Here is a 45,802-nt window from a genome sequence, read left to right on the forward strand (position 1 = left end):
TCTTCAACAACTACCGTCCGCAGTTCTACTTCCGCACCACCGACGTCACCGGCGCGGTGGAGCTGCCCAAGGACAAGGAAATGGTCATGCCCGGCGACAATGTCAGCATCACCGTCAAGCTCATCGCGCCGATTGCGATGGAAGAAGGCCTGCGCTTTGCCATCCGCGAAGGCGGCCGCACCGTCGGCGCCGGCGTCGTGGCGAAGATCATCGAGTAAATCGTTCATCGCAATCGTTCATCGCAATGCACCGACGCCGCATCGACGCTTTGCCGTTTCGTCTGGCGTCGGTTTTCGCTCTTTGAAGGAATCATCATGCAAAACCAGAAAATCCGTATTCGTCTGAAGGCGTTCGATTACAAGCTGATCGACCAATCCGCGATGGAGATCGTCGATACCGCCAAGCGCACGGGCGCCATCGTCAAAGGGCCCGTGCCGCTGCCGACGCGACTGCAGCGCTTCGACATCCTGCGTTCACCCCACGTCAACAAGACCTCGCGCGACCAGCTCGAAATTCGCACCCATCTGCGTCTGATGGACATCGTCGATCCGACGGACAAGACCGTGGATGCGTTGATGAAGCTCGACCTGCCCGCAGGCGTTGATGTCGAAATCAAGTTGCAGTAAACGTTGTGCCTTGCTGCCCGCAGAGCACATGATGTAGAATGGATAGTTTTCTTTCGGGCTGCGCCTGATGGAAAGCAGGCGGCTTGGGGTGGATCTCAAGCCGCTGGTTGACTCAAAATTTGACTCTGGCCGCATGGCCTGGGTCGTTTGAATAACTTACGGGCCTGGCCAATCGCAGCCAGGCAGGAGAAAACAATGAGCTCACATTCAATGGGCCTTGTCACGCGCAAGGTCGGAATGACGCGTGTGTTCACCGACGATGGGGAGTCCATCGCCGTCACCGTGCTGGATGCTTCCGGCAATAGGGTGTCGCAGGTGCGCACGCAGGAAGTGGATGGTTATAGCGCCGTCCAGGTGGCTTTCGGTTCTCGCAAGCCGTCGCGCCTGACCAAGGGCCAGGCGGGCCACCTGGCCAAAGCCGGCGTGGAGCCGGCTGAAATCCTCAAGGAATTCGATCTGCCTGCCGAAAAGGCGGCTGATTACGCGCCTGGTGCCACGGTGCCTGCCTCGTTGTTTCGGGTCGGGCAAATGGTGGATGCGCAAGGCGTCTCTATCGGTAAGGGTTTTGCCGGTTCGATTAAGCGCCACAACTTCTCATCCAATCGTGCGTCTCACGGCAACTCGGTCACCACGCGTGCGCCGGGCTCCATCGGTATGGCGCAGGATCCGGGTCGTGTGTTTCCGGGCAAGCGCATGGCCGGTCAATTGGGCAATGAAACCGTGACCGTGCAGAACCTGGAAGTGGTTCGCATCGACGAAGCGCGCCAGCTCATTCTGGTCAAGGGTGCGGTGCCGGGTTCGCGTTCTGGCTTTGTGTTTCTGCGTCCCGCAGTCAAGTCTGCGGCAGGAGGTCAGTGATGCAACTCGAATTTCTGAATGCGCAGGGCCAGCCTGCCGACAAGTTTGAAGTCAGCCCCGAGGTGTTCGGTCGTGACTTCAACGAAGATCTGGTGCACCAGATCGTGATCGCCTACCAGTCCAATGCGCGCCTGGGCAATCGTGCCCAGAAAGACCGCGCCGTGGTCAAGCACTCGACGCGCAAGCCCTGGAAGCAAAAGGGCACGGGCCGCGCGCGCGCCGGCATGACGTCGTCTCCGCTGTGGCGCGGAGGCGGCAAGATTTTCCCGAATTCGCCCGACGAAAACTTCACGCACAAGGTCAACAAAAAGGCCTACCGCGCGGGTATGCGTTCGCTGTTCTCGCAACTGGCGCGCGAAGGCCGTCTCGTTGTGGTCGACGACTTTACCGTGGAAGCGCCGAAGACCAAGCTGGTTGCCGAGAAGTGCAAGGCGATGGGTTTCGATTCGGTGATGATCATCGCCGATGGCGCGGACGAGAATCTGTTCCTCGCCGCCCGCAATCTGCCGAATGTCCTGGTGGTCGAGCCGCGCTACGCCGATCCGTTGTCCCTCCTGTTCTACAAGAAGGTCGTGATGACCAAGGGGGCGGTCAGCCAACTTCAGGAGATGCTGTCATGACGCAAGCTGTTCTCAATCCCCAGCGCCTGATGCAGGTGCTCAGCGCTCCGGTCATTTCCGAGAAGGCGACGATGCTTGCCGAAAAGCGCAATCAAGTGGTGTTTCGCGTGTTGCGCGACGCGACCAAGCCCGAGATCAAGGCGGCGGTGGAGCTGCTGTTCAAGGTCGATGTCGAGTCGGTGCAGGTCGCCAACATCAAGGGCAAGGTCAAGCGCACCGCGCGTGGCACGGGCCGTCGCAATCATGTCAAGAAAGCCTATGTCTGCCTGAAGGCGGGCCAAGAGCTGAATTTCGCGCAGGAGGGTATCTAAATGCCCGTCGTCAAAGTCAAACCGACCTCGGCCGGTCGTCGCGCCGTCGTCAAGGTCACGCACCCGAATCTGTACAAGGGCGAGCCCGAGCGTTCGCTGCTCGAGCCCCAGTTCCAGAAGGCTGGCCGCAACAACAATGGCCACATCACCACGCGCCATCGCGGCGGCGGTCACAAGCACCATTACCGTGTGGTCGATTTCCGTCGCGACAAGGACGGCATTGCGGCCAAGGTCGAGCGCATCGAATACGACCCGAACCGTACCGCGCACATCGCGCTGCTGTGCTACGCAGACGGCGAGCGCCGCTACATCATCGCGCCGCGCAACCTCGAAGTGGGCGCCATGCTGATGAGCGGTTCCGAAGCGCCGATCCGCGCGGGCAATACCCTGCCGATCCGCAACATTCCGGTGGGCTCGACCATACATTGCGTCGAGATGCAGCCTGGCAAGGGCGCGCAGATCGCCCGTTCAGCCGGTGCTTCTGCCGTACTGCTGGCGCGTGAAGGCATCCACGCTCAGGTGCGCATGCGCTCCGGCGAGGTGCGCCGCATTCACATCGATTGCCGCGCCACGCTGGGCGAGGTGAGCAACGAAGAGCACAACCTGCGCCAATATGGCAAAGCAGGCGCCAAGCGCTGGAAAGGCATTAGGCCGACGGTGCGAGGTGTGGCCATGAACCCGATCGATCACCCGCACGGTGGTGGTGAAGGCAAGACGGGTGAAGGCCGGGTGGCGGTCAGCCCCTGGGGCACGCCGACCAAGGGTTATCGCACCCGCAACAACAAGCGCACGCAGAACATGATCGTGTCGCGTCGTAAGAAGTAAGGGACAGCACATGGCTCGCTCACTCAAAAAAGGTCCATTTTGCGACCAACATCTGCTCAAAAAAGTTGAAGCTGCGGTCAGCACCAAGGACAAGCGTCCGGTCAAGACCTGGTCGCGCCGCTCCACCATCCTGCCGGAATTCATTGGCCTGACGATAGCCGTGCACAACGGCAAGCAGCATGTCCCGGTGTATGTGTCCGACCAGATGGTGGGTCACAAGCTTGGCGAATTCGCGCTGACGCGGACATTCAAAGGACATCCCGCCGATAAAAAGGCGAAGAGGTAAGGCAGACACATGGAAACTCGTGCAACCCTACGCGGCGTTCGCCTCTCGGCCCAAAAGGGCCGGTTGGTGGCGGACCTGATCCGCGGCAAGAAAGTGGACTCCGCTCTGAACATCCTGGAGTTCTCGCCCAAGAAGGCATCGGGCATCATCAAGAAGGTGCTGGAGTCGGCCATCGCCAACGCCGAGCACAACGATGGCGCCGATGTGGACGAACTGAAGGTGACTTCCATCATGGTGGAAGAGGGCGCGACCCTCAAGCGCTTCAGTGCGCGCGCCAAGGGCCGCGGAAACCGCATCAGCAAGCCCACCTGCCACATCTACATTCAAGTCGGGAACTGAGGACGTCATATGGGACAGAAAATTCATCCGACCGGTTTCCGTCTGGCCGTCACCCGTGGCTGGGCTTCGCGCTGGTACGCGCCGAGCACCCAGTACGCCAAGATGCTCAGCGAAGACATCATGGTGCGCGAGTACCTGGCCAAGCGCCTGAAGAACGCCTCGGTGTCGCGGGTGCTCATCGAGCGGCCCGCAAAGAACGCACGCATCACCATTTACAGCGCGCGTCCGGGGGTGGTGATCGGCAAGAAGGGCGAGGACATCGAGAACCTCAAGGCCGAACTCACCAAACGTCTGGGCGTGCCGGTCGCTGTGGACATCGAAGAAGTGCGCAAGCCCGAGATCGACGCCCAACTGATCGCCGATTCCATCACGCAGCAGCTCGAAAAGCGCATTCAGTTCCGCCGCGCCATGAAGCGGGCGATGCAGAACGCCATGCGCATGGGCGCGCAGGGCATCAAGATCATGTCCGCGGGTCGTCTGAACGGCATCGAAATCGCGCGGACCGAGTGGTACCGCGAAGGACGCGTGCCCCTGCAGACCCTGCGCGCCAATATCGATTACGGAACTTCCGAAGCCAAGACGACCTATGGCGTCATCGGCGTGAAGGTTTGGGTTTACAAGGGCGATACGCCGGCCAAGGGCGCCATCGTGCCGACCAAGGCCGAGCCTTCCGCGCCCGAAGAAGATCGCCGCAGCCGCCGTCCCGGTGCAGCCCGGCCGTCCGGCGCTCGCCGCGCCGCGCCGTCTGCCGATGGCGAAAAATCCGTTGCAGTCAAGCGCGTGCGCAAACCGGCCCAGTCTGGCGGTTCGACCGGCGCTTAAGGAGAGATTTGATGCTACAACCCGCACGTCGCAAATACCGCAAAGAGCAGAAGGGCCGCAACACGGGTCTGGCCACCCGCGGCGCCACCGTGGCCTTTGGCGAATTCGGCCTGAAGGCGACCACCCGTGGCCGCATTACCGCTCGCCAGATCGAATCGGCTCGCCGCGCGATTTCCCGTCATGTCAAGCGCGGCGGCCGCATCTGGATTCGCGTGTTCCCGGACAAGCCGATTTCCATCAAACCCGCCGAGGTTCGCATGGGCAACGGCAAGGGCAATCCCGAGTACTACGTGTCGGAAGTTCAGCCTGGCCGTGTGCTGTACGAAATCGAGGGTGTGCCCGAGGCCATCGCCCGCGAGGCTTTCGAGCTCGCCGCCGCCAAGCTGCCGTTCCGCACCATCTTTGTCACGCGCCAGATCGGCGCCTAAGGAGAGCGATATGAAATCGACCGCTCAACTCACCGAACTGCGCGCCAAGGATATTCCTGCGCTGCAGACCGAACTCGACAGTCTGCTCAAGGCCCACTTCAATCTGCGCATGCAGAAGGGCACGCAGCAGCTTCAGAACACGAGCCAGCTCGGCCACACCAAGCGTGCCATCGCACGGGTTCGTACGCTGATTCAAGAAAAGAAGGCCAAGGGTTAAACCATGACTGAACAAAAGAAAGTCCAGCGCACGCTGGTCGGCCGCGTGGTCAGTGACAAGCGCCAGAAGACCGTGACCGTGCTGGTCGAGCGCCGTATTCAGCACCCGATCTATGGCAAGTTCATTGCACGCTCCAAGAAGTACAGCGCGCACGACGAATCCGGCCAGTATCACCTGAACGATGTGGTCGAGATCGCCGAATCGCGCCCGATCTCGAAGACCAAGTCTTGGGTCGTGAACCGTTTGATCACCAAGGGCCAGATCATCTGATCGCGCTGCATCGGCGGTCTTTGCGTGGATTTGATCGTGTTTGATGGTTCGTAGCGCAGGACTCATTGCCCAGCGCTGCAGCAGCGAAAAGTCAAGGCCCATCGCCCGTTAGTTCCGCATCCATGCGGGGCATGCGGGCGATGGGCTTTTTCGCATGACGAGAGCGTGTCAGGATTGCTTGCAGGTCTTTCCAGCGCATACGGCTCCCAGGGTGTCGTCATCGGCGCATGGGACTACAGTATCGGCAGGGCACACAATGCCTCGGCCCCAGCCAAGACCCCATCAGGCCTTGCACGAGGCGGTCCTATAACAACGCTTGAATGGAGACGCAATGAAAGCCTCAGCATCCACCGCACCGGCTGCGACCACGCCCGAGTGCTCACTGTCCTACATCCACCCCGAAGCCGACAGCCCCTGGTTGACCTATCTTGCACAGGTTGACCGGGTATTGCCGCACCTGGGCCATCTGGCCCGCTGGGGAGAGACCTTGAAGCGGCCGAAGCGCGCGCTCATCGTCGATGTGCCGATCGAGATGGACGATGGCACGGTGCGGCATTTCGAAGGCTATCGTGTGCAGCACAACCTGTCGCGGGGGCCGGGCAAGGGCGGGGTGCGCTATCACCCGAACGTCACCCTGGAAGAGGTGATGGCGCTGTCGGCCTGGATGACCATCAAGAACGCCGCTGTCGGCCTGCCTTATGGCGGTGCGAAGGGCGGGATCCGCGTGGCCCCTGCAGAACTCTCGCGCAAGGAATTGGAGCGGTTGACCCGGCGTTATACCAGCGAAATCGGGATCATCATCGGCCCGCAGCAGGACATTCCTGCGCCCGACGTCAACACCAACGGGCAGATCATGGCCTGGATGATGGATACCTATTCCATGAACGTCGGGGCCACGGCCACCGGCGTCGTCACGGGAAAGCCCATTCCATTGGGAGGCTCTCTGGGACGAGTCAAGGCTACCGGCAGGGGGGTATACATCACGGGCCAGGAAGCGCTGCGTCGACTCGGGTACGACATCGAGGGCCTGCGCATTGCCGTGCAGGGTTTTGGCAATGTCGGGGGCACAGCGGCGGAATTGTTCGCAAAGGCGGGGGCGCGAATCGTGGCCGTGCAAGACCATACGGGTTCCATCGTTGCAGAAAAAGGGCTGGACGTCGCGGCCTTGCAGTCGCATGTGAACGATCATGGCGGCATCGCGGGTTTCACTGGCGCGCAAAGTGTTCCGGACGCCGATTTCTGGCTGGTACCGTGTGATGTATTGATTCCTGCCGCGCTGGAGGGTCAGATTACGCCCGAGCGAGCCAGCAAGACGACGGCCAAACTGATCCTGGAAGGTGCCAACGGCCCGACTCTTCCCGCGGCGGATGATGTGCTTGCCAGCCGGGGCATCCTGGTGGTGCCCGATGTGATCTGCAATGCGGGGGGTGTCACTGTGTCGTACTTCGAGTGGGTGCAGGACTTCTCGAGCTTTTTCTGGGATGAGGACGACATCAACGACCGCCTCGACAAGATTCTCGGCAATGCACTTGCCCGCATCTGGGATGTGGCCGATGATCTCAAAATCAGCCTGCGTACCGCGGCCTTCGTGGTCGCTTGCGAGCGCGTGCTGCAGGCACGGGAAGAACGCGGGCTGTACCCTTGAAGCGGTACCGTCAGGGCTTGCTCGGGACAACCGCGCTGCCCCTGTCTGCAGGCGGCGCGGTGGAAACAGCGGTTCGGCCCCACGAAGCGCGCAAACCGTCGAACAGAAAGACCGCAAGGCCCGTCCAGACCAGGCCGAAGCCGATCATTTTCGCCGTGGCGAAGGGTTCGTGATACAGCCAGACCCCCAGCGCCAACTGCAGGCTGGGGGTGATGTACTGCAAGACCCCCAGCAGGGTCATCGACATGCGGCGCGCGCCCGCCGCGAACAACAGCAAGGGAATGGTGGTGATCGGGCCCGCCGCCACCAGCAGCGCGCGTGTGGAGAGGTCGGCCGTCGCAAACGCATTCGAACCCTGCAGGCTCAACCAGAACAGATACGCCACGGCCAGCGGAAACAACACCGCAGTCTCCACGGCGAGGCCTTCGAGCGCACCCAGCGGCGCGGTTTTTCTGAGCAGCGCGTAGCTGCCGAAGGTGAGCGCCAGGCTGAGACTGATCCAGGGCACATGGCCGACTTCGATGGCCATGACCGTCACGCCCGCGGCGGCAATCGCCAGCGCTGTCCACTGCAGCCCGCGCAGGCGCTCATGCAACAAAACGGACCCCAGCGCCACATTGACCAGCGGATTGATGTAGTAGCCCAGACTGGCATCGACCACGTGGCTGCTGTTGACCGCCCAGATGTAGATGCCCCAATTCCCCGACAGCAGCACGGCGCTGAGGGCGAAGCGTGCAAACAGGGCGGGCTGTTCGCGCAGCAGCCGCATCCAGGCCCAGCGCTTGAGCACGGCCAGCAGCAAGACGACGACCAGCAGCGACCACGCCATGCGGTGCGCGAGGATCTGCAGAGAGGGAATCTGTTGGAGCGCCTTGAAGTAAAGCGGAAACAGGCCCCAGATGACGTACGCCGCCAGGGCGTATACAACGCCGGAATTCATGTGAACGGATTCGTTATGGTGAGGCGGCCCATGAAAGACGTGAGCAAAGCAAGCGGCACACTGTACCTGTGGCCGCGAGAACTTGCTGGAGGTTCCCGCTGCGTGACGGCAATCGTGGGAACAGATCAAGGTCTGCGGGCGGATCAGACGTTGAACAGGAAATGCAGCACGTCGCCGTCTTTGACGATGTAGTCCTTGCCTTCGGCGCGCATCTTGCCCGCATCCTTGGCGCCTTGTTCGCCGCCGTACTGGATGAAATCGTCGAAGGCGATGGTCTGGGCGCGGATGAAACCGCGCTCGAAATCGGTGTGAATCACTGCGGCGGCCTGCGGTGCGGTGGCGCCGACGCGCACCGTCCAGGCACGCACTTCCTTCACGCCTGCGGTGAAGTAGGTTTGCAGGCCCAGCAGTTTGAAAGCGGCGCGAATCAGTCGGTTCAACCCGGGCTCTTCCAGCCCCAGGTCGGCGAGGAAGGCCTGTTTTTCCTCCGCTTCGAGCCCAGCCAGTTCGCTCTCCAGTTTGGCGCAAATCGTCACGACCGGCGCGTTTTCCTGGGCTGCATACTCGCGCAGCCGGTCCAGGTGGGGGTTGTTCTCGAAACCGTCTTCCATCACATTGCCGACGAACATGGCGGGCTTGGCCGTGATGAGGCACAGCGGGGCGAGCAGGGCCTGCTCCTCGGCATCGAGCCCGAGGGCGCGCACCGGGCGGGCCTCGTTGAGCGCGGGAATGATGCGTTCGATCACTTCGGCCATGCGCTTGGCTTCCTTGTCGCCCGCCCGTCCCTGCTTGTTCACGCGGTGCAGGGACTTCTCCGCCGTGCCCAGATCGGCCAGGCAGAGCTCGGTCTGGATCACCGCGATGTCCGAAATCGGATCGACCCGCCCCGCGACATGGATCACGTTGGGGTCTTCGAAGCAACGCACCACGTTGATGATGGCATCGGTCTCGCGGATATGCGCCAGAAACTGATTGCCCAGCCCTTCGCCCTGGCTCGCGCCCGCGACCAGACCGGCAATATCGACGAACTCGACCACCGCGGGCACGATGCGCTGCGGCTTGACGATGGCCGCGAGCTGATCGAGGCGCGGATCGGGCAATTCGACGATGCCGGTGTTGGGCTCGATGGTGCAGAAGGGATAGTTTTCCGCCGGAATCGCGCTTTGGGTCAGCGCGTTGAAAAGGGTGGACTTGCCCACGTTGGGCAGGCCCACGATGCCGCATTTCAGGCTCATGGTGTGGGGAGGGTGGGCGCACAGGATCGCGCGCGAAACTGCCAATTGTAGGGTGGTAGACCTAATGCTCGACGTGCACCCGCAGTCCCGCAACCCACTGATGACCCGATTCGCCGCCTGGATTCTGGATATGCTGGATGTCGGGCTGCACGTAGAAGTGAGGGGCGAGCTGCAGCGAGTAAACCGCCTCGATCACGGTTTCGCTGGGCAGCGCCTGCAGACGCGCCTGTGCCATGCCGATGGTCAGCACGTCGGCTGGGCGTGCGGCATTCAGCCCCTGGATCCGCACGCCTGCGCCGATATAGCCGCGCACCGGGTTGGACGCCGCCGGGCTCCAGCCGCCTTGCAGGAAAGCGGCCCATTCGTGTCGGCTGGCCTTTTTCCAACGCCATTCATTGACCGCATACAGGCCGCCGCTGTCGGCGCCGTAGGCGTCCTCGTTTTGCTGCAGATGCCAGGCGCCGAGTTTCAGCGTGCCCTGGACGTGTTCGTCGCCGCCCCAGGAGCGATCGGCTTCGGCGATCCACAGCGCGCCGCGATGCAGCGCCCCCGTCATGCCGGGCGGGTCGCCCTGCCACACGCCCGCCTGCGCAGACCAGCCCTTGCCCAGATCGAGCCCGCCCATCAATCCCAGGCCGGGGTTGGGGAAGGTGGCGATATCGGCATTCGAGGTCAAGGTGGGGGCAATGCCGAAGGAGGCATTGTGGAGATGGCCGGCGACCTCGGTGGTGTCGAAGGTGTTGTTGACATCCATGATGCCACCCTGCAGGAACCCCGGGCCGAATTGCTGGCGGTAGCTCAGTTGATACAGGCGCAGGAAATTGGGCGCCCAGAGATTGCTCGGCAGTTGCACCGTGTCGGTCACGGTTTCCAGATTGCCGTTGCTGCGCAGGCCCATGAGCATGAAATCGAACTGGCCGCCGCGCCACCAGCCAGCCTGCGAGGTGTCGAGTGTGAGTGCGGCTTGAAACGCGGCGACAGAAACGGCCTGGCGCTTGCCGCGGCCACCCACGACGCCGAGCGTTTCCGCATCGAGGTGCAGCGAAGTGCTCAAGCCCCGGCTCCAGCTTTGTCCCGGAGGGGTGATGGGCGCAGTGAAAGGCGCGAGCTGAAGGTTGGCCTCGGAGGTCTGCGCCGCTGCGGGCTGCCAGAAAGCTGCGCCAAACAGGGCGCAAAGCAGATATCCGGGCGTTGAGCTTTTCGCGCGTGCAAGCATGTCGATTGATCGCAGATACTAACTAAACGTATTTGCGATCATGCCTGGGTGGACTGTTGATGATCCGAAACCAGGCGGCCGTCGAGTAGTTCGAGCACGCGGTCGCAACGGGCGGCGATGCGCGGGTCGTGCGTGACCAGCAACACGGCGCAGCCGAAGGTCTGGTTGAAGCGGCGGAACAGCGCGAACACATCATCGGCGCTGTGCGAATCGAGGTTGCCCGTGGGCTCGTCGGCCAGCAGGATGGGCGGACGGATCATCAGGGCGCGGGCGATGGCCACGCGTTGTTGTTGGCCTCCCGAGAGTTCGGTCGGGTGTTTGTGCGCATGCATCGCCAGCCCGACGGCGTCGAGCAATTCGAGGGCGTGGTCGCGCGTGGCGGCGTCGGGTTTCGCCCCGCCGAGCAGCGCGGGCATCATCACGTTGTCGATGACGCTGAAGGCGTTGATGAGGTGATGGAATTGGAACACGAAGCCGAGCGAGCGCCCGCGCAGCGCCGTGCGCTCGGCATCGTTCAGGCCCACGGTGGGGCGGCCCTGGACGTGAACTTCGCCGTGGGTCGGCGTGTCGAGCAGGCCGATGAGGTTGAGCAGGGTGCTCTTGCCCGAGCCGGACGGACCGATGAGCGCGGCAAACTCGCCGCCATGCAGGGTCAGGTCGATGCCATGCAGCACTTCGACTTCGAGCGGCGTGCCCACGCCATAGGCCTTGCGCAGGCCTTCGAGGTGCAATACGGGCTTCGGGTTTGCGCAGGAGGGCGGAGCAGCGAGGGGCATCGACGGGTGTCAGACGGTGCGGATGGCTTCGACCGGATCGAGGCGCGAGGCGCGCCGCGCCGGGGCGAATGCGGCGATGACGCCCGCCAGCGTGGCGATCAGCATGGCCTGCGGCACCAGCCAGGGGCTGATGGTGACCGGGAACAGCCGCGGCCCCGAGGTGTTGAACACATAGACCAGACTGACCCCGAGCAGGGCGCCGACGGTGGAGCCGATCAGGCCGAGTACTCCGCCCTGGATGAGAAACACCGTCATCATGCGCACCCGCGTGGCGCCCATGGCGCGCAGGATGCCGATTTCGCGCGTGCGCTGCACCACGCTCACCGCCAGCACGCTGGCGATGCCCAGAGCGACCGAGAGCGCAATCGCCAGGCGGATGATGTTGGTCGACAGCGACTGCGAGCTCAGGGCGTTGAGCAACTGGCTGTTGGTCGTCATCCAGCTCTCGGCCTTGACGTCGAAGGTGCGGGCGATGCGCGCGGCGATGGCCTGGGCGCTGAACAGATCGTGCACGCTCAGGTCGATTTCGGTGATGGCGCCGGGCAGGCCCAGCAGGGTTTGCGCCTGCTGCAGGCCGAGATAGACCTGGCGCTCGTCCACATCGCGCACGCCCATGGTGAAAATGCCGGCCACGCGGTAGGCCTGCGCCTGACCCGCTGGGCCGGTCAGGCGCAGGGTGTCGCCGACCGACAGCCCGAGATCGGAGGCCAGGCGCGAGCCGATGAGAATTTTCTCTGCGCCAACGGCAAACTGCCCGGCGACGATGTCCGTGTCCACGGGAATGATGCGCACATAGCTCGACGGCTCGATGCCGAGAATGGCCACGGCGCGCACCGCATTGCCGCGCTGAGCGAAGGCCGGGCCCGACACCAGAGGGGTGGCGGCTTTCACATCGGGCATGGCGCGTATGGCATGGAGCACGGCGGCGGCGTTGTCGATGCCGCGCAGGCGTTGCGGGCGCGGGTCGATGCGCGAGAGATAAACCGTATCCGGCGCGGGCGGCGGGGTCAGCGGCACGAGGTCGGGCGCCTTCACCACGATCTGCGGCTGGCTGCCCAGGGTGCGATTGACGATATTGCCTTGCAGCCCGGTGACCAGCGCGGTGATGAACACGATCACCGCCGAGCCCACGGCGATGCCGATGAGAATGAGCAGGGTTTGCGCGCGTCCATCCCGCAGGAACTGCAAAGCGATATTCCAGGACAGACGCATGAGGTCGAACATCGTGCTCAGCGGCCCGGCACGGGCAGGTCATTGCCGGTCGCCGTGGCGCTGGCGGCCGCGGCGGGCAGGGGCAGGCGTTGCAGGCGCACGCGCTCGCCCGCCTGCACGCTGGCGCCGCCGATGACGGCCTCGCCCGCGGTCAGCCCCGAGGTGACCTGCGTGAGCGTCAAGCCGCGCAGCCCTAGCCTCACCTGCTGCGGCTCGGCGCGGCCGTCGCGCAGCACCAGCACCGTGGCGTGATCGCCGTCCACCTTGCGCAAGGCTTCGTTGGGCACGACCAGGGTGCTTTCGCGCTGCGCCGTGACGATGTCGGCCGACACCGTCATGTCCTGCTTCAGCCAGGCCGGCGGATCGGGTACGCGCAGGCGCACTTCCAGCGTGCCGGTGGTGCGATCGACCTGCGGGGCGAGAAAGTTCACCTGCGCCTTGAAGCTGCGGTCGGGATAGGCATCGGCCACGCAGCGGGCCTGCTGGCCGATCTGCAGATGGCCGATGCTCTGCTCATTGACCGGCAGCAGGATTTCGGTGGCGCCGTCCATCGCCAGGGTGAAAAGCGGCTGGCCGGGCGTGACCGTGTCACCCACTTCCACATTGCGCGAGAGCACCACGCCAGACACCCCGGCGCGCACCACATTGCGCGCATTCACCGCGCTGGCGGCATTGAGCGCCGCTTCGAGCACGCGTTGCTGCGCGCCGCCGGGGGCCACGGCGGCGTAGGCCGCCTGCGCGCTGTCGCGCTGCTGGCGGGCGTTGCGCAGCGCAGTTTGCGCCTGTTCGAGCTGTTGCGCCGAGCCGCCTCCGGCGTCGAACACGCCTTGCGCGCGCTTGTAGTCGCGTTCGGCCTGTTCGAGCTGCACCCTGGCCTGCGCCAACGCGGCGGCGGCCTGGGGGCGAGTCTGCTCGATCAACTGCCGCAGCGCGGCGCGGGCCTGTTCGAGCTGGGCGGTGGTTTGGTCGGCGCGCAGTTCGAGCAAGACCTGCCCGGCCCTGACGTGCTCACCGCGATCCACCAGACGCTTGACCACCGTGCCGGTGATTTCGCTGGCCACCTGCACTCTGGAGGGGGTGATGACATAGCCGGTGGCCACCACGTTCTGCACCAGATGCCGCGCCTCGATCCTGTACCCGGCGACTTCCGGCGCGCGGCTGCGCCACCACAGCACGGCTGCCACCACGGCCAGCGCGAGCAGCACCCAAAGCAGGCGCGACCAGGAAAATAGGGAGGTTTTGGGCGAGGCGGGCATCGGTGCAGAGACAAAGAGATTCAAGGCCGGAAGCAGCGGCCAAGCCAAAGATCGGCATCATAAAGAGTCGACAAGTCTCGCACGGAAGGGTTGCTCTTCAGCCGCAGTCGCTGTTGCGCTGCGACAAAATGCGCACACATAGTGAGCCGCTTTGAGTCGACCTTGAGTCGAACAGTCCGCTTGTTGTTTTTCCCGGCCTTGCCAGCACGCGCCCGTTCTGCTTCAATGAAAGCCTGCAAACGCAAACAGCCATGACCGCAAACCGCTTTTTCTTTTTTGGTTTTTGGTACTTCTCGCACCGCACCGGCGGAGGGAGAGGCTCAAGCGTGACCTGACACGACAGCTCGAAATCCTCAAAAACCGCCGGCCAGCCCGGCGGTTTTTTTTCGCCGGGCGGTTGGCGCAAAACCAGGCCAAGCCCATGTTCGATAACCGCTCAACTCCAGAATCTGCCGCGCTTGCAGCGGCTAGCCCATCCACCCTCACCGCAGGAGCGCTTCCGATGCAGTCCAAGACCGCCGCAGAGTCTTTGCACAAACCGCAGGAGGACAAGACCTCCCGCACCGACAACGCCCGCATCAAACACATCGTGCCCTTGCCGCCGCCCGAGCATCTGATCCGCTTCTTTCCCATCGCCGACACGCCGGTGGAAACGCTGGTGGCCGATACCCGCCACGCGCTGCATCGCATCATCCACGGTGAGGACGACCGGCTGCTGCTCATCATCGGGCCATGCTCGATCCACGACCCGAAGGCGGCGCTCGACTATGCGCAGCGGCTGGCGGTGCTGCGCCGCCAGCATGCGGGCGAACTGGAAATCGTCATGCGGGTGTATTTCGAGAAGCCGCGCACCACGGTGGGCTGGAAAGGGTTGATCAACGACCCCTATCTGGACGAGAGTTTTCGCATCGACGAGGGGTTGCGCATCGCCCGCGAGCTGCTGATCGACATCAACCGCCTGGGCGTGCCCGCGGGCAGCGAATTCCTCGACGTGATTTCGCCGCAATACATCGCCGACCTCATTTCCTGGGGGGCCATCGGCGCACGCACCACCGAAAGCCAGGTGCACCGCGAGCTGGCCTCGGGGCTGAGCGCGCCCATCGGGTTCAAGAACGGCACCGACGGCAGCCTGCGCATTGCCATCGACGCGATTCACGCCGCGCGCCGTCCTCACTCGTTTCTCTCGGTGCACAAGAACGGGCAGGTGGCCATCGTGCAGACCCGCGGCAACAAGGACACCCACGTCATCCTGCGCGGCGGCAAGACGCCCAACTACGACGCCGCCAGCGTGCGCGAAGCCTGCGAGGCGCTTGCGGAAGCCAAGCTCGACTGCCGCCTGATGATCGACTGCTCGCACGCCAACAGCGCCAAGCAGCACCTGCGGCAGCTCGATGTGGCGCGCGACATTGCCGCGCAGCTTGCAGCGGGCGAGCGCTGCATTTTCGGCGTGATGGCCGAGAGTCATCTGGTGGGGGGCGCGCAGAAATTCAGCGCGGGCAAGGACGATCCGGCCAGGCTCATCTACGGCCAGAGCATCACCGACGCCTGCCTGCCGTGGGACGATTCGGTCGAACTGGTGCGGATGCTGGCCGACGGCGTGAAGGCGCGGCGCAAACACAGACCGGCCAGGTAAGCTTTAGCGTTCGCTTTGACTACTTGCAGGAGATCCCATGCCCGCCATCCGCATCGATCTATTCGAGGGCCGCAGCCCCGAAGTGAAGAAGCAGCTCGTCGAGAACATCACCCAGGCCGTGGTCGATACGCTCGATTGTTCGCCCGACGCGGTGGACATCATTCTCAACGAAGTGCCCAAATCGCACTGGGCCACCGGCGGCAAGCTGTGGAGCGAGCCGCGCGAATGATCGAGACTTCAAAGACTCCGACCGCTGTATTGCTGAACTAAAAGTATCGAATCATTCAACTTTCTCTGGCATTCACTGGCAGAGAATTAGTTAATAAACTCTCCCCGAATTTCGCGCCCCAATCGCGGGCAAACGATGAGGAGAGTGATTCATGGCCAGGATGCGTGCGGTCGATGCCGCGGTTTCAGTGCTGGAGAAGGAAGGCGTGCATCAGGCCTTCGGCGTGCCCGGCGCGGCGATCAACCCGCTGTACTGCGCGCTGCGCGACAACGGCCATATCGCGCATGTGCTGGCGCGCCACGTCGAGGCGGCGTCGCACATGGCCGAGGGCTATACCCGCGCCGCGCCGGGGAACATCGGCGTGTGCATCGGCACCTCGGGCCCTGCGGGCACCGACATGATCACCGGGCTGTATTCGGCCAGCGCCGACTCCATTCCCATTCTGTGCATCACCGGCCAGGCGCCGCGCGCGCGGCTGTACAAGGAAGACTTTCAGGCCGTGGACATCGAGTCCATCGCCAAGCCCGTGTGCAAGTGGGCGGTGACGGTGCGCGAGCCCGCGCTGGTGCCGCGTGTGTTTCAGCAGGCCTTCCATGTGATGCGCTCGGGCCGTCCGGGGCCGGTGCTGATCGATCTGCCGCTGGATGTGCAGCTCGCCGAAATCGAGTTCGATCCCGACACCTACGCGCCGCTGGCGGTCTACAAGCCCACGGCGACGCGCGCGCAGATCGAAATGGCGCTGGACCTGCTCGACGGCTCCGAGCGCCCACTGATCGTCGCCGGAGGTGGAGTGATCAACGCCGACGCTTCCGATCTGCTGGTGCAATTCGCCGAGCTGACCGGCGTGCCGGTGATTCCCACGCTGATGGGCTGGGGCGCGATCGGCGACAGCCATCCGCTGATGGCCGGCATGGTCGGTCTGCAAACCTCGCACCGCGGCGGCAACGCCAATCTGCTCGCCTCCGACTTCGTGCTGGGCATCGGCAACCGCTGGGCCAACCGTCATACCGGCTCGCCCGAGGTCTATGCCAAGGGCCGCAGGATCGTGCATGTGGACATCGAGCCCACGCAGATCGGCCGGGTGTTCATGCCCGACTACGGCATCGCCTCCGACGCCAAGGCCGCGCTGGAACTGTTCATCGCCGTGGGGCGCGAGCGCAGGGCCGCAGGCCGGCTCAAGGACCGCAGCGCCTGGGCGGTGGCCTGCCGCGAGCGCGTGCAGACGATGTTGCGCAAGTGGGACTACGCGCAGATTCCCATCAAGCCGCACCGGGTCTACAAGGAGATGGTCGAGTTCTTCGACGCCAATACGCGCTATGTCACCACCATCGGCCTGTCGCAAATCGCCGCGGCGCAGTTGCTTAAGGTGGAAAAACCGCGCCACTGGATCAACGCCGGGCAGGCTGGGCCGCTGGGCTGGACCCTGCCCGCGGCGCTGGGCGTGCGCGTGGCCGATCCGACCGCCGAGGTGGTGGCGATATCCGGCGACTACGATTTTCAGTTCCTCATCGAGGAACTGGCGGTGGGTGCGCAGTTCAAGCTGCCCTATATCCACATCGTGGTCAACAACTCGTATCTGGGACTGATCCGCCAGGGCCAGCGCCAGTTCGACATGGACTATTGCGTGCAGCTCTCGTTCGACAACGTCAATTCGCCCGAGGTCAACGGCTATGGCGTCGACTTTGTCAAGGTGACCGAGGGGCTGGGCTGCAAGGCCATCCGCGTGTTCGATCCCAACCAGATTCAGCCGGCGCTAACCGCAGCGCGGCAGTGGATGAAGGAGTTTGCCGTTCCCGTGGTGGTCGAGATCATTCTGGAGCGCGTGACCAATATCGCCATGGGCGCCGAAATCGACGCCATCACCGAATTCGATCCCGTCGTCGACCTGCAACCCGCCGAAGCCTGAGGAGCCCGACATGCCCCGATTCGCCGCCAACCTCACCATGCTCTTCACCGAAGAGCCCTTCATCGACCGTTTCGAAGCGGCTTCCAAGGCCGGTTTCAAGGCGGTGGAATTTCTCTTTCCCTACGCCCACACCGCGCAACAGGTGCGCAACGCCGCGCTGGAGGCGGGTGTGCAGATCGTGCTGCACAACCTGCCCGCAGGCGACTGGGACGCGGGCGAGCGCGGCATCGCCTGCCTGCCCGAGCGCGTGGGCGAATTCCGCGAGGGAGTTGCCAAGGCCATCGACTACGCCACGGCGCTGGGCGTGGCCCAGCTCAACTGCCTGGCGGGCAAGGCGCCTGCGGGGGCCGACCCGGCCACTCTGCGCGCCACCCTGGTGGACAACCTGCGCTTTGCGGCCGCGCGGCTCGGTGCGCATGGCATCAAGCTGCTGATCGAGCCGATCAACACCTTCGACATCCCCGGTTTCTACCTGCACGGCACGGCGCAGGCGCTGGCCATCATCGACGAAGTCGGCAGTGACAACCTGTTCCTGCAGTACGACATCTATCACATGCAGCGCATGGAAGGCGAGCTGGCCGCGACCATGCAAAAGCACCTGCCACGCATCGCCCACATCCAGTTGGCCGACAACCCCGGCCGCAATGAGCCGGGTACGGGGGAGATCAACTACGCCTTTTTGTTTGAGCATCTCGACTGTATCGGCTACAGCGGCCATATCGGTTGCGAATACAAACCCAGGACCACGACCACCGCCGGTCTGGGCTGGCTGACTGGCCTGTAAAAACACACGTTCACATTCACACGGAGATTCGCATGGCTACTCTTGGATTCATCGGGCTGGGCATCATGGGCACGCCGATGGCGGGGCATTTGATCGCCGGCGGGCACACGCTTTATGTGCACAGCCGCAGCAAAACCCCACAGGCCCTGCTCGACGCGGGCGCGATAGCCTGCGCCAGCAATGCCGAAGTGGCGCAGAAGGCCGACATCGTTTTCACCATGGTGCCCGACACCCCCGATGTGCACAAGGTGCTGTTCGCCGAGGACGGCGTGGCCCAGGGGCTGACGCCGGGCAAGATCGTGGTGGACATGAGTTCCATCGGCCCGATGGAAACCAAAGACTTTGCCGCAAGGATCAACGCGCTGGGCTGCGACTACCTCGACGCGCCGGTCTCCGGCGGCGAGGTCGGCGCCAAGGCGGCAAGCCTCACCATCATGGTCGGCGGCAGGCAGGAGGTGTTCGACAAGGTCGAGCCGCTATTCAGGCTCATGGGCAAGAACGTCACCCTGGTGGGCGGCAATGGCGACGGCCAGACCTGCAAGGTGGCCAACCAGATCATCGTCGCGCTCAACATCCAGGCCGTGGCCGAGGCGCTGCTGTTCGCCAGCAAGGCCGGGGCCGATCCGGCCAGGGTGCGCCAGGCGCTGATGGGCGGCTTCGCCGCGTCACGCATTCTCGAAGTGCATGGCGAGCGCATGATCAAGCGCACCTTCCAGCCGGGCTTTCGCATCGAGCTGCATCAGAAGGATCTGAATCTGGCGCTGTCGGGCGCGAAGCAACTCGGCGTGGCGCTGCCCAACACCGCTGTGGCGCAGCAGCTCATGTCGGCCTGCGCCGCCAACGGCATGGACGGGCTCGATCATTCCGCGCTGTGCCGGGCGGTGGAGCTGATGAGCCACCACACCATCGCGCCAGACAATTGACCGGGTGTGCAGGGATGGAACGCATCCCCTTGAGGCGGCTGAGTGATAAAGCGTGTTGCCTTGGTGCGCGAACCCTCACCCCAACCCTCTCCCAGAGGGAGAGGGGGCCGATCTCGCCTCCCCCACTTGCTGGGGGAGGCCGGGAGGGGCATCCGAAGGAGGCGCGAAGCGCATTTCTCACCTCCCCCACTTGCTGGGGGAGGCCGGGAGGGGGAGTCTCTGATGCCGCTGCCGTTTCTTATGAATACATCATGATCCCCAGACCAGCTCCATGACTCTCCCCAGCCCCGCCGCCCAGCCCACCGCTTTTCTGCGCGCCTTGTTCGATGTGGCCGTGGCCCGTGCGCAGCCGCGCAGGATCATGGCCGCCCACCTGCCCCCGCCGCCCAAGGGCCGCACCCTGGTGCTCGGCGCGGGCAAGGCCAGCGGCGCCATGGTCGAGGCGCTCGATGCGCTGTGGCCGCAGGATGCACCGATATCCGGGCTGGTGGTCACGCGCTACGGCTATGTGCCGCCCGCACTGCGCGGCAAGCCGGGGCGCATCGAGCTGGTCGAAGCCGCGCATCCCGTGCCCGACGCCGCGGGCGAGGCTGCGGCGCGGCGCATGCTGGCGCTCACTCGTGGACTCCCCGCCGCCGAGCCGCCTCAAGGCGGGGAGAGCCCCCTCGGGGGGCAGCGAGCGCAAGCGAGCGTGGGGGTCGTTCCCACCGCCGACGATCTCGTCATCTGCCTCATCTCCGGTGGCGGCTCGGCGCTGCTGCCGCTGCCCGTCGCCGGGCTGACTCTGGCCGACAAGCAGCGCATCAACCGCGAGCTGTTGATGAGCGGCGCCACCATCGCCGAAATGAACTGTGTGCGCAAGCACCTCTCGGCCATCAAGGGCGGGCGCCTCGCCGCCGCCTGCGCCCCGGCGCAGGTGCTCACCCTGCTGATTTCCGACGTGCCGGGCGATGATCCCGACGTCATCGCCAGCGGCCCCACCGTGCCCGACCCGAGCACTTGCGCGCAGGCGCTGGCCATCATCGACCGTTACGGCATCGGCATTCCCGAGGCCATTCGCGCTGGGCTGCAAAGCGGCGCGCTCGAGACGCCCAAGCCGGGCGATGCGGCGTTCAACGGTAACCGCGTCGAGCTCATCGCCACCCCCCGGCAGATGCTGCAAGCCGCGGCTGATGCCTGCGCTCGGGCGGGCCTGTCGGCCCACATCCTGGCCGACGACATGGAGGGCGAGTCACGCGACATCGCCTTGGCGCACGCCGCGCTGGCCCGCAGCGTGGCGCGTCACGGCACGCCTTTCGCCAAACCCTGCGTCATGCTGTCTGGCGGCGAAACCACGGTGACCGTGGCCAAAGACAGCACGCCCGGCAAGGGCGGGCGCGGCACCGAGTTTCTGCTGGCGCTTGCAATTGCGCTCAACGGCGAGGCGAGCGTCTGGGCGCTGGCCGCAGACACCGACGGCATCGACGGCAGCGAGGACAACGCCGGCGCCTGGATCACCCCCGATACCCTGGAGCGCGCGGCAGCGGCGGGGATGAACCCCCGCGCCGCGCTCGACGCGCACGACGCCTATACCCTGTTCGCCGCCACCGGCGACCTGCTGGTGACCGGCCCGACCTACACCAACGTCAACGACTTCCGCGCGCTGCTGGTGCTTTGAACCGCCTTTGAAACGCGCATTCAAGGCCGATTGAACCGGGCGGTAAAACCCTGTTGACGCCGCTTGCTGGCATACTGTGGTCAGACGTCTTTTCGGAGGCCGCCATGCCGCAGTCCGCTCCCCCCAACGATCCCTTGCGCCCGCCGCCGCCGCGCCGCGTGGGCTGGCTGGTGGCGGTGTCGTTGATCGTGGCGCTGGTCGTGCTGGGTTATGCCAACCGCACCCGTTTGCAACAGTGGGCCCAGGCTTGGCGCGGGCAGACAGCCGCCGTGCCTGCGGCGGCTTCGGCGCCAGAGAAGGCCAGCAGCGCGCCCGCTGCGCCCGCCAGCGCGCCGCAGCCCGCAGCTTCTGCGGCATCGACGCCGCTGCAACTGCCTGCCAGCACGGCGTCCCTGACCGCGCTGCACGACAGCGATGCGCTGGTGCTGCACGAACTCGGCACCTTGCTCGGCAAGCCCGGGCTGGACTGGCTGGTTCCCAAGCGTCTCATCCTGCATTTCGTCGCCACCGTGGACAACCTGACGCGGCAGACCGTGCCGCTGCAGGTCTGGCCGGTGCACCCCGTGCCCGGCGCGCTGCGCACCACGGGGCAGGGGAGCGATCTGGCGATTGCGCCGGACAACGCGCGCCGCTACACGCCCTATGTGCACATCCTCACCGCCATCGCGCCGCAGCGCGCCGCGCAGCTCTATGTGCAGCTCTACCCGCTGTGCCAACAGGCGTGGCGCGAACTGGGCCATCCCAAGAGCGCGTTCAACGACCGCTTGCTGGCCGTCATCGCCAACCTGCTGCAGGCGCCCGAGCCGCAGGGGGCGGTGCGGCTGCGCCAGCCCAAGGTGCTCTACACCTACGCCGATCCGGCCCTCGAAGCGCTGCCTGCCGGGCAGAAAATCCTCATGCGCATGGGGCTGGAGAACGAGCGCGCGGTCAAGGGCTGGCTGCGTCAGTTCCGTCAGTCGCTGCAGGAACGGATGCGGCCTGCGGCGACAGGCTCCGCGCCAGCGCGATGAGGTTGCGCAAGGGCGGCTGCGGATCGTCGCGCCGCCAGACGAGCAGCACGTCGGTGCTGGCCTGCACGTCGACGAGCGGGAGGTAGGCGACAAAAGGCAGCCGGGCACGCTGCATCGAAGCGGCGATGAGGCCCACGCCCAATCCGGCTGAAATCAGTCCGATGAGCGTGGGCATTTCATGCACCTCTTGCGCGATGCGCGGGGTGAAACCCGCCTGCGCGCAAAGCGCCAAGGTCTGCTCGCGCAGCCCCGAGCCGAGGCGGGCGCTGTAGATCACGAAGGGCTGATCGCGCAGATCGCCCAGAAGCAGGCCGGGCCGCGCCGCCAGAGGATGATCGACATGCACCGCGGCCAGCAAGGGCTCGCGCTGCACTACCAGGGTGGACAGGCGATCGTCGTGCATCGACGCCGTGGGGCGGATGAAGCCCAGATCGAGACGGCGTGCGAGCAGTTCGTCGATCTGGGTTTGCGAAGGCTGCTCGCGCAAGTCGAGCGCGACCTGCGGCCACGCGGCGCGAAAATCGCGCAGCAGCCGGGGCATGACATCGGTGAAGGGCATCGAGCCGGTAAATCCCACGGCCAGCCTGCCGGTTTCGCCGCGCCCGACCTGGCGGGTCTGGGCGATGGCATGTTCCACGGCATCAAGAATGCCGCGCGCCAGCGGCAGCAGCGCGTCGCCCGCGGCCGTGCGCTGTACCCCGCCGCGCCCGCGGGTGAACAAGGGCACGCCCAGCTCGGCCTCCAGCGCCTGGATCTGCTGGCTCAGTGGCGGCTGCGAGACATGCAGGCGCTGCGCCGCGCGGGAGAAGTGGCGCTCCTCGGCAACGGCGATGAAATAACGCAGATGGCGCAAGTCCATATCGAAAACAAATCAAATCTTCAAGAAATGATATTTCACATATCAAAAAGCCTGCCTTAAGCTGTGCTCAAACGCCCAAAAAGCTCCCTCCCCCGCTCGCGGGGGAGGAGTTTTTCTTGCTTGCCGACCATCGTTGTTTCCCGCCCGATGCATCCCCCATGTCCACGACCGCCTTGCCCTCCTCCCTTGCAGAGACCGTTGGCCCGCCCGAATGGCTGCGCCGCGCCGCCGTCACGGCAGCGGGCATGTGCGCGTTTTTCACCCTGTACGCCACGCAGGGCCTGCTGCCCAGCTTGCAATCGGTGTTCCATGCCGGCGTGGCCGAGCTGAGTCTCACCATCACCTTCACCACCCTGGCGGTCGCGGTGGCAGCGCCGTTCTCGGGCATCGCGGCAGACCGCTTTGGGCGCAAGCGGGTGCTGCTGGTGTCGCTTTTCGGGCTGGGACTGTCCACGCTGCTGGCGGCCACGGCCACCTCGATGCACGGTCTGCTGGTCTGGCGGGCCATCGAAGGGCTGTTCATCCCCGGCGTGTTCACCGCAACGGTGGCCTATATCAGCGAGGAATGGCAACCCTCCGAGGTTCCGGCAGTAACGGCGCTCTACATCTCGGGCTCGGTGGCCGGAGGCTTCAGCGGGCGCTTCATCGCGGGCATGGTCACCGCGCATGCGGGCTGGCAGGCGGCCTTCGTCGTGCTGGGGGCGATCGATCTGCTGTTTCTGCTGCTCATCGCACGCGGCATGCCCGCCTCGCGCCGCTTCAAAGCCAGCAGCGGGGGCGTGCGCGCCGCGCTGTCCGGCTTTGCCCTGCATCTGCGCAACCCCAAGTTGCTGGGCACTTATGCCATCGGCTTCGGCATTCTGTTTTCGCAGGTCTGCACCTTCACCTATGTGAGTTTCCATCTGGCGGCTGAGCCCTACCACTTCGACCTCAAGGATTTGAGTCTGCTGTTCACCGTCTATCTGGTGGGCATGATCGCCACCCCGCTGGCGGGCAAGCTGGCGTGGACTTTCGGCAAGCGTCGAGTGTTTGTCGCCGCCGTGGTGCTGGGCAGTGGGGGCATGCTGCTGGCCCTGCTAAGCCCGGTCTGGGCCATCGTGCTCGGGCTGACGCTGAGCTCGGGCGGCGTGTTCATCGCGCAGTCGATGGCGACGGCGCAGGTGCCCGCGCTGGCGGGCCAGGCTCGGTCAGCAGCCGTTGGCCTGTACGTGCTGTGCTATTACGTGGGCGGCAGCGTGGGCGCCTTCGGTCCGGCCTGGATCTGGGCGCACGCGGGCTGGGCGGGGTGCGTGGCGCTGGTGCTGTTTGCGCAACTGGCCATCGGTGCGGCGGCTTGGCGATTGTGGAAACCAACACCCATCACAGCAACCGTTTGATCGTTATCCTTGTGTCCGGTAGCCGATCTCTTGGCGGCAACGTCTTGAGGCGGTTCTCGCCGCTCTTGGAGAAACAGCGTGCACGCAACGAAACAGATCACCCGCTGGGACGCGGATGCATGTACCGAGGTGGAAAAGATCCAGGCCCGCATGGACGGACGGGGTTTGGAGCCGCACTTTCACGATGCCTGGTCGTTCGGCCTTGTGGTCAAGGGCAACTGCACCTTCAAGTCTCGCGGCGAAATGCAGATTGCACCGGTTGGGGCCGTGTTCGCCATCCCGCCTTTCGAGGTGCATGAAAGTCTTCCAACAGCCGGCGCAGTTGAATACAGGGTGCTTTACGTTGCGGCGCACGTGTTGGAGGCTCATGCACCCGAATTGCCCGGACTGATTCACGCCAGCCGAAAGAGGGTCTGGGCGGACGGTGAATGGGCCTTTGCCATCGGTTCTGATGCGCGCGCGTCGATGTCGCCTGACGTGTCTCTGGGCGAGTGGCTGCGGGCATTCGCCGCCAGGTTGCGTACGAAATCTCCTGGCGTGGCCCGTCCACCCTCCAATGTGCTGCGTCAGGCGCTGGATCGACAGTGGAGTGAGCCTCTGGTCCTTGCGGAAATTGAAAGCGCAACCCAATACACACGCTGGCATGCGATTCGCACATTCCGGCAACAGGTTGGTCTGACGCCAGGAGCCTATTTGCGACAGCTCCGTGCGCTTAAAAGCCGTCACCTCCTGCGTTCCGGCCTGACGATTGCGCAGACGGCGCATGCCCTGCATTTTTCAGATCAGCCTAACTACACTCGCACGTTCAAACAGGTGTTTGGTGTGACGCCAGGGCGGTTCCAGAGCCTGTGCCGACATGTTCTTTCTGCGGAGCGTTTCTCAAAAGAACACGCCGACGACGGAGAGCAGCAGCAAGACAGCCATGCTGACGTTGAAATGATGAATCGCCTTGGGTGAGGCAAGCAGGCGTTTTGCTGCGTGCCCGAAGAGCGCCCATGCGCCGATGGATGGCAAGCAGATGAAGGTGAAGATGATGCCCTGCAGCAGGACACTTGGGATATAGGCATCGCCTGTGCGCGTATAGGTTGCGATGCCAGTGGCCGCAACAATCCAGGCTTTCGGGTTCGTCCACTGCGCCAGCAGACCCTGTCGTGCCGACGGGGCTTTTTGCAATCGTGCGCCGGTCGTAGCGTCTGCCCGTGCCATGAATAGCTTGATGGCAATGTAGGTGAGAAAGGTCGCCCCGAGCACTTTCAACGCCAGGTGCAGCCAAGCGGTGTGGCGCAGGATGTGGTCCAAGCCAAACCCCATCGCAAGAATCAGAGAAGTGAAGCCCAACGTGGCTCCGAAAACATGCGGCAAGGTGCGCAGCCAGCCGAAATTCGCCCCGGATGTGGCGGCAATGACATTGACCGGGCCGGGAGATGCCGAGGTAACCACGGCGAAACCCGCCAAAGGCAACGCGAGATCTCGAGCCAGCGAAATCAGATCAGTCGTGTTCAGCATGGCTCACCGCAGAAGGGGCAGACTACCGGTCAACGACTTGATGCGTGCTGCTTCGCCAAACAGGCACAGGCCGATGTAGGGCAACGCGGTTGCCTGCGTTGCGGACAAGGCTGATTGGTAATCACCGTAGGTTTTCGCCTGCTGCGCCAAGGAGGTGAAGTCGATCACCAGAACCTCTCCACGGGGCAGTTCTCGTGCGCGTCGGGCGATGTCGGCCAATTGTTCCGGTAGGCTTTTGAGTATGGGCAGGACGATGGTGGTGATGCCCGGATGAATCTGACCGTCTTGATCGGGCAAGTCCGCCCCGATCAGCTCGGGGTGGAGTCGACCGAGGCTCATGGCAAGAACGGCGGCGGTGTTCGCCATCAAACCGACGGGCAAGCTGCCGTCCATGATCAACACGCATTTTTTCAAGAGAGTCTCCGCACGAATCGGGCTGCAAGGCTTGCAGCCTCCGTCAGTGGGAAACCGTACTCAAGCACGCCCAGGGCGTCTTGAATGGGGTTGCGCTTTTCGCCGCCTCTACACCAGCCGCGCGATGACGTAGGCCAGGAAGGACAGCAGCAGGCTCGAGCCGAAGGGAAAGATCCACTCCCGGCCGAACAGCCTGAACGTGAAGTCCAGCGGCATGCGGCCAATGCCGAAGCGCCGCAGATGCGGAAGCAGTGCCGAAAACACGATGGACGCGAGGATGAATACGATCAGCCAGCGCATGGTCTACAGCGTATGGGTACGGTCGCCGCGCGCGAAGCCGCGCAGGGCGTGTGCGCTCACCCCGCGGCCCAGGGCGATGACCTTGAACAGTTCGCCCATTTCGCTCTCGTTCAACAGCTTGTTGACGGCGGCAGTCTGCCGCAGGTAGTGCGAGCCGCCGGACGCGGCGGTGGCCGCGCACAGCGCGGCGGCGTTCTCCGGGGCCACGGGTGGCGGGCCCGAGGCCAGTTCCTCGGCCACCCGGTCGAGCAGGCCGCAGTTCATGAGGAAATGCGCCTGGCTGGTGTAGCCGAGCACGTCGAGTCCGGCGTCCTGTGCGGCAAGGGCGATGGCGGTGAAATCGACATGCGCGGTGAGGTCGGTCAGGCCGGGCCACAGCAGCACGTCGTCGAGCACGCGGTGGCGGTAGTGTGCCTGTAGCGTGCCCATGTGACGCTGCGGGTGGTAATACTCGTGCTGCGGGAAGCCGTAGTCGATGAACAGCGCCACGCCGCGCGCGAGCCGGTCGGCCAGGGTGCGCACGAAGCCCAGCGCCTGCGGGTGGATTTCGGTCACGGCGCCCACGGGCAGGGCCTGCGCTTCGGGCGAAGGCGGGCGCAGTGTCGTGGCGCGGTCGGCGAACACCAGGTCGTCGCCTTCCTGCGCCACGCCGCGTTCCATCCAGCCGGCTTCGTGCCTGTGCAGCAGCTTCACCGGCATGGCGTCGAGCACTTCATTGCCGATGACCACGGCTTCGAAGGTCTCGGGCAGGGCGGGCCACCACTGCACGCGGTCGAACAGATGCGGCACGGCGCGACGCAGGGTTTGCATCTGCCGATGTTTGAGCGCGCCCGAGACTTCCATGATGGCGTATTGCCGCGGGGCGCAGCCGAGCCGATCGAGTTCGCCCAGAATCTGCGCCGCGAGCTGGCCCGAGCCCGCGCCGAATTCCACCACGGCGTGCAGATCGTTGTGCTGCAGCACTTGCGCGACCTGAGTGGCGAGGGTGCGGCCGAACAGCGGCGAGAGTTCGGGGGCGGTGACAAAGTCGCTGTCGCCGCCGAAGTCGCCGAACTGGCCCGCCTGCCCGGTGTAATACCCCAGCCCAGGAGCGTACAGCGCCTGCTGCATATAGGCATCGAACGGCAGCCAGCCGCCGCCCGCGTGCAGGGCAGCCCTGATTCTCGCCAGGAGTTGCGCGCTGCGCTCCAGCGCCATCGGGGCAGGGGCCGGTAGACTTGTCGGCTGTTCGTTCATCGTTTCATTCTAGAAAGCATGCCGCCCGACGCCACCATCCCTTCCAGTTCCCGGCCCAAAGTGCTGGTCACTGGCGGCGCGCACCGGCTGGGGCGGGAAATCGCTCTGCACCTGGCCGCGCAAGGCTGGGATGTGGCAGTGCACTACCACCGCTCGAAACCGGCGGCCGAGGACGTTTGCGCCGAGCTGCGGGCGCTGGGGACGCAGGCTGCCGCTGTCGGCGCCGACCTGGCCGACCCTGCCGCCGCGCGAGACCTGTTGCCGCAGGCGGCAGCCGCCCTGGGCCGGGTGGACGCCGTGGTGAACAACGCCGCGCTGTTCGAGTACGACGATGCGCAGCATTTCAGCGTCGACGCGGCGCAGCGTCATTACCAGATCAACACCATCGCCCCGGTGCTGCTGGCGCAGGCCTTGCATGCCCACCTTTGCGCACGCGGCGCGCAGGGCTGCGTGGTCAATCTGCTCGATCAGAAGCTCGCCAATCCCGATCCTGACTATCTCTCCTACACCCTGTCCAAGGCGGCGCTGCAGGCGGCCACCGTGGTGCTGGCACAGGCGTTGGCGCCCACGCTGCGGGTGGTCGGCGTGGCGCCCGGCCTGATGCTGCCCTCCGGCCCGATGACCGAAGACGAATTCACCCGCGTGCACAGCCGCACCCCGCTTGCGCGCGGCAGCACGCCGCAGGACGTGGCGCAGGCCGTGCATTTCGCGCTGCAGGCCCGCGCCGTGACGGGCACCACCCTGCTGGTCGATGGCGGCCAGCACTTGGCAGGCGCCGGGCGCGATGTGCTGTTCGCCTTGCGCGGCGAATAGATCGCTCAATCTTTCAAGGAATCTCATCATGTTCAGCGCCCTGTCGCACCCCGCCCTGCGCGCCTGCCGCCGCCTGTTCCTGCACAACTACGAAGTCAACATCAACATCGGCGTGCACGACTTCGAGAAGCGCGCCGAGCAGCGCGTGCTCATCAACGTCGATCTGTTCATTCCGCTGGCCCTGTCCACGCCGCAGCAGGACAAGCTCGACGAAGTGGTCGATTACGACTTCATGCGCAGCGTCATTGCCGCGCGCATCGCCCGCGGCCACATCCATCTGCAGGAAACCCTGTGCGACGACGTGGCGCGCATCATGCTCGAACATCCGCGGGTGAAGGCCGTGCGGGTGTCGACCGAAAAGCCCGATGTCTATCCCGACTGCCAGAGCGTGGGCGTCGAAGTGTTCCATGTGAAGGATATGCAGCCATGAGCGAACAAGTCTCAGCCGCTACCTACCGAGCCGTGCACAAGGCCGAGTTCGAGAACAACAAGCTCTCCAAGCGCCTGCATCGCCTCATCGGGCAGGCCGTGGTCGATTTCAACATGATCGAGCAGGGGGACAGGGTGATGGTGTGCATGTCCGGCGGCAAGGACAGTTACGCCCTGCTCGACATCCTGCTGAGCCTGCGCGAACGTGCGCCGATCGACTTCGACCTGATCGCCGTCAACCTCGACCAGAAGCAGCCCGGTTTCCCCGAGCACGTGCTGCCCGACTATCTCAGGAGCCGCGGCGTGCCCTTCCACATCGAGCAGCAGGACACCTACTCCATCGTCAAATCCATCATCCCCGAGGGCAAGACCACCTGCGGGCTGTGTTCGCGGCTGCGGCGCGGCATCCTCTACCGCGTGGCGGGAGAGCTCGGCGCCACCAAGATCGCGCTGGGCCATCACCGCGACGACATCCTCGAAACCTTTTTCCTCAATCTGTTCTTCGGTGGCAAGCTCAAGGGCATGCCGCCCAAGCTGGTGAGCGACGATGGCCGGCATGTGGTCATCCGCCCGCTGGCGTACGTGCCTGAAGCCGATCTGCAGCGCTGGGCCGAGCTGCGCGCCTTTCCGCTCATTGCCTGCAATCTGTGCGGCAGCCAGGAGCACGCGCAGCGCAAACAGGTCAAGGCGATGCTGCGACAGTGGGAGCGCGAATTCCCGGGCCGCGCGCAGAATATGTTCAACGCCCTCACGCAGGTCGTGCCCTCGCACCTGGCCGACCGCAGCCTGTTCGACTTCGCCAGCCTGCGCGCCACCGGCGTGCCCGATCCGCTGGGCGACATCGCCTTCGATGCGGAACGCCCGAGCGCACAATCCATCCAATGGTTTTGATGCGGAGAACAGCGATGCGCGATTTTGTCCATTTCCTGCGCCGCCAGGTTGGGTTGGCGGCGATACTGATTCCCGCATTGCTGCTCGGCGGCTGCGCCAGCCTCACCGATCTGCGCGCCAGCGTCGTCACCCCCAACCCCGCGCCGCAAGCCCTGATCGGCGCCAAGGTGCAGGTGCAGGCCGCTCCAAGCAACGCCGAGAGCGCCGATGCCTACACCCTGCAGACGGCAGTGCTCGACGCCATGACTCAGGCCGGCATGGTGCCGGTGCTGGGCGCGCCCGCACCCTATACCGCGCGCTACACCTACACCTTGCGCCTTGATCTGGAGGCCACCTATGGCCCTTCGGTCTGGCCGCCGCCCGTGCTGCTACCCAATGGGGCGGTTTACTTCCCCGGCGGTTATGTCGGCTGGGGTGGCGGCTGGTTCGGCTGGATGCCGCCGCCCAACTATTACGACCGCAGCCTCTCGCTGGAAATCCGCGACAGCGCGACCGGCGCGCTGATCTGGCAGTCGCACGCCAGCATCGGCGGCTACGAGCGCGGGCTGGCTTCCGTGGCGGTGCCGCTGGCGCAGGCCGCGCTGCGCGGCTTCCCTTCGGAGTACGGCGAGCACAAGGTGCTGTTCCCGCGCTGAGTGTTGACGCCCATCTCCCCATCCCAACCTGCCTTGGCGTGCGAACCCTCACCCCAACCCTCTCCCGGAGGGAGAGGGGGTGGTCCGCACTTGCTGGGGGAGGTTGGGGGCGCCGTCAATTCAAAAACAACCTCGTCACCGGATTGTCGGTTTCCTCGGTGTGGTGGTAACCGAGCTGCTGCAAGAATTGCGCGAAGGCCTTTTTGTCCGACGGCGGCACCTGGATGCCCACCAGCACCTGGCTGCTGTCGCCGCCCTGGTTGCGGTAGTGAAACAGGCTGATGTTCCAGTCGGGGCTGAGCGCGTCGAGAAAGCGCAGCAGCGCCCCAGGTCGTTCGGGAAAGTCGAAGCGCAGCAGGCGCTCGTTCTCCGCCATGCTCTGCCCCTGCGCGCTGCGCGGGGCAGGGCCGCCGACGAGGTGGCGCACATGCACCTTGGCCAGTTCGTTGTCGGTCAGGTCGAGCACGCCATAGCCCGAGCGCTCGAAGGTCTGCGCCATTTTCTGCGCATCGTCGCGGCCATTGACCGTCAGGCCGACGAATACATGCGCCTCTTCCGGGCCCTTGATGCGATAGGTGAATTCGGTCACGCTGCGCGCGCCCACCAGACGGCACAGGCGGCGAAAGCTGCCGGGCCTTTCGGGAATGGTCACGGCGAACAGCGCCTCGCGCGCCTCGCCCACTTCCGCGCGCTCGGCGACGAAGCGCAGGCGGTCGAAATTCATGTTCGCGCCGCAGGTCACGGCGACCAGCGTCTCGCCCTTGAGCTGGTGCTGCGCGCAATAGGCCTTGACGGCGGCCACCGACATGGCGCCCGAGGGTTCCAGCACGCTGCGGGTGTCTTCGAACACGTCCTTGATCGCGGCGCTCACCGCATCGGTATCGACCACGACGAAATCGTCCACCAGATCGCGCACCAGGCGGAAGGTCTCGCGCCCGACCTGCTTCACCGCGGTGCCGTCGCAAAACAGTCCCACTTCCGGCAGCGTAACGCGGCGGCCCGTCTGTACGCTGCGCAACATGGCGTCGGAATCGACCGTCTGCACCCCGATCACCTTGATCTCCGGGCGCACCGCCTTGATGTAAGCCGCCACGCCCGAGATCAGCCCGCCGCCGCCGATGGCGCAGAACACCGCGTGAATCGGCGCCTGGTGCTGCCGCAGGATTTCCATGGCGATCGTGCCCTGGCCTGCGATCACGTCCGGGTCGTCGAACGGATGGACGAAAGTCAGCCCCTGCTGCTCCTGCAGCGTGAGGGCGTGGGCATAGGCGTCGCTGTAGCTCTCGCCGTGCAGCACCACGTCCACGCTGGCGCCGCCGAAGGCGCGCACCGCATCGATCTTCACCTTCGGTGTCGTGGCCGGCATCACGATCACCGCGCGGCAGCCCAGCCGGTGCGCCGACAGCGCCACGCCCTGCGCGTGATTGCCGGCAGACGCGCAGATCACCCCCCGCTGGCGTTCGGCCTCGCTCAAGCGTGACATCTTGTTGTACGCCCCGCGCAGCTTGAAGCTGAACACCGGCTGCGTGTCCTCGCGCTTGAGCAGCACCTTGTTGTGCAGTCGACGCGACAGATTGCGCGCGGGCTCCAGCGCCGACTCGATCGCCACGTCATACACCCGTGCGTTCAAAATACGCTGCAGATAATCGGTATGCTTCGCGGCCATTTGGATCTTCCCGGAACAAAAAAACCGATTCTATGAACCCTGCCCATCGCACCTTTCAGAAAAACGCTGCAAAAGACTCCCTCTCCACTTGTGGGGAGGGTTGGGGAGGGGAGGAGGGGCGATGAACCCATCGCTTGCGCCCCCGCCCAGTCTCCCCCACAAGCGGAGAAGGCATTTTTCAGCATTTTTTCAAGCCCAGCCGTGCTGATGCCCGCCGACTGGGCGGGGGCCGCCATCGGCTCGTGGCATGAATTGCTGCAGTCCGCCTCCGGGTCGGGCGGTCTTTATGTGCTGGCAGCGCTCAGTTTTGCCGCCGCCACCCTCATCCCCTTCAGCTCCGAAGCCGTGCTGCTCGTGGTGATTTCCGCGCAGCCGCAACACACCGGGCTTGCCTTGCTCGTCGCCACCGCCTCCAACACCCTCGGCGGCATGACCACCTACGCGCTCGGGCGCTGGGTGCGCCATTGGCAAACCCCCGACGCCTGGCGCTGGGCGCCGCAAGTGCGCCATTGGGGCGCGCCCATCACCGTGCTGGCCTGGGTGCCCGGCATCGGCGATGCCCTGGTCGTCGTCGCAGGCTGGCTGCGCATCAACGCCTGGGCCTGCGCCTTCTGGATGCTGCTTGGCCGCAGCCTGCGCTATGTTGCTGTGGCCGGTGTGGTGTGGATCATGTGACGTACTTCTGGCTACAATTGATATACGTATAACGTGCAACAGGAGAAAAGACATGCACCGAAAAATGACGATTACGCTGGATGAAGCCGTCTATGACGGTCTTTACCGCGTGGTGGGCAAGCGTCGCATGAGCCAGTTCATCGAAGATTTGGTCAGGCCGCATGTGCTGGGAGCGACGCTTGATGCGGGTTACAAGGCCATGGCGGCGGACCAATCTCGCGAGGCAGACGCGATGGAATGGTGCCACGCCCTTGCTGCGGATATGGCAGATGCTTCGCGGTGAGGTGTGGTGGGTTGAATTCGATCCGGCTGTCGGCAGCGAGATTCGAAAAACACGCCCCGCTGTCATCGTCAGCAATGACGCCGCAAACCGTAACCTCGCTCGCGTTGTCGTTGTGCCGTTGACCAGCAACACCGAACGTCAATACCCGGGCGAAGCCCTGGTTGTTTTGGGCGGGCAGCGCAGCAAAGCCATGGCCGATCAGATCATGGCAGCAGACAAGGCTCGCCTGAAGACCTTGCTTGGCGTTCTCTCCAAGGTAGATTTGCTTGCCGTAGAAGATGCAGTGAAAGTGCATTTGGGTTTGCCGCGCTGAGCGCGCCCCCAGGGTCGGCTCGCCGACCCGCCCCCCGTGGGGGTCAAGGAAACTTGGGGCGGCCCGGCGTTTCCTTGAGAACGGCAAACCGGCGCAAAAAAATACCCGGGCGGATGAGGTTCATCGGCCCGGGCAAGAATCCACCAAAGGAGGAGGTGGAGGAGACAACTGAAAAAACGGGGCGTCAAACTCGACGCGTGCAGCAATATTAGAGGATGCTTATGTATTTTGCATAGTCCATCTGTGCATCATGGCATTGTTAAATAAGCATTGACGGATGTTGCATCCAAGTCATTGAAATATCATTGAATTGCACTGGATTGGCGCGGTTCTCTGACCTTTCACGCCTTCGCTGTCGGCATCGAAATTGACGCCAATCAAAGAGGTTCAGTGCCCGGCTCTACTGCACGTCAAGAAAAACGCCTCCCCCGCGAGTGGGGGAGGCGGGGAAGTGGAGGCATTTCCCTACTGCAATTTCAGCACGGCGGCGAGCACGCCGACCGCAATCACCAGCATGCCGCCGATTTTGATCGTCAGCCGCAGCTCAAGCTCGCGCAAATCCGGTTTGGTCGCCAGGTCGGCCTCGCCTTGCGCCTCGCGAAAAGCGTCGGCCACCGCTTCGGCCTGCGCGTCTGGCATGCCCGATTCGCGCAACTTGCGAATGAATTTGTGCGTATCGAAAGTGACGGTGGTCATGCAGTGCATTGTAGAGCCCCTGTGAAACCGTCGACAATCGCATCACCCATCAACAGCAAACTGGAGAAACCGCAATGCAATGCACCGTGCAATGGGAAGGAAAAGACGCGCAAGGCAACGATGGCATGGCCTTCACCGCCCACACCGAAAGCGGCCATACCCTGCGCATGGACGGCGCCCCGGCCAGCGCCCCAGGCGAGCCCGGCGGGCACAACCTCGCGCCCCGGCCGATGGAACTGCTGCTCGCCGGCACGGGCGGTTGCACCGCCTACGACGTGGTCTACATCCTGAAAAAGGCGCGGCAGGACGTGCGCGGCTGCAGCGTGCGGCTCGACGCCGAACGCGCGCCGACCGACCCCAAGGTGTTCACCCGCATCCACATGCACTTCACCGTCAGCGGCAAAGACCTGCACGCCGACAAGGTGCAGCGGGCGGTGGAGCTCTCGCACACCAAGTATTGCTCGGCCAGCGCCATGCTGGAAAAGACGGCATTGATGACTTTCAGCGTCGAGCTGGTCCAGGGATGACTGTTGAATCGAATCTGCGCTTGTCCGCCATGTTGCGTTTTGATGACACTTTGGCTGGCTTAGGCAAAAAAGCTTGAGGTCAATCATCAGGCGCGTTTCAATTCGGTCACGCATGCAATTACACAGATAAGTGCATGCTAATTTCCCCACCCGCTCAGACATCGCCCTGGAGAGTGTGTCGAGAGGCGGAACATTCCAAACCCAACGGAGCACAGAATGAAAACGCAAGGTTTCGCAAAAAAATCCCTCATCGCCCTGGCCGTGGCCGGCGCCTTCTCGGGCGCTGCCTTCGCGGCGGATAGCGTGCAGTTGTACGGCATCATCGACATGGGCGTCACGCATTATTCGGGACTGGCGCCGACGGTCAACGGCAAGCCCGATCCGAGTGGCAATCATGGCACGGCTTCCTATACCGGCCTCAGCTCTGGTGTGGTGGCAGGCTCCCGGATCGGGCTCAAAGGCACCGAAGACTTGGGCGGCGGGCTGAAGGCCATTTTTAGGGCCGAAACCGGCTTTTGCGCCGCAGGTACCAACCAGACTGGCACCGGCGGCTCCCCCTATTGCACCGGCGGCAATTTCATGGGCCGCACCACCCTGCTGGGACTGCAAGGCAGCTTCGGTACCGTGCAAATGGGCCGCTACTTCACCAGCATGTTCACCAACGAGATCAACTACGACCCGTTCCAGGCGGGCTTTACCGGGGCGTATTCCAACTTGAGCTTGGGCATCAATGGACTCAGCCCCACCGGAGAAGGTGGAAACGTGTCCGGCGCAGCGGCCAGTTATTTGCTGCGCAGCAACCAGACCCTCACTTACATCTCGCCCAATCTGTCGGGCCTGACGGTTCGTGCGGACTATTCGTTCAACGACGGATCGGCAACGGCTCCATTGGTCCAGGGCGGCAACACCACCAAACTGTGGTCCCTGGACGGCAACTATGCTTTTGGCCCGGCGACCGTGGGTGCCAACTACAGCAAAGTCACCAACGTTACCGCTGCGCCTGGGAACGCCGTGGCTGATGGCGCCTACAAGGTTTGGCAACTGTTCGGTTCTTACGATCTGAACGTGGTCAAACTCTCGGCCATCTACGAGCGCGGCACTGCCGACTACTACTCGGGCAACGACTCATCCTGGCTGCTCGGCGCCACCGTGCCGTTAGGCGCGGGCGCGGTGCTGGTGTCGTACAGCCAATACGGGACGTCGCTGGCTCCGTCGGGTACTTCGTACAGCACGTCCAAGGCGAAGCAGTACGCCATCGGCTATACCTACAACCTGTCCAAGCGCACCATGCTCTACACCTCGTACGCGCACATGAGCAACGACTCCGCCGGAACCGACCGCAGCGGCACTGCGCTGGCCGTGAATGACGCGACCAACTTCAGCGCCGGCGTCACCGGCCAGGGTTCGAACGGATTTGCCGTGGGCATCCTGCACTCGTTCTGATGGCCTTGATGCCATTCCCGCTCGCCGCAGGGTGAGCGCACTGCACCCCTCACAGCCCGCTTGCGGGCTGTTTTTGTTGCTGCCCGGCAACAAAACCCCCCGCTAAGTGCCCTTGTCATATGCGCCGTAGCTGATGCGCTGCTAAATTGGAAGGGTCTCGGAAGCGGAATCCTTTAGGTCTGCGACGAGCTGGGCACAGCAGCGCCAAACGCTGCCACCCGTCTCTTTACCGGCTTGTCTCAAGCCGGCCCTTTACAACCTGGAGATGCTCAATGAAAAAATCACTTCTCGCCCTCGCCGTCATCGGCGCCTTCACCGGTTCGGCATTCGCTGCCGACAACGTGCAACTGTACGGAATCATTGATCTGGGCGTTGCTCATTTCAGCGGACTGAAACCCACCACGGGTAGCGGCACCGTGTCCTCGACCGTTATGGATTCCGGCGGTCAGTCTTCGTCGCGCATCGGTATCAAGGGTACGGAAGACCTGGGTGGTGGTCTGAAAGCCATTTTCCAGGCTGAAACCGGCTTCTGCGCTGCGGGCACCAACCAAAACACCAATGGCTCGGGTGGCAACTCGAACGGCTATTGCAGCGGCGGCGGCTTCATGCAACGCACCTCCATGGTCGGGCTGACCGGCGGTTTCGGTACGGTGGTTGCCGGCCGCTTGAACACCCCGCTGTGGAATGCGGAACTCGCTGCCGATCCATTTGGAGGTGGTTTGACGGGTAAATTTGACAATATTTCCAATATTGCATTCGCCGGATTGCAACGTGCCAACCAGACCATTGCTTATGTTTCGCCCAATTTCGCAGGTTTTACCGGCACCGCCGTGTATTCCCTCGCGCCGACCTCGGCGCAAGTGAACTTGGCCCAAGGTGGAAACACGACTCGTGCCTGGGAACTCAACGCTGCCTATAACAATGGCCCGGTGTTCGCCACTCTTGACTATATTCGCCTCACCAATATCGACGGTCTGACGCCTAATTCATCTTCCGGCAATGCCGACAAGCACTGGCAGGTGACGGGTGGCTATGATTTCGGTATTGCTAAAGTCACGGCTCTCTATCAGGATTTGAAGGCTGATGCCGTCTCGGGCAAGCGGACCGCTTGGATGCTGGGCGCAACCGTGCCGGTCGGCGCGGGTGCGGTTCTGGCTTCGTACGGGCAGGCCAAGAATACGCTCGGTGCCGATACGGGTGCCGATACGGCCAAGCAATACGCTATCGGTTACACTTATTCGCTGTCCAAGCGGACCAATCTGTATACCTCCTATGCCCACATCAGCAATGATGCGAATACGGCACTGGCGGTTGGCGACAGCTCCACATCGAATTTGGGTGTCGCAGGTCAGTCTTCCAGCGGCGTCATTTTCGGGCTCCGCCACAAGTTCTGATCAGCGCAAGCTGTTCAGCACCTGTTTTGAAAGCCGCCTCCGGGCGGCTTTTTTCGTTTTCGCCTCCGGGCGGCTTTTTTGCGTCTTGAAAGTTCGCTGTTCACCGGAGGATGGGGGTAGGACGGCAGGCATAATGCCGCAGAGAATTTCTCCAATCAGGGAGGTTGTCCCATGCACATCGTTCTACCGGTTGACGGGTCGGATTACACCGCGCGTGCCGCGCAAGTGCTGGTGCAGCAGGCTGAGGCGTACAAGGAGCCGCCTCGCATCACGCTGCTGACTGTGGCGCTGCCCATCGGCACGCCGCTGGCACGCTCGCAGCTCAGCCGCGCCACGCTCGACGAGTATTACCGTGACGTCAGCGCGCAGGCGCTCGCGCCTGCCGAAGAGTCGCTGAAGCAGGCCGGTTTGACTTTTGAATCCCACTTTGTGGTGGGCGACCCGGCGGAGCAGATCGCCGCCGAGGTCAAACGCCTGCAGCCCGATCTGCTCATCATGGGCACGCACGGCCACTCGGCGCTCAAGGGTTTCGTCATGGGGTCGGTGGCGAGCAAGGTGGTGGCTTCCACGACGGTGCCGGTGTTGCTGGTGCGGTGATCGGGTATTAATTGCATCTACAATAAATATGTCTTTGACTTGGGACGAAACCAAGCGACAAGCAAATCTGCAAAAACACGGACTCGACTTTGCGCTGGCGCATGAAGTGCTGGAATCGAGGTTTCGCCTGGATTTAGGCATCGAGAGGCGTCAGGAGCAGCGCGTGTTGTCGATGTCGTATGTCTTGGACATGTTGGCGGTACTCGTTGTGGTTCACACCCAACGGGGTGATTCACAAAGAATCATCAGCTTTCGCCGTGCAAGTCGTGAAGAACGAGAGGTTTACCATGAATGGCTCGAAAACGAATGCGATGAACCGTAAGGCCTTGCTCGATGCTGTGCGCCAATCGCCCCCTGAGAAAGATTATGTCTGGGATGGGCTCGATGATGACGAGCGCCCAGCCAGTCCGGAGGAGTTGAGGGCTGGACTGGCCGCCGCACGGCGCACGAGGGGCAGACCGGCGGGGTCTGGGCTCAAGGAGCAGGTCGCCATTCGTTTTGATCGCGAAGTGCTTGATGCCTTCAGAGCTTCGGGGTCGGGCTGGCAGACGCGGATGAACGCGGCGCTCAAGGAGTGGCTGAAAACACATTCGCTGTCATAGATTCCGCTACTGAATTTACCGCTGGCTCAGCGCATGGCCGACGAGCTTGGCGGTGATGTCAACGATCTGGATCATGCGGTCGTAGGCCATGCGGGTGGGGCCGATGACGCCCAGGGTGCCGACCACTTGGCCGTCTGCCGCATAAGGGGCGGTGATGACGGAGAGTTCCTCGAAGGGCACGGCCTCGCTTTCGCCGCCGATGTAGATGCGCACGCCGTCCGCCTTGGCCGAAGCATCCATGAGTTTCAGGAGCTGGGCTTTTTGCTCGAACAGATCGAAGAGCTGGCGCAGCTTGCCCAGATTGTTTGAGAGGTCGCCGATGCCGAGCAATTGCTGCTGCCCGGAGATGACGACCTGATCCTGCGGCTGTTGCAGCGCCTGGCTGCCGGCCTGCACGCCGGCCTGCATCAGCGCGACGAGTTCGCTGCGCAGGTGTTCCACTTCGCTGCCGAGCTTTTGCGCGACCTGCTCGAAACTCAGGCCGGAAAAATGTTCGTTGAGATAGTTGGTCGCGGTGTTGAGCTCGCTCTGGCTCAAGGGCTGCGGCCAGTGCAGCATGCGGTTTTGCACATCGCCTTCGGGGCTGACGATGATGAGCAGGATGCGATGTTCGCTCAGGCGCAGAAACTCGATGTGGCGAAACGCGGCGCTGCGCTGCGGCGCCAGCACCACGCCGACGAATTGCGACAGACTGGACATGAGCTGCGCCGCGCGCATCATCACCTGTTGCGGCGGGGCGGTGTCGAGTTGCTGTTGCAGCGACTGCGGCAGTAGATCGGGTTGCTGTTTGGGAGATAGGGGCGGCTGGGCGGTGAGCATGGCATCGACGAACACCCGGTAGCCGCGCGGGGTGGGAATGCGGCCTGCCGAGGTGTGCGGGCTGGCGATCAGGCCCATGTCTTCCAGATCAGCCATGACGTTGCGGATGGTGGCGGCAGACAGCTCCAGCCCCGAGGCGCGCGACAGCGTGCGCGAGCCCACCGGCTGACCCTCGGCGATGTAGCGTTCGATCAGGGTTTTGAGCAGCAGGCGGGAGCGTTCGTCCATAAACAAATTTTAGGGCGCGGACAACAGGCTGGCATGGCGTGTCACAGGGAACTTGCGCCTGTGCTGTAATTTGCCGCGGCGGAGGGTTGTTCCGCCGCACACCCTTTCCAAATCCCCATGCCCCCTACCGTGTTCCAGCAGGTCTTGCTGATCGGCAAATATCAGGCGCCGCAGGCGCAGAAGCTGCTGGCCGAGATTGCCGCGCGGCTGAGCCGGGCCGGGGTGGAGGTCTGGGTGGGCGAGCTCACCGCGCAACACACCGAGCTGCCTTACCCGGTGCTGCGCAGCAGCGAGCTGGCCGAGCGTACCGCGCAGGGCGGCTGGGTGGCGGTGGTGCTGGGCGGCGACGGCACCATGCTGGGCGCGGCGCGACGACTGGCGCCTCTGAACGTGCCGCTGGTGGGCATCAATGCCGGACGGCTGGGCTTCATGACCGACATCGCCGACAGCGACTGGGAGAGCGCGATCGACGGTCTGCTGGCGGGCGACTTCGAGCGCGAGGAACGCGCCATGCTCACCGGGGCGGTGGAACGGGCGGGGGAAACGATTTTCAGCGCCATCGCGGTCAACGACGTGGTGGTCAATCGCAACGGGGCTTCGGGCCTGGTCGAGCTGAAGGTGGAGGTGGACGGCCGCTTCATGTACGTGCAGCGGGCCGACGGCCTGATCGTGGCCACGCCGACCGGTTCGACCGCGTATGCGCTGTCGGCGTATGGGCCGATCCTGCATCCCAGCGTGGACGGCGTGGTGCTGGTGCCGATTGCGCCGCACACGCTGTCGAACCGGCCCATCGTGCTGCCGGGTGGCGCCGACATCGTGATCGAGGTGGTCACGCTGCGCGATGTCAGCGTGAATTTCGACATGCAGAGCTATGCCGAGCTGATCGGCGGCGACCGCATCCGCATCCGTCAGGCGCCGTACCGCTGCGTGTTCCTCCATCCGCCGGGGTGGAGCTATTTCTCCACCCTGCGCAAAAAACTGCACTGGCACGAAATTCCCGATGAGTCTTGAAACAAGCTAAGCCATGCTGCTGCACCTGCATTTGCGCGACTTTGTCATCGTTCCCGAGCTCGACATCGATCTGGCAGCCGGCTTTACCGTGCTTACCGGCGAGACCGGCGCGGGCAAGTCCATCCTGATCGATGCGCTCAAGCTCGCCCTGGGCGAGCGCGCCGACAGCGGCGTGGTGCGCGCGGGGGCGCAGCGCGCGGAGATCGGCGCCGAGTTCAGCCTGAACCCGCCGCTGGCCGCCTGGCTGGAGGCGCAGGGATTTGCCGGCCAGAGCGACACCCTGCTGCTGCGCCGCGTGATCGACGCGCAGGGCAAGTCGCGCGGTTTCGTCAACGGCAGCCCGGCCACCGCCGCGCAGCTCAAGGCGGCGGGCGAGATGCTGGTGGACATTCACGGGCAGCATGCCTACCAAGGGCTGGTGCGGCGCGAAGTCGTCACCCATCTGCTCGACGGCTATGCCGCCGCGCAGGACGAAGCGCGGGCCGTGGCACAGGCCTGGGCGCAGTGGCGCGACGCCGACGCCGCCTTGCAACAGGCGCGCCGCGACGCGGGTGCGCTGGCCGAGGAGCGCGAACGCCTGCAATGGCAATGCGAAGAGCTCGACCGACTGCACCCGCAGGCCGGCGAATGGGAGGCCATCGAGACCGAGCACAAGCGACTGGCGCATGTCAGCAGTCTGCTCGAAGACTATGCCCTGGCCGCTGCCGCGCTCGATGGCGAGGAGCAGGGCGTTCTGCCCTTGCTGGCGCAGGCGCAGCAGGCGCTGGCGCGGGCGGCGCAGGTCGATGCCGATTTGCAGCCGCTGGTGCAACAGATCGACGCGGCGCAGACCAGTCTGAGCGATCTCAGCCACGAATTGCGCCGTCTCGCCGAGCGCACCGAGGCCGATCCGCAGCGTCTGGCCGAACTCGACGCCCGGCTGGCCAGTTGGATGCAACTGGCGCGCAAACATCGCGTGGCGGCGGCCGATCTGCCGCAGACCCACGCCGCCTTGCGCGACAAGCTGGCCCAGCTCGACCGCAGCGCCGATCTGCCCGCGCTGGAGGGCGCCGAACAAGCCGCGCAGGACGCGCTGCGACAGGCCGCAGCGAAGTTGAGCGCCAAGCGCGGCAAGGCCGCGCAGCGGCTCGCCCAGGCGGTGCAGGCGGCCATGCAGGAGCTGGGCATGCCCGGGGGTCGCTTCGACGTGGCGCTGCTGCCGCTCGACGCCGTGGGCGCGCGCGGCGCGGAGACGGTGGAACTGCAGGTGGCCGCGCACCCCGGCGCGGAACTGCGGCCTTTGGGCAAGGTGGCCAGCGGCGGCGAGCTCTCGCGCATCGCCCTGGCCGTGGCCGTGACCACCAGCGCGCTGCAGGATACCGACACGCTGATCTTCGACGAGGTCGATGCCGGCATCGGCGGCGCCGTGGCGCAGACCGTGGGGCGGCTGCTGCGCAAGCTGGGCAGCGACCGTCAGGTGCTGGCCGTCACCCATCTGGCGCAGGTGGCTGCGTGCGCGCAGCAGCATTTCGCCGTGCGCAAGATCAGCAGCGCTCAGCAGACCGCCAGCCTGCTCGAAGCGCTCGACCTGTCACAACGGCGCAGCGAAATCGCCCGTATGCTGGGCGGCAATGCGCAATCGAGCGCCGCGTTGGAGCATGCGCGCGAATTGCTTGCTGCGTGTGAAAGCCGCTGAATCGCCATACGCCGAAATCGCCATGATCCCGCCCGAATCTCCTGCCGCGCAGGTCGGCGCAGACCCACGCTCCACTCACCAACTCGTGCTGATTTCCGGGCTGTCGGGCTCGGGCAAGTCGGTGGCGCTGGCTGCGCTGGAAGATTCCGGCTATTACTGCGTGGACAACCTGCCGCCGCAACTCATCACCGCGCTGGTCGAGCAGACCCGCGCGTCGGGGCAGAAGCGCGTGGCCGTGGCGGTGGACGCACGCAGCGCCGAATCGCTGGCCGACGTGCCGGCTGTGCTCGAAAGCCTGCGCACCCGCTGCGACGTACATGCCGTTTACCTCGACTGCGCCACCGACACGCTGGTGCAGCGATTTTCCGAGACGCGCCGCCGCCATCCGCTCACCAGCCGGGTGGTGAGCCATCAGAGGGGAAGCGCCGCCGCGGCGCGCGGCGAGGGCTATGCCAACGCGCTGATCGAATCCATCGAACTCGAACGCGAACTGCTCAGCCCGGTGGCCGAGATCGGTCTGCACATCGACACCAGCCAGATGAAGTCGGCGCAGTTGCGCGAGTGGATCAAGCAGACCGTGCGGGTGCAGGCCAGCCAGATGGTGGTGTTGTTCGAGTCGTTCGCCTTCAAGCGCGGCGTGCCGCTCGACGCCGATTATGTGTTCGACGTGCGCATGCTGCCCAATCCGCATTATGACCCGGTGCTGCGGCCCCTCACCGGACGCGACGCCCCGGTGGCCGAGTTTCTGCTGCGTCAGCCCGAGGTGTTGCAGATGCAGGCCGACATCGCCGGCTTCTTGCAGCGCTGGCTGCCCAGGCTGGCAGCCGATCACCGCAGCTATGTGGGCGTGGCCATCGGCTGCACCGGCGGGCAGCATCGTTCGGTGTATTTGTGCGAACAGCTCAGCCGAGCGTTCAGCGGCCAGTACACCGTGCTGCTGCGTCACCGCGAGCTGGGCGTGGCGGGCGCAAGCGAGCAGTGACCCGCGTCCGCCGCTGGGCCGTTGCTCAGCGCCAGCGGGGGCGGCTCGGCAAAGCGGTCGTGCGGCGTGCTTGCACGCCAGTCCAGCGCGAGCAGTACGACGACGGCGGCCCAGAACAGGGCGATCAGCCAGGGTAGTCTGCGTTTCATCAGAACGCCTTTCAATCCGCCATGCCCAGGCGATGGCGCAGCCGCACGCCCACGAGGCTGCCGGCGAACGCGCAGGCGAACCACACCCAGCCGTGCAGGCTGCCGGTGGCGATGCCCGAGAAGTACGCACCGATATTGCAGCCGAAGGCCAGCCGCGAGCTATAGCCCAGCAGCAGCCCGGCGATGACCGAGGCCAGCCATTGCCGCGCAGGCAGTCCAACCGCAGGGCCGGCCTTGCCCTTCCAGCTTGCCGCCACCAGCGCGCCCAGCAGCAGACCCAGATCGGTGACGCTGGTGTTGTCGGCCAATACCGTGGCGTGCAACTGCGCCTGCTGCGCAGGCAGGCCCCAGAACGCGTTGTGACTCAGATCGATGCCCAGCGCCTGCACGATCTTGGCGCCCCACAGGCCCAGGCCATACACAATCCCCCAGGGTTGTCCGGCGACCGCCAGATTGGCTGCCGCCAGCAGCCCCAGGCCGACGGCAGCCCACCACACCGCCTGCCCGCGCCAGCGTGAAGGCTGTGTGCCGCGAAACCGCCACAGCAGTGCGGCCAGCAGGGCGAGGGCCGAAAGCTGCACGACCAGCGTTTCGGGCGCACCGAGGCGCTGCACCAGGTTGACCGGCGGCAGCGCGCCCAGCGACAGCCAAGCCGGAATCTGGGCAGCCCCGAGAAAACTGCCGAACACGAACGCCGGCAGTACGGCCAGGCTCACCGGATGGCCCAGCCCCGCCTTGTACAAGGTGCCCGAGCCGCAGCCGTCGGCCACCTGCATGGCCGCGCCGAACACGAAGGCGCCCACCAGCAGGCTGATGGAAAGCGGCCCGTCCGCGCCCTGCAGCATGGGCTGCGCGGCCAGCAGGGGCACGCTGATGAGCATGGCCACCGCAATGCCGACAAACTGCGCGCAAAAGCCTTTGGGGTCGCGGCGGGTGATCCACACTCGCCAGCCGGTGGTGAAGCCGAAGGCCGCCGCGGCGAGCAGCACGCCATAGCCCAGGCCGATCAGCCAGAGCAGTCCCTGCCGCCAGCCGACCAGCCAGGTGATGGCGGCAAACCCGGCCAGGCCCAAGCAGATCAACAGGCTGCCGGTCAAGCGGCGTAGTCCCAGGCCGGTCGTCTGTACCGCTGCGGCGCGGAACGACGGATTCAGAGTGCCTGCCATGTCTGTTCCAGTTGCTGCCAGAGTTGCTCCCAGCGAGAGGGGACGTGCGCCATCGGCGCGTCGGCGTGCGACCAATCCACCATCGAACCGGGGTAGAGCGCCACATGCGGGCGGTGCAGCAGTTCGGACAGAACGAACCAGTTGGTCGCAGCCCAATGGCCGGTGTTGCAGAAGGAGACGGTCTGCCGGGCTCCGGGCTGCTGCGGCAATTGGCGGGCGATTCGCTGCAACGTGGCGCTATCGGGCAGTTCGCCACTGCCCGGCTGAAACCAGCGCAGATTGTCGAAATCCAGCGCGCCGGGCAGGGTGCCGGGGCGCCGTGCAGCGGGCGCTTTCTCGCGGCCCAGATAGAAAGCCTTGGGGCGGGCGTCGAGCAGCAGCGTGCCAGGCCGATCCAGATCGTGCGCCACTTCGGAGCGTGTGGCGAGCAGGGCATCGTCGAGCTGCGGGGTGAACGCGCTGGGCGTCGGTGCAGGTGTGCGTTGGCGCGTGAGCGGCAGCCCGGCGGCCCGCCACGCGGTCATGCCGCCGTTGAGGATGGCCAGGTGCTTCAGGCCCAGCCATTTCAGCGTCCAGTACACGCGGGCGGGCGCGCCGAAATCGCTGGGGTCGTCCCCGGTGGAGACGAGCACCACGGGGGTGTCGGCAGTCAGACCCAGGCGCCGCACCAGGGCGGTGAATTCGGGCAGCGGCCGAAGCTTGCCCAGATTGCCCGCCGGGCCGCGCCAGTCGGCATACGGGGCGGGCAGCGCCCCTGCGATGTGCGCGACATGCGGTGCGGCAGCGTCGTCGCGCAGGTCGATGATCCGTACCTGCGCGCGCTGCGCGGCCAGGGCCTGTGCCGAGATCAGCGGGCCGAAAGCCTGCATGTTGTCTGGAGCCGATGGCGCGGCGCTGACGCCCTGTTGCAGGGCCCACGCGGCAAGCGGCCAGCCGAGGGCGCAGATGCGGCACACACGTGACCAGACTGCGTATTTCAGCCCATCGTGGACGGCATTTCAGGCTGATCGTGGACGGGATTTCAGCGTGATCGTGGACGGCGTTTCAGTCTGATCGTGGACGCTGTTTCAGCGTCATCGTGGACGATTGGGGG

General features: G+C 64.6%; 55 protein-coding genes. 38 read left to right on the top strand and 17 right to left on the bottom strand.

Features of this window, described 5'->3' with window-relative positions:
• From RBR52_RS13080 to RBR52_RS13140, 13 genes are all read left to right on the top strand, one after another.
• Nucleotides 1–218, top strand: a 218-nt coding sequence (locus tag RBR52_RS13080; RefSeq protein WP_320377722.1) for an elongation factor Tu, incomplete at its 5' end; no start/stop codon positions are given.
• 96 nt (nt 219–314) lie between these two features.
• Entirely contained in the window at nt 315–626 is a 312-nt protein-coding gene (gene rpsJ, locus RBR52_RS13085; RefSeq protein ID WP_013107280.1) for a 30S ribosomal protein S10, read from the top strand.
• Nucleotides 627–821: 195 nt separating this feature from the next.
• Entirely contained in the window at nt 822–1,484 is a 663-nt protein-coding gene (gene rplC / locus RBR52_RS13090; RefSeq protein WP_320377772.1) for a 50S ribosomal protein L3, read from the top strand.
• The gene (rplD, locus tag RBR52_RS13095; RefSeq protein WP_320377723.1) at nt 1,484–2,104 is read left to right on the top strand and encodes a 50S ribosomal protein L4; all 621 of its coding nucleotides are present in this window, start codon (nt 1,484–1,486) and stop codon (nt 2,102–2,104) included. Before rplC ends, rplD begins: the two co-directional genes overlap by 1 nt.
• On the top strand, nt 2,101–2,415 hold the full coding sequence (gene rplW, locus RBR52_RS13100) for a 50S ribosomal protein L23 (protein ID WP_320377724.1): 315 nt from the start codon (nt 2,101–2,103) through the stop codon (nt 2,413–2,415). Before rplD ends, rplW begins: the two co-directional genes overlap by 4 nt.
• Complete coding sequence (gene rplB, locus RBR52_RS13105) at nt 2,416–3,240, top strand: 50S ribosomal protein L2 (RefSeq protein ID WP_320377725.1); 825 nt, start codon at nt 2,416–2,418, stop codon at nt 3,238–3,240.
• A gap of 10 nt (nt 3,241–3,250) precedes the next feature.
• Complete coding sequence (gene rpsS / locus RBR52_RS13110; RefSeq protein WP_320377726.1) at nt 3,251–3,526, top strand: 30S ribosomal protein S19; 276 nt, start codon at nt 3,251–3,253, stop codon at nt 3,524–3,526.
• Nucleotides 3,527–3,535: 9 nt separating this feature from the next.
• Entirely contained in the window at nt 3,536–3,865 is a 330-nt protein-coding gene (gene rplV, locus RBR52_RS13115) for a 50S ribosomal protein L22 (protein ID WP_320377727.1), read from the top strand.
• Between the two features lie 9 nt (nt 3,866–3,874).
• Entirely contained in the window at nt 3,875–4,687 is an 813-nt protein-coding gene (gene rpsC, locus RBR52_RS13120) for a 30S ribosomal protein S3 (RefSeq protein WP_320377728.1), read from the top strand.
• Nucleotides 4,688–4,698: 11 nt separating this feature from the next.
• The gene (gene rplP / locus RBR52_RS13125; RefSeq protein ID WP_013107272.1) at nt 4,699–5,115 is read left to right on the top strand and encodes a 50S ribosomal protein L16; all 417 of its coding nucleotides are present in this window, start codon (nt 4,699–4,701) and stop codon (nt 5,113–5,115) included.
• A gap of 10 nt (nt 5,116–5,125) precedes the next feature.
• Nucleotides 5,126–5,332, top strand: coding sequence for a 50S ribosomal protein L29 (gene rpmC / locus RBR52_RS13130; protein ID WP_320377729.1), 207 nt, complete (start codon nt 5,126–5,128; stop codon nt 5,330–5,332).
• A 3-nt stretch (nt 5,333–5,335) separates the two neighbouring features.
• Nucleotides 5,336–5,602 carry a 30S ribosomal protein S17 gene (rpsQ, locus tag RBR52_RS13135; protein WP_320377730.1) on the top strand — a complete coding sequence of 89 codons (267 nt, stop codon included), beginning with the start codon at nt 5,336–5,338 and terminating at the stop codon, nt 5,600–5,602.
• Nucleotides 5,603–5,933: 331 nt separating this feature from the next.
• Nucleotides 5,934–7,247, top strand: a complete 1,314-nt coding sequence (locus tag RBR52_RS13140; protein ID WP_320377773.1) for a Glu/Leu/Phe/Val dehydrogenase — start codon at nt 5,934–5,936, stop codon at nt 7,245–7,247.
• A 10-nt stretch (nt 7,248–7,257) separates the two neighbouring features.
• Here the strand turns inward: RBR52_RS13140 and rarD are convergent, their stop codons facing one another.
• The 6 genes from rarD to RBR52_RS13170 all read right to left on the bottom strand — a co-directional run bounded on the left by rarD (nt 7,258) and on the right by RBR52_RS13170 (nt 13,882).
• Nucleotides 7,258–8,187 (bottom strand): EamA family transporter RarD, encoded by a 930-nt coding sequence (gene rarD / locus RBR52_RS13145; RefSeq protein WP_320377731.1) that lies wholly within the window; start codon nt 8,185–8,187, stop codon nt 7,258–7,260.
• 143 nt (nt 8,188–8,330) lie between these two features.
• Complete coding sequence (gene ychF, locus RBR52_RS13150) at nt 8,331–9,422, bottom strand: redox-regulated ATPase YchF (protein WP_320377732.1); 1,092 nt, start codon at nt 9,420–9,422, stop codon at nt 8,331–8,333.
• A gap of 61 nt (nt 9,423–9,483) precedes the next feature.
• Complete coding sequence (locus RBR52_RS13155) at nt 9,484–10,476, bottom strand: carbohydrate porin (RefSeq protein ID WP_320377733.1); 993 nt, start codon at nt 10,474–10,476, stop codon at nt 9,484–9,486.
• 200 nt (nt 10,477–10,676) lie between these two features.
• Nucleotides 10,677–11,414: an ABC transporter ATP-binding protein gene (locus RBR52_RS13160; RefSeq protein WP_320377734.1), complete on the bottom strand. Its 738-nt coding sequence runs from the start codon at nt 11,412–11,414 to the stop codon at nt 10,677–10,679.
• Between the two features lie 9 nt (nt 11,415–11,423).
• Entirely contained in the window at nt 11,424–12,638 is a 1,215-nt protein-coding gene (locus RBR52_RS13165) for an ABC transporter permease (protein WP_320377735.1), read from the bottom strand.
• A gap of 5 nt (nt 12,639–12,643) precedes the next feature.
• Nucleotides 12,644–13,882 carry an efflux RND transporter periplasmic adaptor subunit gene (locus tag RBR52_RS13170; RefSeq protein WP_320377736.1) on the bottom strand — a complete coding sequence of 413 codons (1,239 nt, stop codon included), beginning with the start codon at nt 13,880–13,882 and terminating at the stop codon, nt 12,644–12,646.
• 502 nt (nt 13,883–14,384) lie between these two features.
• Between RBR52_RS13170 and RBR52_RS13175 the strand changes: the two genes are divergently transcribed.
• The 7 genes from RBR52_RS13175 to RBR52_RS13205 all read left to right on the top strand — a co-directional run bounded on the left by RBR52_RS13175 (nt 14,385) and on the right by RBR52_RS13205 (nt 22,024).
• On the top strand, nt 14,385–15,515 hold the full coding sequence (locus tag RBR52_RS13175; protein ID WP_320377737.1) for a 3-deoxy-7-phosphoheptulonate synthase: 1,131 nt from the start codon (nt 14,385–14,387) through the stop codon (nt 15,513–15,515).
• A 37-nt stretch (nt 15,516–15,552) separates the two neighbouring features.
• Nucleotides 15,553–15,744, top strand: coding sequence for a 4-oxalocrotonate tautomerase (locus RBR52_RS13180; protein ID WP_320377738.1), 192 nt, complete (start codon nt 15,553–15,555; stop codon nt 15,742–15,744).
• 151 nt (nt 15,745–15,895) lie between these two features.
• Complete coding sequence (gcl, locus tag RBR52_RS13185; RefSeq protein WP_320377739.1) at nt 15,896–17,650, top strand: glyoxylate carboligase; 1,755 nt, start codon at nt 15,896–15,898, stop codon at nt 17,648–17,650.
• A 10-nt stretch (nt 17,651–17,660) separates the two neighbouring features.
• A complete protein-coding gene (gene hyi / locus RBR52_RS13190; RefSeq protein WP_320377740.1) occupies nt 17,661–18,434 on the top strand; it encodes a hydroxypyruvate isomerase in 774 nt (257 codons plus the stop codon).
• Between the two features lie 32 nt (nt 18,435–18,466).
• On the top strand, nt 18,467–19,357 hold the full coding sequence (locus RBR52_RS13195; protein ID WP_320377741.1) for a 2-hydroxy-3-oxopropionate reductase: 891 nt from the start codon (nt 18,467–18,469) through the stop codon (nt 19,355–19,357).
• Nucleotides 19,358–19,628: 271 nt separating this feature from the next.
• The gene (locus RBR52_RS13200; protein ID WP_320377742.1) at nt 19,629–21,014 is read left to right on the top strand and encodes a glycerate kinase; all 1,386 of its coding nucleotides are present in this window, start codon (nt 19,629–19,631) and stop codon (nt 21,012–21,014) included.
• Nucleotides 21,015–21,118: 104 nt separating this feature from the next.
• The gene (locus tag RBR52_RS13205; RefSeq protein ID WP_320377743.1) at nt 21,119–22,024 is read left to right on the top strand and encodes a DUF3014 domain-containing protein; all 906 of its coding nucleotides are present in this window, start codon (nt 21,119–21,121) and stop codon (nt 22,022–22,024) included.
• Here RBR52_RS13205 and RBR52_RS13210 read toward each other — a convergent pair.
• Nucleotides 21,942–22,883, bottom strand: coding sequence for a LysR substrate-binding domain-containing protein (locus RBR52_RS13210; RefSeq protein ID WP_320377744.1), 942 nt, complete (start codon nt 22,881–22,883; stop codon nt 21,942–21,944). The genes RBR52_RS13205 and RBR52_RS13210 overlap by 83 nt on opposite strands.
• Before the next feature lie 158 nt (nt 22,884–23,041).
• On the opposite strand from RBR52_RS13210, the gene RBR52_RS13215 reads away from it, so the two are divergent.
• Complete coding sequence (locus RBR52_RS13215; RefSeq protein ID WP_320377745.1) at nt 23,042–24,259, top strand: MFS transporter; 1,218 nt, start codon at nt 23,042–23,044, stop codon at nt 24,257–24,259.
• 78 nt (nt 24,260–24,337) lie between these two features.
• On the top strand, nt 24,338–25,216 hold the full coding sequence (locus tag RBR52_RS13220) for an AraC family transcriptional regulator (RefSeq protein ID WP_320377746.1): 879 nt from the start codon (nt 24,338–24,340) through the stop codon (nt 25,214–25,216).
• On the opposite strand, the gene RBR52_RS13225 is transcribed toward RBR52_RS13220, so the two are convergent.
• The 4 genes from RBR52_RS13225 to RBR52_RS13240 form a co-directional block, all read right to left on the bottom strand.
• Entirely contained in the window at nt 25,139–25,765 is a 627-nt protein-coding gene (locus tag RBR52_RS13225; protein ID WP_320377747.1) for a LysE family translocator, read from the bottom strand. The genes RBR52_RS13220 and RBR52_RS13225 overlap by 78 nt on opposite strands.
• Nucleotides 25,766–25,768: 3 nt before the next feature.
• The gene (locus RBR52_RS13230) at nt 25,769–26,179 is read right to left on the bottom strand and encodes a DUF2000 domain-containing protein (RefSeq protein ID WP_320377748.1); all 411 of its coding nucleotides are present in this window, start codon (nt 26,177–26,179) and stop codon (nt 25,769–25,771) included.
• Between the two features lie 108 nt (nt 26,180–26,287).
• Nucleotides 26,288–26,479 carry a DUF2905 domain-containing protein gene (locus tag RBR52_RS13235; protein WP_320377749.1) on the bottom strand — a complete coding sequence of 64 codons (192 nt, stop codon included), beginning with the start codon at nt 26,477–26,479 and terminating at the stop codon, nt 26,288–26,290.
• A 3-nt stretch (nt 26,480–26,482) separates the two neighbouring features.
• A complete protein-coding gene (locus RBR52_RS13240; RefSeq protein ID WP_320377750.1) occupies nt 26,483–27,715 on the bottom strand; it encodes a class I SAM-dependent methyltransferase in 1,233 nt (410 codons plus the stop codon).
• An 18-nt stretch (nt 27,716–27,733) separates the two neighbouring features.
• On the opposite strand from RBR52_RS13240, the gene RBR52_RS13245 reads away from it, so the two are divergent.
• Genes RBR52_RS13245 through RBR52_RS13260 form a run of 4 tightly spaced genes read left to right on the top strand, consistent with a single transcriptional unit; the run spans nt 27,734 to nt 30,483 of the window.
• Nucleotides 27,734–28,528, top strand: coding sequence for an SDR family oxidoreductase (locus tag RBR52_RS13245; protein ID WP_320377751.1), 795 nt, complete (start codon nt 27,734–27,736; stop codon nt 28,526–28,528).
• Between the two features lie 28 nt (nt 28,529–28,556).
• Nucleotides 28,557–28,958 carry a dihydroneopterin aldolase gene (locus RBR52_RS13250; RefSeq protein WP_320377752.1) on the top strand — a complete coding sequence of 134 codons (402 nt, stop codon included), beginning with the start codon at nt 28,557–28,559 and terminating at the stop codon, nt 28,956–28,958.
• The gene (gene ttcA / locus RBR52_RS13255) at nt 28,955–29,848 is read left to right on the top strand and encodes a tRNA 2-thiocytidine(32) synthetase TtcA (protein ID WP_320377753.1); all 894 of its coding nucleotides are present in this window, start codon (nt 28,955–28,957) and stop codon (nt 29,846–29,848) included. The genes RBR52_RS13250 and ttcA overlap by 4 nt, the downstream gene beginning before the upstream one ends.
• Before the next feature lie 14 nt (nt 29,849–29,862).
• The gene (locus RBR52_RS13260; protein ID WP_320377754.1) at nt 29,863–30,483 is read left to right on the top strand and encodes a DUF4136 domain-containing protein; all 621 of its coding nucleotides are present in this window, start codon (nt 29,863–29,865) and stop codon (nt 30,481–30,483) included.
• 115 nt (nt 30,484–30,598) lie between these two features.
• On the opposite strand, the gene ilvA is transcribed toward RBR52_RS13260, so the two are convergent.
• Nucleotides 30,599–32,149, bottom strand: coding sequence for a threonine ammonia-lyase, biosynthetic (ilvA, locus tag RBR52_RS13265; RefSeq protein ID WP_320377755.1), 1,551 nt, complete (start codon nt 32,147–32,149; stop codon nt 30,599–30,601).
• 207 nt (nt 32,150–32,356) lie between these two features.
• Here ilvA and RBR52_RS13270 point away from each other — a divergent pair, with 207 nt between their 5' ends.
• From RBR52_RS13270 to RBR52_RS13280, 3 genes are read left to right on the top strand one after another with little or no spacing between them, the layout of a single operon-like run.
• Entirely contained in the window at nt 32,357–32,824 is a 468-nt protein-coding gene (locus RBR52_RS13270) for a DedA family protein (RefSeq protein ID WP_320377774.1), read from the top strand.
• A gap of 52 nt (nt 32,825–32,876) precedes the next feature.
• On the top strand, nt 32,877–33,107 hold the full coding sequence (locus RBR52_RS13275) for an addiction module antitoxin (RefSeq protein ID WP_320377756.1): 231 nt from the start codon (nt 32,877–32,879) through the stop codon (nt 33,105–33,107).
• A complete protein-coding gene (locus RBR52_RS13280) occupies nt 33,094–33,420 on the top strand; it encodes a type II toxin-antitoxin system PemK/MazF family toxin (RefSeq protein ID WP_320377757.1) in 327 nt (108 codons plus the stop codon). Before RBR52_RS13275 ends, RBR52_RS13280 begins: the two co-directional genes overlap by 14 nt.
• Nucleotides 33,421–33,885: 465 nt before the next feature.
• Here RBR52_RS13280 and RBR52_RS13285 read toward each other — a convergent pair whose 3' ends face one another.
• On the bottom strand, nt 33,886–34,116 hold the full coding sequence (locus RBR52_RS13285) for a DUF1640 domain-containing protein (RefSeq protein ID WP_320377758.1): 231 nt from the start codon (nt 34,114–34,116) through the stop codon (nt 33,886–33,888).
• A 74-nt stretch (nt 34,117–34,190) separates the two neighbouring features.
• Between RBR52_RS13285 and RBR52_RS13290 the strand changes: the two genes are divergently transcribed.
• The 6 genes from RBR52_RS13290 (at nt 34,191) to RBR52_RS13315 (ending at nt 38,679) form a co-directional block, all read left to right on the top strand.
• A complete protein-coding gene (locus tag RBR52_RS13290; protein WP_320377759.1) occupies nt 34,191–34,643 on the top strand; it encodes an OsmC family protein in 453 nt (150 codons plus the stop codon).
• A 216-nt stretch (nt 34,644–34,859) separates the two neighbouring features.
• Nucleotides 34,860–36,086, top strand: coding sequence for a porin (locus tag RBR52_RS13295; RefSeq protein ID WP_320377760.1), 1,227 nt, complete (start codon nt 34,860–34,862; stop codon nt 36,084–36,086).
• Nucleotides 36,087–36,358: 272 nt separating this feature from the next.
• Nucleotides 36,359–37,480: a porin gene (locus RBR52_RS13300; protein WP_320377761.1), complete on the top strand. Its 1,122-nt coding sequence runs from the start codon at nt 36,359–36,361 to the stop codon at nt 37,478–37,480.
• 171 nt (nt 37,481–37,651) lie between these two features.
• On the top strand, nt 37,652–38,077 hold the full coding sequence (locus RBR52_RS13305; protein ID WP_320377762.1) for a universal stress protein: 426 nt from the start codon (nt 37,652–37,654) through the stop codon (nt 38,075–38,077).
• A 28-nt stretch (nt 38,078–38,105) separates the two neighbouring features.
• The gene (locus RBR52_RS13310) at nt 38,106–38,399 is read left to right on the top strand and encodes a BrnT family toxin (RefSeq protein WP_320377763.1); all 294 of its coding nucleotides are present in this window, start codon (nt 38,106–38,108) and stop codon (nt 38,397–38,399) included.
• Complete coding sequence (locus tag RBR52_RS13315; RefSeq protein WP_320377764.1) at nt 38,365–38,679, top strand: BrnA antitoxin family protein; 315 nt, start codon at nt 38,365–38,367, stop codon at nt 38,677–38,679. Before RBR52_RS13310 ends, RBR52_RS13315 begins: the two co-directional genes overlap by 35 nt.
• 15 nt (nt 38,680–38,694) lie before the next feature.
• On the opposite strand, the gene hrcA is transcribed toward RBR52_RS13315, so the two are convergent.
• Nucleotides 38,695–39,726, bottom strand: coding sequence for a heat-inducible transcriptional repressor HrcA (gene hrcA / locus RBR52_RS13320; RefSeq protein WP_320377765.1), 1,032 nt, complete (start codon nt 39,724–39,726; stop codon nt 38,695–38,697).
• A 117-nt stretch (nt 39,727–39,843) separates the two neighbouring features.
• Here hrcA and RBR52_RS13325 point away from each other — a divergent pair, with 117 nt between their 5' ends.
• From RBR52_RS13325 to rapZ, 3 genes are read left to right on the top strand one after another with little or no spacing between them, the layout of a single operon-like run.
• A complete protein-coding gene (locus RBR52_RS13325; protein ID WP_320377766.1) occupies nt 39,844–40,737 on the top strand; it encodes an NAD kinase in 894 nt (297 codons plus the stop codon).
• 13 nt (nt 40,738–40,750) lie between these two features.
• Nucleotides 40,751–42,412, top strand: coding sequence for a DNA repair protein RecN (recN, locus tag RBR52_RS13330; protein ID WP_320377767.1), 1,662 nt, complete (start codon nt 40,751–40,753; stop codon nt 42,410–42,412).
• Between the two features lie 22 nt (nt 42,413–42,434).
• Nucleotides 42,435–43,394 (top strand): RNase adapter RapZ, encoded by a 960-nt coding sequence (gene rapZ / locus RBR52_RS13335; RefSeq protein ID WP_320377768.1) that lies wholly within the window; start codon nt 42,435–42,437, stop codon nt 43,392–43,394.
• Here rapZ and RBR52_RS13340 read toward each other — a convergent pair.
• From RBR52_RS13340 to RBR52_RS13350, 3 genes are read right to left on the bottom strand one after another with little or no spacing between them, the layout of a single operon-like run.
• Nucleotides 43,355–43,543: a hypothetical protein gene (locus RBR52_RS13340; RefSeq protein WP_320377769.1), complete on the bottom strand. Its 189-nt coding sequence runs from the start codon at nt 43,541–43,543 to the stop codon at nt 43,355–43,357. The genes rapZ and RBR52_RS13340 overlap by 40 nt on opposite strands.
• Nucleotides 43,544–43,554: 11 nt before the next feature.
• The gene (locus RBR52_RS13345; RefSeq protein WP_320377770.1) at nt 43,555–44,709 is read right to left on the bottom strand and encodes a YeeE/YedE thiosulfate transporter family protein; all 1,155 of its coding nucleotides are present in this window, start codon (nt 44,707–44,709) and stop codon (nt 43,555–43,557) included.
• Entirely contained in the window at nt 44,694–45,665 is a 972-nt protein-coding gene (locus RBR52_RS13350; protein ID WP_320377771.1) for a sulfurtransferase, read from the bottom strand. Before RBR52_RS13350 ends, RBR52_RS13345 begins: the two co-directional genes overlap by 16 nt.
• Between the last annotated feature and the right edge of the window lie 137 nt (nt 45,666–45,802).

Source organism: Thiomonas sp. (assembly GCF_034007205.1).
Classification (GTDB): Bacteria; Pseudomonadota; Gammaproteobacteria; order Burkholderiales; family Burkholderiaceae_C; genus Thiomonas.

Excerpts from the sequence above, each read along its gene's own strand:
- RBR52_RS13225 (WP_320377747.1), bottom strand. The coding sequence starts at position 25,765 with ATGCTGAACACGACTGATCTGATTTCGCTGGCTCGAGATCTCGCGTTG.
- RBR52_RS13250 (WP_320377752.1), top strand. The coding sequence starts at position 28,557 with ATGTTCAGCGCCCTGTCGCACCCCGCCCTGCGCGCCTGCCGCCGCCTG.
- RBR52_RS13300 (WP_320377761.1), top strand. The coding sequence starts at position 36,359 with ATGAAAAAATCACTTCTCGCCCTCGCCGTCATCGGCGCCTTCACCGGT.
- RBR52_RS13165 (WP_320377735.1), bottom strand. The coding sequence starts at position 12,638 with ATGTTCGACCTCATGCGTCTGTCCTGGAATATCGCTTTGCAGTTCCTG.
- rplV (WP_320377727.1), top strand. The coding sequence starts at position 3,536 with ATGGAAACTCGTGCAACCCTACGCGGCGTTCGCCTCTCGGCCCAAAAG.
- RBR52_RS13160 (WP_320377734.1), bottom strand. The coding sequence starts at position 11,414 with ATGCCCCTCGCTGCTCCGCCCTCCTGCGCAAACCCGAAGCCCGTATTG.
- RBR52_RS13175 (WP_320377737.1), top strand. The coding sequence starts at position 14,385 with ATGCAGTCCAAGACCGCCGCAGAGTCTTTGCACAAACCGCAGGAGGAC.
- rpmC (WP_320377729.1), top strand. The coding sequence starts at position 5,126 with ATGAAATCGACCGCTCAACTCACCGAACTGCGCGCCAAGGATATTCCT.
- rpsS (WP_320377726.1), top strand. The coding sequence starts at position 3,251 with ATGGCTCGCTCACTCAAAAAAGGTCCATTTTGCGACCAACATCTGCTC.
- RBR52_RS13290 (WP_320377759.1), top strand. The coding sequence starts at position 34,191 with ATGCAATGCACCGTGCAATGGGAAGGAAAAGACGCGCAAGGCAACGAT.
- RBR52_RS13270 (WP_320377774.1), top strand. The coding sequence starts at position 32,357 with ATGCCCGCCGACTGGGCGGGGGCCGCCATCGGCTCGTGGCATGAATTG.
- RBR52_RS13275 (WP_320377756.1), top strand. The coding sequence starts at position 32,877 with ATGCACCGAAAAATGACGATTACGCTGGATGAAGCCGTCTATGACGGT.
- RBR52_RS13210 (WP_320377744.1), bottom strand. The coding sequence starts at position 22,883 with ATGGACTTGCGCCATCTGCGTTATTTCATCGCCGTTGCCGAGGAGCGC.
- rpsJ (WP_013107280.1), top strand. The coding sequence starts at position 315 with ATGCAAAACCAGAAAATCCGTATTCGTCTGAAGGCGTTCGATTACAAG.
- ychF (WP_320377732.1), bottom strand. The coding sequence starts at position 9,422 with ATGAGCCTGAAATGCGGCATCGTGGGCCTGCCCAACGTGGGCAAGTCC.
- RBR52_RS13235 (WP_320377749.1), bottom strand. The coding sequence starts at position 26,479 with ATGCGCTGGCTGATCGTATTCATCCTCGCGTCCATCGTGTTTTCGGCA.
- RBR52_RS13215 (WP_320377745.1), top strand. The coding sequence starts at position 23,042 with ATGTCCACGACCGCCTTGCCCTCCTCCCTTGCAGAGACCGTTGGCCCG.
- RBR52_RS13315 (WP_320377764.1), top strand. The coding sequence starts at position 38,365 with ATGAATGGCTCGAAAACGAATGCGATGAACCGTAAGGCCTTGCTCGAT.
- recN (WP_320377767.1), top strand. The coding sequence starts at position 40,751 with ATGCTGCTGCACCTGCATTTGCGCGACTTTGTCATCGTTCCCGAGCTC.
- RBR52_RS13195 (WP_320377741.1), top strand. The coding sequence starts at position 18,467 with ATGGCTACTCTTGGATTCATCGGGCTGGGCATCATGGGCACGCCGATG.
- RBR52_RS13140 (WP_320377773.1), top strand. The coding sequence starts at position 5,934 with ATGAAAGCCTCAGCATCCACCGCACCGGCTGCGACCACGCCCGAGTGC.
- RBR52_RS13285 (WP_320377758.1), bottom strand. The coding sequence starts at position 34,116 with ATGACCACCGTCACTTTCGATACGCACAAATTCATTCGCAAGTTGCGC.
- RBR52_RS13240 (WP_320377750.1), bottom strand. The coding sequence starts at position 27,715 with ATGAACGAACAGCCGACAAGTCTACCGGCCCCTGCCCCGATGGCGCTG.
- RBR52_RS13295 (WP_320377760.1), top strand. The coding sequence starts at position 34,860 with ATGAAAACGCAAGGTTTCGCAAAAAAATCCCTCATCGCCCTGGCCGTG.
- hrcA (WP_320377765.1), bottom strand. The coding sequence starts at position 39,726 with ATGGACGAACGCTCCCGCCTGCTGCTCAAAACCCTGATCGAACGCTAC.
- RBR52_RS13305 (WP_320377762.1), top strand. The coding sequence starts at position 37,652 with ATGCACATCGTTCTACCGGTTGACGGGTCGGATTACACCGCGCGTGCC.
- ttcA (WP_320377753.1), top strand. The coding sequence starts at position 28,955 with ATGAGCGAACAAGTCTCAGCCGCTACCTACCGAGCCGTGCACAAGGCC.
- rplP (WP_013107272.1), top strand. The coding sequence starts at position 4,699 with ATGCTACAACCCGCACGTCGCAAATACCGCAAAGAGCAGAAGGGCCGC.
- RBR52_RS13340 (WP_320377769.1), bottom strand. The coding sequence starts at position 43,543 with ATGAAACGCAGACTACCCTGGCTGATCGCCCTGTTCTGGGCCGCCGTC.
- RBR52_RS13280 (WP_320377757.1), top strand. The coding sequence starts at position 33,094 with ATGCTTCGCGGTGAGGTGTGGTGGGTTGAATTCGATCCGGCTGTCGGC.
- RBR52_RS13345 (WP_320377770.1), bottom strand. The coding sequence starts at position 44,709 with ATGGCAGGCACTCTGAATCCGTCGTTCCGCGCCGCAGCGGTACAGACG.
- rplW (WP_320377724.1), top strand. The coding sequence starts at position 2,101 with ATGACGCAAGCTGTTCTCAATCCCCAGCGCCTGATGCAGGTGCTCAGC.
- RBR52_RS13205 (WP_320377743.1), top strand. The coding sequence starts at position 21,119 with ATGCCGCAGTCCGCTCCCCCCAACGATCCCTTGCGCCCGCCGCCGCCG.
- rplB (WP_320377725.1), top strand. The coding sequence starts at position 2,416 with ATGCCCGTCGTCAAAGTCAAACCGACCTCGGCCGGTCGTCGCGCCGTC.
- hyi (WP_320377740.1), top strand. The coding sequence starts at position 17,661 with ATGCCCCGATTCGCCGCCAACCTCACCATGCTCTTCACCGAAGAGCCC.
- rpsQ (WP_320377730.1), top strand. The coding sequence starts at position 5,336 with ATGACTGAACAAAAGAAAGTCCAGCGCACGCTGGTCGGCCGCGTGGTC.
- RBR52_RS13200 (WP_320377742.1), top strand. The coding sequence starts at position 19,629 with ATGACTCTCCCCAGCCCCGCCGCCCAGCCCACCGCTTTTCTGCGCGCC.
- rplD (WP_320377723.1), top strand. The coding sequence starts at position 1,484 with ATGCAACTCGAATTTCTGAATGCGCAGGGCCAGCCTGCCGACAAGTTT.
- RBR52_RS13245 (WP_320377751.1), top strand. The coding sequence starts at position 27,734 with ATGCCGCCCGACGCCACCATCCCTTCCAGTTCCCGGCCCAAAGTGCTG.
- RBR52_RS13310 (WP_320377763.1), top strand. The coding sequence starts at position 38,106 with ATGTCTTTGACTTGGGACGAAACCAAGCGACAAGCAAATCTGCAAAAA.
- rarD (WP_320377731.1), bottom strand. The coding sequence starts at position 8,187 with ATGAATTCCGGCGTTGTATACGCCCTGGCGGCGTACGTCATCTGGGGC.
- RBR52_RS13325 (WP_320377766.1), top strand. The coding sequence starts at position 39,844 with ATGCCCCCTACCGTGTTCCAGCAGGTCTTGCTGATCGGCAAATATCAG.
- rplC (WP_320377772.1), top strand. The coding sequence starts at position 822 with ATGAGCTCACATTCAATGGGCCTTGTCACGCGCAAGGTCGGAATGACG.
- RBR52_RS13180 (WP_320377738.1), top strand. The coding sequence starts at position 15,553 with ATGCCCGCCATCCGCATCGATCTATTCGAGGGCCGCAGCCCCGAAGTG.
- rapZ (WP_320377768.1), top strand. The coding sequence starts at position 42,435 with ATGATCCCGCCCGAATCTCCTGCCGCGCAGGTCGGCGCAGACCCACGC.
- ilvA (WP_320377755.1), bottom strand. The coding sequence starts at position 32,149 with ATGGCCGCGAAGCATACCGATTATCTGCAGCGTATTTTGAACGCACGG.
- gcl (WP_320377739.1), top strand. The coding sequence starts at position 15,896 with ATGGCCAGGATGCGTGCGGTCGATGCCGCGGTTTCAGTGCTGGAGAAG.
- RBR52_RS13260 (WP_320377754.1), top strand. The coding sequence starts at position 29,863 with ATGCGCGATTTTGTCCATTTCCTGCGCCGCCAGGTTGGGTTGGCGGCG.
- rpsC (WP_320377728.1), top strand. The coding sequence starts at position 3,875 with ATGGGACAGAAAATTCATCCGACCGGTTTCCGTCTGGCCGTCACCCGT.
- RBR52_RS13170 (WP_320377736.1), bottom strand. The coding sequence starts at position 13,882 with ATGCCCGCCTCGCCCAAAACCTCCCTATTTTCCTGGTCGCGCCTGCTT.